At 37.1% G+C, this 57,671-nt stretch carries 61 protein-coding genes, 7 tRNA genes and 3 pseudogenes; 60 read left to right on the top strand and 11 right to left on the bottom strand.

The window, feature by feature from the left end; genetic code table 11:
- Window positions 1-12: 12 nt before the first annotated feature.
- On the bottom strand, window positions 13-333 hold the full coding sequence (locus PDT38_RS15885; RefSeq protein WP_270802954.1) for a thioredoxin family protein: 321 nt from the start codon (window positions 331-333) through the stop codon (window positions 13-15).
- Window positions 334-479: 146 nt separating this feature from the next.
- Here PDT38_RS15885 and PDT38_RS15880 point away from each other — a divergent pair, with 146 nt between their 5' ends.
- The 6 genes from PDT38_RS15880 (at window position 480) to PDT38_RS15855 (ending at window position 7,670) form a co-directional block, all read left to right on the top strand.
- Window positions 480-1,559 carry a D-alanine--D-alanine ligase gene (locus tag PDT38_RS15880; RefSeq protein ID WP_270802953.1) on the top strand — a complete coding sequence of 360 codons (1,080 nt, stop codon included), beginning with the start codon at window positions 480-482 and terminating at the stop codon, window positions 1,557-1,559.
- 88 nt (window positions 1,560-1,647) lie between these two features.
- Window positions 1,648-3,018, top strand: coding sequence for a UDP-N-acetylmuramoyl-tripeptide--D-alanyl-D-alanine ligase (locus PDT38_RS15875; protein WP_270802951.1), 1,371 nt, complete (start codon window positions 1,648-1,650; stop codon window positions 3,016-3,018).
- A 63-nt stretch (window positions 3,019-3,081) separates the two neighbouring features.
- Window positions 3,082-3,792 carry an alpha/beta hydrolase gene (locus PDT38_RS15870; RefSeq protein WP_270802949.1) on the top strand — a complete coding sequence of 237 codons (711 nt, stop codon included), beginning with the start codon at window positions 3,082-3,084 and terminating at the stop codon, window positions 3,790-3,792.
- Window positions 3,793-4,116: 324 nt separating this feature from the next.
- Window positions 4,117-5,577: a degradosome RNA helicase CshA gene (gene cshA, locus PDT38_RS15865; protein ID WP_270802948.1), complete on the top strand. Its 1,461-nt coding sequence runs from the start codon at window positions 4,117-4,119 to the stop codon at window positions 5,575-5,577.
- A 142-nt stretch (window positions 5,578-5,719) separates the two neighbouring features.
- Window positions 5,720-6,199, top strand: a complete 480-nt coding sequence (locus tag PDT38_RS15860) for a PH domain-containing protein (RefSeq protein ID WP_270802947.1) — start codon at window positions 5,720-5,722, stop codon at window positions 6,197-6,199.
- Window positions 6,189-7,670: a PH domain-containing protein gene (locus PDT38_RS15855; protein WP_270802946.1), complete on the top strand. Its 1,482-nt coding sequence runs from the start codon at window positions 6,189-6,191 to the stop codon at window positions 7,668-7,670. The genes PDT38_RS15860 and PDT38_RS15855 overlap by 11 nt, the downstream gene beginning before the upstream one ends.
- Here PDT38_RS15855 and PDT38_RS15850 read toward each other — a convergent pair.
- Entirely contained in the window at window positions 7,667-8,266 is a 600-nt protein-coding gene (locus PDT38_RS15850; protein WP_270802945.1) for a rhomboid family intramembrane serine protease, read from the bottom strand. The two genes, PDT38_RS15855 and PDT38_RS15850, sit on opposite strands and share 4 nt — an antisense overlap.
- Window positions 8,267-8,529: 263 nt before the next feature.
- Between PDT38_RS15850 and PDT38_RS15845 the strand changes: the two genes are divergently transcribed.
- The 13 genes from PDT38_RS15845 to PDT38_RS15785 all read left to right on the top strand — a co-directional run bounded on the left by PDT38_RS15845 (window position 8,530) and on the right by PDT38_RS15785 (window position 19,043).
- The gene (locus PDT38_RS15845) at window positions 8,530-9,546 is read left to right on the top strand and encodes a LolA family protein (protein ID WP_270802944.1); all 1,017 of its coding nucleotides are present in this window, start codon (window positions 8,530-8,532) and stop codon (window positions 9,544-9,546) included.
- Window positions 9,547-9,971: 425 nt separating this feature from the next.
- On the top strand, window positions 9,972-11,144 hold the full coding sequence (gene alr / locus PDT38_RS15840) for an alanine racemase (protein ID WP_270802943.1): 1,173 nt from the start codon (window positions 9,972-9,974) through the stop codon (window positions 11,142-11,144).
- Between the two features lie 94 nt (window positions 11,145-11,238).
- Window positions 11,239-11,520 carry a CopG family ribbon-helix-helix protein gene (locus PDT38_RS15835; RefSeq protein WP_270802942.1) on the top strand — a complete coding sequence of 94 codons (282 nt, stop codon included), beginning with the start codon at window positions 11,239-11,241 and terminating at the stop codon, window positions 11,518-11,520.
- A gap of 4 nt (window positions 11,521-11,524) precedes the next feature.
- The gene (ndoA, locus tag PDT38_RS15830; RefSeq protein WP_172291968.1) at window positions 11,525-11,875 is read left to right on the top strand and encodes a type II toxin-antitoxin system endoribonuclease NdoA; all 351 of its coding nucleotides are present in this window, start codon (window positions 11,525-11,527) and stop codon (window positions 11,873-11,875) included.
- 120 nt (window positions 11,876-11,995) lie between these two features.
- Window positions 11,996-12,808, top strand: a complete 813-nt coding sequence (locus PDT38_RS15825) for an STAS domain-containing protein (protein ID WP_270802940.1) — start codon at window positions 11,996-11,998, stop codon at window positions 12,806-12,808.
- Window positions 12,809-12,810: 2 nt separating this feature from the next.
- The gene (locus tag PDT38_RS15820) at window positions 12,811-13,176 is read left to right on the top strand and encodes an STAS domain-containing protein (protein ID WP_270802939.1); all 366 of its coding nucleotides are present in this window, start codon (window positions 12,811-12,813) and stop codon (window positions 13,174-13,176) included.
- Window positions 13,177-13,178: 2 nt separating this feature from the next.
- A complete protein-coding gene (locus PDT38_RS15815; protein WP_172291964.1) occupies window positions 13,179-13,577 on the top strand; it encodes an anti-sigma regulatory factor in 399 nt (132 codons plus the stop codon).
- A gap of 13 nt (window positions 13,578-13,590) precedes the next feature.
- Entirely contained in the window at window positions 13,591-14,598 is a 1,008-nt protein-coding gene (locus PDT38_RS15810) for a PP2C family protein-serine/threonine phosphatase (RefSeq protein ID WP_270802937.1), read from the top strand.
- A gap of 58 nt (window positions 14,599-14,656) precedes the next feature.
- Complete coding sequence (locus PDT38_RS15805) at window positions 14,657-14,986, top strand: anti-sigma factor antagonist (RefSeq protein ID WP_270802936.1); 330 nt, start codon at window positions 14,657-14,659, stop codon at window positions 14,984-14,986.
- Entirely contained in the window at window positions 14,983-15,465 is a 483-nt protein-coding gene (gene rsbW, locus PDT38_RS15800) for an anti-sigma B factor RsbW (protein WP_270802934.1), read from the top strand. The genes PDT38_RS15805 and rsbW overlap by 4 nt, the downstream gene beginning before the upstream one ends.
- Window positions 15,431-16,222: an RNA polymerase sigma factor SigB gene (sigB, locus tag PDT38_RS15795; protein ID WP_270803165.1), complete on the top strand. Its 792-nt coding sequence runs from the start codon at window positions 15,431-15,433 to the stop codon at window positions 16,220-16,222. The genes rsbW and sigB overlap by 35 nt, the downstream gene beginning before the upstream one ends.
- Window positions 16,219-16,818 carry a PP2C family serine/threonine-protein phosphatase gene (locus PDT38_RS15790; protein WP_270802933.1) on the top strand — a complete coding sequence of 200 codons (600 nt, stop codon included), beginning with the start codon at window positions 16,219-16,221 and terminating at the stop codon, window positions 16,816-16,818. Before sigB ends, PDT38_RS15790 begins: the two co-directional genes overlap by 4 nt.
- Window positions 16,819-16,880: 62 nt before the next feature.
- A complete protein-coding gene (locus PDT38_RS15785) occupies window positions 16,881-19,043 on the top strand; it encodes a Tex family protein (RefSeq protein ID WP_270802932.1) in 2,163 nt (720 codons plus the stop codon).
- Between the two features lie 6 nt (window positions 19,044-19,049).
- On the opposite strand, the gene cmpA is transcribed toward PDT38_RS15785, so the two are convergent.
- Window positions 19,050-19,163, bottom strand: coding sequence for a cortex morphogenetic protein CmpA (cmpA, locus tag PDT38_RS15780; protein WP_270802930.1), 114 nt, complete (start codon window positions 19,161-19,163; stop codon window positions 19,050-19,052).
- Between the two features lie 91 nt (window positions 19,164-19,254).
- Between cmpA and PDT38_RS15775 the strand changes: the two genes are divergently transcribed.
- The 13 genes from PDT38_RS15775 to PDT38_RS15715 all read left to right on the top strand — a co-directional run bounded on the left by PDT38_RS15775 (window position 19,255) and on the right by PDT38_RS15715 (window position 24,143).
- On the top strand, window positions 19,255-19,716 hold the full coding sequence (locus tag PDT38_RS15775; RefSeq protein WP_270802928.1) for a SprT family protein: 462 nt from the start codon (window positions 19,255-19,257) through the stop codon (window positions 19,714-19,716).
- Between the two features lie 113 nt (window positions 19,717-19,829).
- Window positions 19,830-19,904 (top strand) — tRNA-Asn (locus PDT38_RS15770).
- Between the two features lie 2 nt (window positions 19,905-19,906).
- A tRNA-Ser gene (locus tag PDT38_RS15765) sits at window positions 19,907-19,997 on the top strand.
- Window positions 19,998-20,014: 17 nt separating this feature from the next.
- Window positions 20,015-20,086: transfer RNA gene (locus tag PDT38_RS15760), tRNA-Glu, on the top strand.
- Window positions 20,087-20,100: 14 nt separating this feature from the next.
- Window positions 20,101-20,175: transfer RNA gene (locus PDT38_RS15755), tRNA-Gln, on the top strand.
- A gap of 15 nt (window positions 20,176-20,190) precedes the next feature.
- Window positions 20,191-20,266: transfer RNA gene (locus PDT38_RS15750), tRNA-Lys, on the top strand.
- Between the two features lie 8 nt (window positions 20,267-20,274).
- Window positions 20,275-20,356: transfer RNA gene (locus tag PDT38_RS15745), tRNA-Leu, on the top strand.
- A gap of 16 nt (window positions 20,357-20,372) precedes the next feature.
- Window positions 20,373-20,456, top strand: a tRNA-Leu gene (locus PDT38_RS15740).
- A gap of 359 nt (window positions 20,457-20,815) precedes the next feature.
- Window positions 20,816-21,715 (top strand): S8 family peptidase, encoded by a 900-nt coding sequence (locus PDT38_RS15735; RefSeq protein ID WP_270802926.1) that lies wholly within the window; start codon window positions 20,816-20,818, stop codon window positions 21,713-21,715.
- Between the two features lie 21 nt (window positions 21,716-21,736).
- Window positions 21,737-22,624 carry an SAR2788 family putative toxin gene (locus PDT38_RS15730; RefSeq protein ID WP_270802924.1) on the top strand — a complete coding sequence of 296 codons (888 nt, stop codon included), beginning with the start codon at window positions 21,737-21,739 and terminating at the stop codon, window positions 22,622-22,624.
- 33 nt (window positions 22,625-22,657) lie between these two features.
- Window positions 22,658-23,017: a hypothetical protein gene (locus tag PDT38_RS15725; RefSeq protein ID WP_270802922.1), complete on the top strand. Its 360-nt coding sequence runs from the start codon at window positions 22,658-22,660 to the stop codon at window positions 23,015-23,017.
- 650 nt (window positions 23,018-23,667) lie between these two features.
- Window positions 23,668-23,793, top strand: coding sequence for a hypothetical protein (locus tag PDT38_RS19510; RefSeq protein WP_394356294.1), 126 nt, complete (start codon window positions 23,668-23,670; stop codon window positions 23,791-23,793).
- Window positions 23,790-24,143 (top strand): hypothetical protein, encoded by a 354-nt coding sequence (locus PDT38_RS15715; protein ID WP_270802921.1) that lies wholly within the window; start codon window positions 23,790-23,792, stop codon window positions 24,141-24,143. The genes PDT38_RS19510 and PDT38_RS15715 overlap by 4 nt, the downstream gene beginning before the upstream one ends.
- 311 nt (window positions 24,144-24,454) lie before the next feature.
- On the opposite strand, the gene PDT38_RS15710 is transcribed toward PDT38_RS15715, so the two are convergent.
- The gene (locus PDT38_RS15710; protein ID WP_270802920.1) at window positions 24,455-25,483 is read right to left on the bottom strand and encodes a fatty acid desaturase; all 1,029 of its coding nucleotides are present in this window, start codon (window positions 25,481-25,483) and stop codon (window positions 24,455-24,457) included.
- Between the two features lie 130 nt (window positions 25,484-25,613).
- Here PDT38_RS15710 and PDT38_RS19505 point away from each other — a divergent pair, with 130 nt between their 5' ends.
- From PDT38_RS19505 to PDT38_RS15695, 4 genes and pseudogenes are all read left to right on the top strand, one after another.
- Entirely contained in the window at window positions 25,614-25,763 is a 150-nt protein-coding gene (locus tag PDT38_RS19505; RefSeq protein WP_394356293.1) for a molecular chaperone TorD family protein, read from the top strand.
- Between the two features lie 556 nt (window positions 25,764-26,319).
- A complete protein-coding gene (gene cspC / locus PDT38_RS15705) occupies window positions 26,320-26,523 on the top strand; it encodes a cold shock protein CspC (protein WP_270802919.1) in 204 nt (67 codons plus the stop codon).
- A gap of 696 nt (window positions 26,524-27,219) precedes the next feature.
- A pseudogene (locus tag PDT38_RS15700) lies at window positions 27,220-27,417 on the top strand (GNAT family N-acetyltransferase); the annotation flags it as partial.
- A 109-nt stretch (window positions 27,418-27,526) separates the two neighbouring features.
- Window positions 27,527-27,763 (top strand): annotated as a pseudogene (locus PDT38_RS15695) (GNAT family N-acetyltransferase); the annotation flags it as partial.
- A gap of 336 nt (window positions 27,764-28,099) precedes the next feature.
- Here PDT38_RS15695 and PDT38_RS15690 read toward each other — a convergent pair.
- Window positions 28,100-29,011, bottom strand: coding sequence for an arginase family protein (locus PDT38_RS15690; protein ID WP_270802917.1), 912 nt, complete (start codon window positions 29,009-29,011; stop codon window positions 28,100-28,102).
- A gap of 105 nt (window positions 29,012-29,116) precedes the next feature.
- Between PDT38_RS15690 and PDT38_RS15685 the strand changes: the two genes are divergently transcribed.
- The 3 genes from PDT38_RS15685 (at window position 29,117) to PDT38_RS15675 (ending at window position 30,737) form a co-directional block, all read left to right on the top strand.
- On the top strand, window positions 29,117-29,458 hold the full coding sequence (locus PDT38_RS15685; protein ID WP_270802916.1) for a winged helix-turn-helix transcriptional regulator: 342 nt from the start codon (window positions 29,117-29,119) through the stop codon (window positions 29,456-29,458).
- 413 nt (window positions 29,459-29,871) lie between these two features.
- Window positions 29,872-30,354 (top strand): DUF4944 domain-containing protein, encoded by a 483-nt coding sequence (locus PDT38_RS15680; RefSeq protein ID WP_270802915.1) that lies wholly within the window; start codon window positions 29,872-29,874, stop codon window positions 30,352-30,354.
- Between the two features lie 161 nt (window positions 30,355-30,515).
- The gene (locus PDT38_RS15675; RefSeq protein WP_270802914.1) at window positions 30,516-30,737 is read left to right on the top strand and encodes a hypothetical protein; all 222 of its coding nucleotides are present in this window, start codon (window positions 30,516-30,518) and stop codon (window positions 30,735-30,737) included.
- 168 nt (window positions 30,738-30,905) lie between these two features.
- On the opposite strand, the gene PDT38_RS15670 is transcribed toward PDT38_RS15675, so the two are convergent.
- Together PDT38_RS15670 and PDT38_RS15665 are read right to left on the bottom strand one after the other, a co-directional pair.
- On the bottom strand, window positions 30,906-31,568 hold the full coding sequence (locus PDT38_RS15670; RefSeq protein WP_270802913.1) for a YczE/YyaS/YitT family protein: 663 nt from the start codon (window positions 31,566-31,568) through the stop codon (window positions 30,906-30,908).
- Window positions 31,565-31,990, bottom strand: a complete 426-nt coding sequence (locus PDT38_RS15665; RefSeq protein ID WP_270802912.1) for a GNAT family N-acetyltransferase — start codon at window positions 31,988-31,990, stop codon at window positions 31,565-31,567. The genes PDT38_RS15670 and PDT38_RS15665 overlap by 4 nt, the downstream gene beginning before the upstream one ends.
- A 191-nt stretch (window positions 31,991-32,181) precedes the next feature.
- On the opposite strand from PDT38_RS15665, the gene PDT38_RS15660 reads away from it, so the two are divergent.
- The 4 genes and pseudogenes from PDT38_RS15660 to PDT38_RS15645 all read left to right on the top strand — a co-directional run bounded on the left by PDT38_RS15660 (window position 32,182) and on the right by PDT38_RS15645 (window position 34,787).
- Window positions 32,182-32,889 carry a B3/B4 domain-containing protein gene (locus tag PDT38_RS15660; RefSeq protein ID WP_270802911.1) on the top strand — a complete coding sequence of 236 codons (708 nt, stop codon included), beginning with the start codon at window positions 32,182-32,184 and terminating at the stop codon, window positions 32,887-32,889.
- A 297-nt stretch (window positions 32,890-33,186) separates the two neighbouring features.
- Complete coding sequence (locus PDT38_RS15655; protein WP_270802910.1) at window positions 33,187-33,639, top strand: MarR family winged helix-turn-helix transcriptional regulator; 453 nt, start codon at window positions 33,187-33,189, stop codon at window positions 33,637-33,639.
- 19 nt (window positions 33,640-33,658) lie between these two features.
- On the top strand, window positions 33,659-34,177 hold the full coding sequence (locus PDT38_RS15650; protein ID WP_270802909.1) for a GNAT family N-acetyltransferase: 519 nt from the start codon (window positions 33,659-33,661) through the stop codon (window positions 34,175-34,177).
- A gap of 19 nt (window positions 34,178-34,196) precedes the next feature.
- Window positions 34,197-34,787: pseudogene (locus tag PDT38_RS15645) on the top strand (FMN-binding negative transcriptional regulator).
- A gap of 276 nt (window positions 34,788-35,063) precedes the next feature.
- On the opposite strand, the gene PDT38_RS15640 reads toward PDT38_RS15645, so the two are convergent.
- Entirely contained in the window at window positions 35,064-35,840 is a 777-nt protein-coding gene (locus PDT38_RS15640; protein WP_317134962.1) for a DUF4931 domain-containing protein, read from the bottom strand.
- A 292-nt stretch (window positions 35,841-36,132) separates the two neighbouring features.
- Between PDT38_RS15640 and PDT38_RS15635 the strand changes: the two genes are divergently transcribed.
- The 4 genes from PDT38_RS15635 to PDT38_RS15620 all read left to right on the top strand — a co-directional run bounded on the left by PDT38_RS15635 (window position 36,133) and on the right by PDT38_RS15620 (window position 37,888).
- Window positions 36,133-36,720: a sigma-70 family RNA polymerase sigma factor gene (locus PDT38_RS15635; protein ID WP_270802907.1), complete on the top strand. Its 588-nt coding sequence runs from the start codon at window positions 36,133-36,135 to the stop codon at window positions 36,718-36,720.
- Window positions 36,713-36,910 carry a hypothetical protein gene (locus PDT38_RS15630; protein ID WP_270802906.1) on the top strand — a complete coding sequence of 66 codons (198 nt, stop codon included), beginning with the start codon at window positions 36,713-36,715 and terminating at the stop codon, window positions 36,908-36,910. The genes PDT38_RS15635 and PDT38_RS15630 overlap by 8 nt, the downstream gene beginning before the upstream one ends.
- Window positions 36,911-37,291: 381 nt before the next feature.
- Entirely contained in the window at window positions 37,292-37,546 is a 255-nt protein-coding gene (locus PDT38_RS15625) for a CDI toxin immunity protein (RefSeq protein WP_270802905.1), read from the top strand.
- Window positions 37,547-37,600: 54 nt separating this feature from the next.
- On the top strand, window positions 37,601-37,888 hold the full coding sequence (locus PDT38_RS15620) for a hypothetical protein (RefSeq protein ID WP_270802904.1): 288 nt from the start codon (window positions 37,601-37,603) through the stop codon (window positions 37,886-37,888).
- Window positions 37,889-37,955: 67 nt separating this feature from the next.
- On the opposite strand, the gene PDT38_RS15615 is transcribed toward PDT38_RS15620, so the two are convergent.
- On the bottom strand, window positions 37,956-38,741 hold the full coding sequence (locus PDT38_RS15615; RefSeq protein WP_270802902.1) for a hypothetical protein: 786 nt from the start codon (window positions 38,739-38,741) through the stop codon (window positions 37,956-37,958).
- Window positions 38,742-38,933: 192 nt separating this feature from the next.
- Between PDT38_RS15615 and PDT38_RS15610 the strand changes: the two genes are divergently transcribed.
- The 5 genes from PDT38_RS15610 to PDT38_RS15590 all read left to right on the top strand — a co-directional run bounded on the left by PDT38_RS15610 (window position 38,934) and on the right by PDT38_RS15590 (window position 42,242).
- Window positions 38,934-39,161: a hypothetical protein gene (locus PDT38_RS15610; RefSeq protein WP_270802901.1), complete on the top strand. Its 228-nt coding sequence runs from the start codon at window positions 38,934-38,936 to the stop codon at window positions 39,159-39,161.
- Window positions 39,162-39,393: 232 nt separating this feature from the next.
- Window positions 39,394-39,555, top strand: a complete 162-nt coding sequence (locus PDT38_RS15605) for a YvrJ family protein (RefSeq protein ID WP_270802900.1) — start codon at window positions 39,394-39,396, stop codon at window positions 39,553-39,555.
- 132 nt (window positions 39,556-39,687) lie between these two features.
- Window positions 39,688-40,917, top strand: a complete 1,230-nt coding sequence (locus PDT38_RS15600; protein ID WP_270802898.1) for an MFS transporter — start codon at window positions 39,688-39,690, stop codon at window positions 40,915-40,917.
- A 4-nt stretch (window positions 40,918-40,921) separates the two neighbouring features.
- Window positions 40,922-41,368: a MarR family winged helix-turn-helix transcriptional regulator gene (locus PDT38_RS15595; RefSeq protein WP_270802896.1), complete on the top strand. Its 447-nt coding sequence runs from the start codon at window positions 40,922-40,924 to the stop codon at window positions 41,366-41,368.
- Window positions 41,369-41,459: 91 nt separating this feature from the next.
- Window positions 41,460-42,242, top strand: a complete 783-nt coding sequence (locus PDT38_RS15590) for a Cof-type HAD-IIB family hydrolase (protein WP_270802894.1) — start codon at window positions 41,460-41,462, stop codon at window positions 42,240-42,242.
- 232 nt (window positions 42,243-42,474) lie between these two features.
- Here PDT38_RS15590 and PDT38_RS15585 read toward each other — a convergent pair whose 3' ends face one another.
- Window positions 42,475-42,639, bottom strand: coding sequence for a hypothetical protein (locus PDT38_RS15585; RefSeq protein ID WP_270802892.1), 165 nt, complete (start codon window positions 42,637-42,639; stop codon window positions 42,475-42,477).
- Window positions 42,629-43,753 carry a Rap family tetratricopeptide repeat protein gene (locus tag PDT38_RS15580; protein WP_270802890.1) on the bottom strand — a complete coding sequence of 375 codons (1,125 nt, stop codon included), beginning with the start codon at window positions 43,751-43,753 and terminating at the stop codon, window positions 42,629-42,631. The genes PDT38_RS15585 and PDT38_RS15580 overlap by 11 nt, the downstream gene beginning before the upstream one ends.
- A gap of 431 nt (window positions 43,754-44,184) precedes the next feature.
- Here PDT38_RS15580 and PDT38_RS15575 point away from each other — a divergent pair, with 431 nt between their 5' ends.
- The 8 genes from PDT38_RS15575 to PDT38_RS15540 form a co-directional block, all read left to right on the top strand.
- Window positions 44,185-45,363 carry an aldehyde dehydrogenase family protein gene (locus tag PDT38_RS15575; RefSeq protein ID WP_270802889.1) on the top strand — a complete coding sequence of 393 codons (1,179 nt, stop codon included), beginning with the start codon at window positions 44,185-44,187 and terminating at the stop codon, window positions 45,361-45,363.
- Window positions 45,364-45,379: 16 nt separating this feature from the next.
- Complete coding sequence (locus PDT38_RS15570) at window positions 45,380-47,077, top strand: thiamine pyrophosphate-binding protein (RefSeq protein ID WP_270802888.1); 1,698 nt, start codon at window positions 45,380-45,382, stop codon at window positions 47,075-47,077.
- A complete protein-coding gene (locus PDT38_RS15565) occupies window positions 47,040-48,410 on the top strand; it encodes a class I adenylate-forming enzyme family protein (RefSeq protein ID WP_270802887.1) in 1,371 nt (456 codons plus the stop codon). Before PDT38_RS15570 ends, PDT38_RS15565 begins: the two co-directional genes overlap by 38 nt.
- Entirely contained in the window at window positions 48,407-49,114 is a 708-nt protein-coding gene (locus tag PDT38_RS15560) for a hypothetical protein (protein WP_270802886.1), read from the top strand. Before PDT38_RS15565 ends, PDT38_RS15560 begins: the two co-directional genes overlap by 4 nt.
- Before the next feature lie 21 nt (window positions 49,115-49,135).
- Window positions 49,136-50,293: a beta-ketoacyl-[acyl-carrier-protein] synthase family protein gene (locus PDT38_RS15555; RefSeq protein ID WP_270802884.1), complete on the top strand. Its 1,158-nt coding sequence runs from the start codon at window positions 49,136-49,138 to the stop codon at window positions 50,291-50,293.
- Complete coding sequence (locus PDT38_RS15550) at window positions 50,290-50,706, top strand: 3-hydroxyacyl-ACP dehydratase FabZ family protein (protein ID WP_270802882.1); 417 nt, start codon at window positions 50,290-50,292, stop codon at window positions 50,704-50,706. Before PDT38_RS15555 ends, PDT38_RS15550 begins: the two co-directional genes overlap by 4 nt.
- A gap of 24 nt (window positions 50,707-50,730) precedes the next feature.
- The gene (locus PDT38_RS15545) at window positions 50,731-52,653 is read left to right on the top strand and encodes a cyclic peptide export ABC transporter (protein ID WP_270802880.1); all 1,923 of its coding nucleotides are present in this window, start codon (window positions 50,731-50,733) and stop codon (window positions 52,651-52,653) included.
- A gap of 18 nt (window positions 52,654-52,671) precedes the next feature.
- On the top strand, window positions 52,672-57,671 hold a 5,000-nt coding region (locus PDT38_RS15540; protein ID WP_270802878.1), incomplete at its 3' end, for a non-ribosomal peptide synthetase.

The following is a 57,671-nucleotide window of genomic DNA, read 5'->3' as shown; positions in this document are numbered from 1 at the left end:
ATAAGGGGAGCATTAGTGAATATGTTCAGATAAAAACTTGCTGACCTCTTCTGGTGTTTTCGCATTTGCACTATGAAGATGGCCTATTTTTTTACCTTCTTTGAAAATTAAAAGGCTCGGAATACCCATCACTTGGTATTTTTCAGCAAGCTCTGGTAGGTCATCTTTATTTAGTTCATACCACTCATGTCCTTGGTAAGTCTGAAGGATGTCGCCGATAAACATATTCATTCGGGTGCAGTCAGGGCACCAGTCGGCGTAAAATTTTATGATCGTTTCTTGATCACCTTGTATGATGTCATCGAATTGTGCTTTTGTTGTGATTTTTTTCAATTAGCATCCTCTCCTTTTTCATGCCATTTTAATATAAAATGAAAAGGAATGACATTTAAATGCTTATTCCTTTTCCTAAAATATTAGATCATTTTCCACGGAAAATGATAAGATAGTAAAGATGAATCCAGTAGGGGGAGTACGAAGTGAAGACAAGATTAGGATTGGTGTACGGCGGAAAATCAGCAGAGCATAATGTTTCCCTGCAAACCGCATTAGCCGTCATTAAAGCATTAGATACCGAAAAATTTGATATACACCCGATTTACATTACAGAAAAAGGTGAATGGCTAAAAGGACCGCAGCTATCAGAACCTGTATCAAATGTAAAAATGCTTCAACTTGAACAGACAGGACAGACTTTTTCTCCGGCTATTTTAAACCGTGATATGTTTCCAGGATTGTCTAATGAAGAGCCAATTGATGTTGTGTTTCCGCTATTACACGGACCAAATGGTGAAGATGGTACCATTCAAGGCATGCTTGAACTGTTAAATATTCCTTATGTCGGAAATGGTGTTTTAGCTTCTTCAGCGGGAATGGATAAAGTCGTCATGAAACAACTGTTTGCCCAAGTAGGACTTGAGCAGGTAAAATATTTATTCTTTGTGAAAAACAATTGGAAAACTTCAAAAGAAGCAAGCTTTCTCAAAGTAGAAGCAGAACTCGGTTACCCATGTTTCGTTAAACCGGCAAACCTCGGTTCAAGTGTTGGGATCAGCAAATGTCGGAACCGTGAAGAGCTTGATCAAGCTTTTCAATTGGCTTTCCAATATGACCGGAAGATTGTTGTTGAAGAAGGTGTCATCGGTCGAGAAATAGAGATCGGTGTCTTAGGAAATGATGAACCAATGTGTTCTGTTGTTGGGGAAATCGCTCCGAAAAAAGATTTTTATGATTACAAAGCAAAATATGAAGATGGTGACACAGACTTACTTATTCCAGCTTCTATATCAGAAGATGAATACGAAACCATTCGTGATATGGCTATAAAGGCTTTTCAAGCAATTGACGGTTCTGGTCTTGTTAGAGCAGACTTTTTCTTAACAAGTGAAGGGAAAGTGTTAATTAACGAAGTCAACACAATGCCTGGATTTACCCCGTTCAGTATGTTTCCTCTCTTGTGGAAGCAGTCCGGAATTGAATACTCCGATCTAATCGAAAGACTTGTCACTTTAGCGATAGAGCGACATGAGGAAAAACAGCAGATTAAACATACATTTTAATCCCAGTTAGGTCTAGAGACCGTGAAAGACACTATCTCTTTTTTGGGATAGTGTCTTTTTTCATTGCTGGAGAAAGAGAGGGTCAAACATGATCAAGAGAACGGTTAAAGACATTGCCAAGATGGCAGAAGGAATCATTCTGGATGAAGCATTTAGCGACTGTATGGTAAAAGGCGTTTCAACAGATTCAAGAAGATTGGCGAAAGAGCAGTTGTTTATCCCACTAACTGGTGAGCGTTTCAATGGCCATGCTTTTGTAAAACAAGCTTTTCAGGAAGGTGTAGCAGCGGTGTTGTGGAATCAAGATGAACCGAATCCTCCTCAAGGGCATGCGGTGATTGTGGTTGATGATACACTTAAAGCTCTCCAAAGACTTGCGAAAGCCTATCGCGAGCAACTACCAACCAAAGTAATTGGTGTGACTGGTTCAAATGGAAAAACAACAACAAAAGATATGATTCATGCTGTTCTACAAACCGTTTATCGGGTTCATAAGACAGAGGGAAACTATAATAATCATATCGGTTTGCCCCTTACTCTTCTTGCCATGCCTGAAGATACCGAAATTGCTGTTTTGGAAATGGGGATGAGTGCGAAAGGTGAAATTGAATTTCTCAGTCGCCTTGCCCGTCCGGATGCTGCAGTGATCACAAATATTGGAGAATCACATCTTCAGGATCTTGGTTCAAGAGAAGGGATTGCAGAAGCAAAGTTGGAAATTGTAAGCGGCCTTTCGAAAGATGGTACACTCATTTATAGTGGGGATGAACCACTTCTGTCAAAAAATCTTGTGAATCCCCCATACCAAACGAAAACATTTGGAGAAGATCCGGCTTTTGATTATCAATTGGAAAAGATGAAGCAGACAGACCAAGGTACTACATTTGATGTCAAGGGGATAGACAACCATTTCTATATCCCTGTATTAGGAAAACATAATGTGAAAAATGCTTTGGCGGCAATTGCGGTTGGTGATCTTCTTGGGATTACCGATGATAAGCTTGAGGAAGGTCTTAAAAACCTAAAAGTAACGGGGATGAGACTTGAACTTATGAAAACTTCCAGCGGTCTGGCGATCATTAATGATGCTTATAACGCGAGCCCAACATCAATGAAAGCGGCTATTGAGCTTGTCGAACAGCTGACTGGATATGGTAAGAAGATCGTTGTGCTTGGTGATATGCTTGAACTTGGAGAACAGGAACGAACCTTCCACGAAGATATTGGAAAGGCGATAAACCGAGATGCAATCGATCTTGTTTTCACATATGGAGAACTGAGTGAATACATTGCAAAAGGAGCTCTGCAAACATTCTCGGAAAACCGCGTATTCCACTTCCGTCGTGAACAGAAAGAGAACCTTAAACAGCTGTTAAGCGAAAAAGCAGAAGCCGGGGATTTAATCCTTGTTAAAGCATCAAGAGGAATGAAACTTGAGGATGTTATAAAAGAAATGTAAAAAAATGAATCATTCAGTCGGTTTTTTATATGATAAAAAGTAAAAGAAAACGGGTGACAGGTCATGATAGGATGTTTATGCATTCATGGTTTTACCGGAGCACCGTATGAATTAGAACCGTTAGCTTGTCATTTAAAACAAATAGAGGATTGGCGAGTTGAGATGATCACACTTCCAGGACACGGAGATATGCCGGTACTTAAAGGCGTTTTATTTCAGGAGTGGATTGCTTGTGCGGAAGTTGAACTTGTCCGTCTTCTGAAAACATGTGATACTGTATATTTAATCGGATTTTCTATGGGAGGAATGATTGCTGCCTATTTGGCGGGGAAATACCCAGTTAAGCGGCTTGTACTATTAAGTGCAGCCGCCCAATATATTAGCCCTGGGCAACTACTTAGTGATCTGAAACAAATACTAAGGGAATCATTTCAGGGAAAAATGAAGAACAACCAGCTTTACCAAAGATATAAACGAAAGTTGACAAGCACACCGATTTCTTCCACGGTTGAATTTTTAAGACTAGTGAAAGCCACTAAACCATCTTTAAGACATCTGCACATTCCTGTACTCATCGTTCAAGGTGAGTGTGATTCAATTGTCCCATTATCAAGTGCTTATTATTTATATGGAACCATTCCTTCACATGAAAAACAGCTTTGTCTTTTACCGGGTTCAAAACATCATGTCTGTCTTGAGGAAAAGCCCGACTATCTTTTTCAAACTGTGGAAACATTTCTGAAGAAAAAGATGGGGGAAAAAAATAATAATTAAGTTGCATTTGGAAAAAATAAAAGTATAAGACACACCAGCTACTGGAAAAAATAAAAGAGTACTGTCGAAGAATATAAAGCGTGTGTTACAATATCAAAAAGGTTCCGGCTCTTTAAAGGGCGGCTTGTTTCTCTTTACATAGTCAAATATGCCCTTTGGCCCACGAAGCTCGTCTTATTGAAAAACATATAACGGAATGGTAATATAACATGTAAAGTAATTCGGGCTTTGTATTAAGTATGAACCTGTCCTTTATATAAAGGGCAGTTTTTATTGATGAAACACGACATTACTGAAACAGTAAGCAGAAGGAGTTTGAATACATTGACTATAACGTTTCAAGATTTTCAATTAAGTTCTGATCTCACAAAAGCGATTAATCGTATGGGATTCGAAGAAGCAACACCAATTCAAGCGCAAACAATTCCGCTCGGTCTAGCAAATAAAGATGTGATCGGACAAGCGCAAACGGGAACAGGAAAAACGGCTGCGTTCGGTATTCCCCTTGTTGAGAAAATCAACCCCGAATCTCCTAACATTCAAGCCATTGTTATTGCACCTACTCGTGAATTAGCCATTCAAGTTTCTGAAGAGCTATATAAAATTGGACAGGATAAACGTGCCAAGGTGCTTCCGATTTATGGTGGGCAGGATATTGGACGCCAAATTCGTGCTTTAAAGAAAAATCCACACATTATTGTTGGTACACCTGGTCGTCTGATTGATCATATTAACCGTCGTACAATGCGTCTCCAAACGGTCAATACCGTTGTCCTGGATGAAGCAGATGAAATGCTGAACATGGGCTTCATCGAAGATATTGAATCCATTCTTTCAAATGTACCGGCTGAGCATCAAACTTTACTATTTTCGGCGACAATGCCTGCTCCAATTAAAAGAATTGCAGAACGGTTTATGAACAATCCGGAGCACGTGAAAGTAAAGGCAAAAGAAATGACGGTTTCCAATATTCAGCAATTTTACTTAGAAGTACACGAACGGAAAAAGTTTGATACATTAACACGTCTACTTGACATTCAATCACCTGAGCTTGCGATCGTATTTGGACGTACGAAACGCCGCGTTGATGAGTTGACTGAAGCACTCAACTTACGCGGATATACAGCAGAAGGGATTCATGGAGACTTAACACAGGCAAAACGGATGGTAGCTCTTCGTAAATTCAAACAAGGTGCCATTGAAGTATTGGTAGCGACAGATGTTGCTGCCCGCGGTCTGGATATTTCTGGTGTAACTCATGTCTATAATTTTGATGTACCACAGGATCCTGAAAGCTATGTTCACCGAATCGGCCGAACAGGACGTGCTGGTAAAACAGGAATGGCTATGACATTTATCACACCGCGTGAGAAAGATATGCTACGTGCAATTGAGCAAACAACAAAACGCAAAATGGATCGAATGAAAGAGCCTACACTTGATGAAGCAATCGAAGGACAACAGCAAGTAACAATTGACCGGATTCGGACCATTATTTCTGAAAATAACTTGAATTTCTACATGACTGCTGCGGCTGAACTTTTAGAGGAGCATGACTCTGTCACTGTCCTTGCGGCTGCGATTAAAATGATGACAAAAGAGCCAGATAATACACCTGTCCGTTTAACAGAAGAAGCTCCACTCAGAACAAAACGCAACAAAAATCATCATCGTTCATCCAAGCGTAGGGATGGCAGAGATGGTGGTGGATACAGAGGTAAAGGGAAGAAATCGTACGATAAAAAGCGTTCTTCAAATGATAGACGTCAGAAAAAATCTTATTAATGACAAAGGGACTAATCTCCCCTAAAATGAAGCCAGTGGAGCTAGATCAGTTGTGTCTCTTCACTGGCTTTCCTATTGTTTCGTTTTTCAGGAACTTTTCAGGAACACATCCGTAAATAGTGGTAGATTGGGGGAAATGATATTGAGGAATGAACCAAAACATCAGATTAGCAATGATGGACTCAAAGTATGGAAAATCAGTGCTGCCATCACATCGTTTGTTCTACTATTATTAGCTTCCGGTTTGTTGACATTGGTCTTGATCTTTAAATGGCCTTTGTGGATTGGAATATTAGCGATTGTGATTTGGCTGTTACTTTCGTTCTTTATTATTTTTATTATTCCTAATATTCGTCATAAAATTTGGCGGTATGAAGTTCATGAACATGAGATAGACATTCAGCATGGGATTATTTGGGTGACGCGTGTGATTATACCGATGGTCAGAGTTCAGCATGTTGATACAGCACAGGGACCGCTACTCAGAAGGTACCAACTCGCATCTGTACAAATTTCAACAGCTGCCACAACCCACTCCATTCCGGCGCTTGATGTGGAAGAAGCAGATCGGCTTAGAGACTTTATATCTCGGTTGGCAAGGGTGACTGAAAATGATGTCTGAACCGAAGCGGTTACACCCGGCAGCCATGATTCTCAATTTCTTTAAAGGGTTAATTGAAACGGTAAAGAATTTTATTGTTCCATTTGGTGTTGCCTTTTTTTTGAATCAAAACAAACTGGTAACGATCATAGCTGTTATAGTAGTCGCAGCCGTTTTCATTTCCTTGATTATCATCAGTATTTTAAGATGGAGAAAGTTTACCTATCGAATTGAAGAGGATGAATTGCGGATCGAGGAAGGTCTGATCACGAGGAAAAAAAAGTATATTCCAATTGAGCGGATTCAAACCATTAATACAAGTGCAGGAATTATTCAGCAGTTGTTTAAGCTTGTTAAACTTCAGGTTGAAACAGCTGGAGGTGGAAAAGAAGCGGAAGTCTCTTTAGCGGCCATCACACAAATTGAAGCAGATCAGCTTCAAAAAATGCTTTTAGAAAAAAAGAAAGAAATGATCCAAGAAGATCTAGATGACGAAATTGTGGTTCAAAAAGAAGTTGTGGAAAAAACAGAAGAACCTCCACAAAACATGGTCTATAAAATGAACGGGCCTGAGCTTTTAATTGCAGCATCAACTTCAAGTGGAATCGGAATGGTTATTTCTGGTATTTTTGCTATTTATACGCAAGTAGACGAATATGTCAAACTTGACTGGCTGTTTGATCAGTTTTCCTTTTTGGACAGTGCTGGAGTCGCTGTCATTGCTTTTCTTATTTTTCTAGTCCTTTTTATTGCTTGGCTATTTAGTATTGTAGGAATGTTGTTAAAATACGCGAACTTCTCGGTCGTACGGAAAAAGAATGAACTGGTCATTTCCAGAGGGTTGATTGAAAAACATCAAACCACTTTACCTTTAAAAAGAGTCCAAGCGATTAAAATAAAAGAGGGTTTGATCAGACAGCCGTTCGGTTATGCATCTATTACGATTGTTAGTGCTGGTGGAAGTGCAATGGAGCAAGACAAATCAACGGTTTTGTTTCCGATCATCAAGAAGAAAGAAGTTCAAAAGCGGCTTCATGAAATGCTGCCTGATTATGCACCTGAAGAAGGGCTCAACCATCTGCCAAAACGTGCCTTACGCCGTTATTTGTTGCGCGCATCATGGCCTGTTGTGGCTGTCATCCCTTTGTCTATTTTCTTTCCGCCATGGGGATATTTGTCGGTTTTATTGCTCCCGTTTTTTTGGTTGCTTGGCTATTTGACATTTAAAGATGCAGGATGGAAAATCAGTCATAAAAAATTGCTCATTTCTTCACGCTTTCTTGGTAAGACAACAGTTGTCATGCAGAAGAGACGAATGCAAGTTTATAAGGTAAGCCGTTCTTATTTTCAACGTCGTAAAAAACTTGTTTCAATTCATACTACCATTAAATCTTCTATGTTAATGGAAAGTTTTTCTGTGAAAGATGCAGAAGAGAAAGATTCAGAAACGATTTTTCAATGGTATTCATATCAAAAAAGAGCGAACGGTTAAAAGCCGTCGCTTTTTTTGTTTAACAATAGAGGGGCGAATGCAAGCCCACCGAAAAGACCAAAAATATGTGCAATCATATTAACCTGCTGATTGATCAATGTCATCAATAATGAAATAGCAAGAATGGTTAGAAGAATTTGCGAGTTGGCCCTGTCGATCAGATCTTTTCGAAAAAGAACCATATAGACATAAACACCGAATAAGCCAAAGATCGCTCCAGACGACCCGACATGCATATATTCCAAGGGCATAGTTAAGTACGTACCGATATTCCCAACCAATCCTGAGCCTATATAAATGAAGAAAAAACGCAGTTTGCCTAGCAATCGCTCCAGCGCTGGGGCAAATAAGAAAAGTGAAAATGAGTTGAAAAGTAGGTGCGAAAAACTTGCATGAATGAAAATGGGTGTGAGGACTCGCCACCATTCTCCTTTAGCGATTCCTAAATTAAATCCGGTCATTAAATTAGACCACATCTGTACAGAAGGAAGCGGTAGCAAAAAAAGAGTCCATATGGCAATCTGGATGGCCAATATGGCGACTGTCACCGGATAGAATTTAATAAACGTCTGTGGATTTTCGGTTCTAATAAACATACGTTAGCCCCTTTGCAATGATCTTGTACATATTATCATACATTTATGTGAAGCCATTGATAAATAGTACAAACGTAAATGTTGCGGCAGCATGTCTGCATATTGTTTTACCCACCCACATATATTGGGTAGTGCAATAAGGGAGACAAGTCGTTGCAGGCTTTTATGGTACGCGTGCCGATATCGTCGGCCCCTTTTTAAAAGCGTACCGTTAAAGTCGAACAAGCGGTTTCTTCCTTTTTACATCAATGATTAAAAAGGGGTTGAAAAAGGTGAGAAAAAGCTTTGTTTTGCTTTTAACGGGGCTGCTTGTTGTCTTTATGCTTTCTGCCTGCGGCCAAAAATCGCAAGAAGATATTGTCACGGGGCTCGACAAGAAGGCAAAAGAATACACGTCCTATAAGGCAAAAGCAAAAATGACGATTGAAACTGGAACTGAGCCGCAGGTGTATAATGTGGAAATATGGCATAAAAAACCGTCTTTCTATCGAGTCTATTTAGAAAACCCGAAAAAGGATCAGAGTCAGGTGATTTTGCGGAATGAAAATGGTGTGTTTGTTCTGACACCGTCTTTAAATAAAAGTTTCCGTTTTCATAGTGATTGGCCCAACAACAGCAGTCAAGTATATTTATTTGAATCGCTTGTAAAGGATATTAAAAATGATGGTGAAGCTAACTTTTTAACAAAGGATTCAAAGTATATGTTTGAAACGAAAACGAACTATCAGCATAATCAAATGTTACCGACACAAGAAATTGTATTTAACAAGAAAAACCTGACCCCTTCATCAGTGAAAGTGATGGATACGGATCGAAAAGCGATGGTCACAGTAGAATTCAAAAGTTTTGAATTTGATAAACCTTTAGATAAAAGCTCGTTTGATGAAAAGAAAAATATGACACTATCGCAAATCGATGTAACGACAAGTGCTGAGCCATCAGAATCCTTTGCGGTGAAAACGCCTCTTGACCTTCCGCAAGGTGTGAAGAAGCTAGAAGAAAAGGAAATGACAACAGATGACGGCAAAAGAATTGTCATCACATATGGCGGCGAAAAAACTTTCACATTAATTCAGGAAAAAGCTCGAGTCGCCAAAACATCAGCTTCTGTTTCCATGAGTGGTGAACCAGTTAACCTTGGATTCACAGTCGGTGTTCTTCAGGAAAAATCACTGTCTTGGACATACGATGGAGTTGACTATCTCCTCTCTTCAGAAGACCTTTCACAAAATGAACTTCTAATGGTTGCGAAAAGTATGCAAGGTCAGTCATCCAAGTAAATAATGGCCATTCAGGTTGGGCGTCCAATCAGTCGATTTTTTCGACGATTAGACGCCCTTTTTTACGTTAAAGTCATCTTAATTCGTGTTTGACAAGTGCCCTCTTGATTACTTCGTTTATTAGAGGAAACAGGAGTTTGCTAGAAAATAATGTTGTTAAAAGTTGGGATTCGTAGACTGATTAATTTGTTTTATGATCCCCTATCAATATTATTATATATTCTGACAAAATCAAAAAAATATTCTTCAATCCGTATCCCAACCGGTTGATAAACCATTTTTGTTTTTTTTTATAACTCGGTGTATGTTTTGAACCTTTTCTTCGTAAAATGTGTTTTAAATCGATCTGTACAAAATTTCTTTTTACCAACATTTTTAGTATGATAAATAGGACGATTTGAAACAATTGAATAGGAAGTGTCAGCATGAGATTAAAACCATTTTACAGAAAAACTTGGGCAGAAATCGATTTGACAGCTTTAAAAGACAATGTGCGTCATATGAAACAGCATATCGGCGAGGATGTTCACCTGATGGCAGTTGTGAAAGCAAATGCTTATGGGCATGGAGATGCTCAAGTCGCTAAGGCGGCATTGGTAGAAGGAGCGTCCATTCTTGCCGTAGCTTTCTTAGATGAAGCGATCTCATTAAGAGAACAAGGGATCAAAGCACCGATCCTTGTGCTTGGTGCAGTCCCGCCTGAATACGCCCATATTGCAGCCGAATATCGGATTACAGTTACGGCTTATTCAGTGGGCTGGGTAAAAGAAGCTCTTGGTTTCCTTAGTGATGACGAGACCGCTCTTGATGTCCATCTCAAAATCGATACTGGCATGGGACGGATCGGATGTCGAACAGAAGAAGAAATAAAAGAGATCATGGAGTTGGCCAAAGCGAGTGGTAAAATAAACTGTAGAGGCGTGTTCACCCATTTTGCGACAGCAGATGAAAAGGAGACGGACTATTTCCATATGCAACTTGAACGGTTTAAAAAACTGATAAAACCTCTCCCGCTTGACCGTTTGATGGTTCATTCATCAAATAGTGCTGCAGGATTGCGGTTCAAGGAACAGCTTTTTAATGCAGTCCGTTTCGGGATCGGCATGTACGGTTTGTCTCCTTCACCAGAAATAAAAGACGAGCTCCCATTTCCATTACAGGAAGTGTTTTCACTGCAAACTGAACTTGCTCATGTCAAAAAAATTGAAAAAGGTGAAAGTGTCAGTTATGGAGCTACATATACGGCAGACCATGATCAATGGATCGGAACTGTACCTGTCGGGTATGCGGATGGATGGCTGCGCAAGCTGGCCGGTAGTGAAGTGCTGATTGATGGCAAACGGCAAAAAATTGCCGGGCGAATTTGCATGGATCAGTTTATGATTGCTCTTGATCAAGCGTATCCTGTTGGTACAAAAGTCACCTTGATTGGAAAACAAAAAGACGAATCGATCTCAGTCGACGAAATAGCAAAAAGGCTGCAAACGATTAATTACGAAATTACGTGTATGATAAGTTCTCGTGTCCCCCGTATGTTTTTAGAAAATGAGCGTATAATTGGAGTAAGGAATCCGATTTTACCAAATGATAAAGAATGAGTAGAAAAACAGCTTTGCTTACGAAAAGAATAATGATATGATTAACATGGAATGAATAAAGTAGTATTCGTAAGTTTGGTGGAGGTGTATGTTTTTGTCTGAATCCAGCGCTACAACTGAAATAATGATTCGTTTGCCAGAAGCATTAGTATCTGAACTTGATGGTGTTGTCATGCAAGATAACGGAAGTAGGAATGAGCTGATATATCAAGCTACAAAAATGTACTTGCGCGAACGCAAAAATCGACAAATACGGGAATCGATGAGACGCGGCTATATGGAGATGGCCAAAATCAATTTAAACATCTCTTCTGAGGCGCAATTTGCAGAATTTGAGGCTGAAAACACCGTAGAGCGCTTAGTAAGCGGAGGATAATCATTTGATTGTGAAACGCGGCGATGTTTATTTTGCTGATCTATCTCCTGTTGTTGGCTCAGAACAAGGCGGGGTGCGCCCGGTTTTAGTGATTCAAAACAACATCGGCAATCGCTTCAGCCCAACTGCTATTGTTGCAGCCATAACAGCCCAAATCCAAAAAGCAAAATTACCTACCCACGTCGAAATTGATGCGAAACGCTATGGTTTTGAAAGAGATTCCGTTATATTGCTGGAACAGATTCGAACGATCGATAAGCAAAGACTAACGGATAAAATCACTCATCTTGATGATGAGATGATGGAAAAGGTTGATGAAGCCTTACAAATTAGTTTGGCACTTATTGATTTTTAATAAGGGAAAAGAAGTTGCTCACAGAGGTAAGAGCAACTTTTTTTGTGTTCCAAAAAACCCCACGATATAATGATGATATTGAAGAAAAATTTTGTTGTTTTCGTCATAGGGGGGATCAATGTGTCGAATGATGTGATTTTAAACTATATCATAGAACACCAAGATGAACTTGCTGAACATTGGGCAGACATTTTAAAAAACCTGGATAACAGGGAATCTTTAAACGATCAGATGTATCAAATGATTAGCCGAGATTATCTGGAGCTTTTAATGAATGATTCAAAAATTGAAACTCAAAAAGCGGCCGATATTGGCAAGTTTTCTTCCAAATCGGTCCAAATCGGTGTTTCCTTCAAACTTTTATCATCTAGTTTATCGGCATTTTGGAAACATCTTTATCATGAGATAGACAACTATACTCAAGATGATCAGTGTAGCGATTTGATTTGGCAAATTGATCAGTTTATTGATCCGATTAACAGCGAAATCCTTCATCAATATGCTGTTTCTTGGGAAAAAACCGTTGCATTGCAAAAAGTTGCTTTACAAGAGCTTTCAGCACCACTTATTCCGGTTTTTGAAAACATTTCGGTCATGCCTCTTGTCGGGACAATTGATACTGAACGTGCCAAGAAAATGATGGAGAACCTTCTCAACGGAGTGGTGAAACATCGTTCTGAAGTGGTCTTAATCGATATCACAGGCGTACCTGTTGTCGATACGATGGTTGCTCATCATATTATTCAAGCTTCTGAAGCCGTTAGACTTGTTGGCGCAAAATGTCTGCTTGTCGGCATTCGGCCAGAAATCGCACAAACAATTGTTAATTTAGGCATTGATTTAACACAAGTGGTGACAAAAAATACGTTGCAAAGAGGAATTGAAACCGCATTAGAAATGACAAATAGAAAAATTGTTTCGTTGGGGGAATAGTGGTGAGAACACCTAAAATTCCAATTTTGAAACTTGGTCATTACCTGCTCGTATCTATCCAGATAGAACTTGATGACCAAACAGCTCTCCAATTTCAAGAAGATTTGCTCAATAAGATTTATGAAACGGGATCGAGTGGAGTGGTCATCGATCTGACATCAGTAGATATCATCGATTCTTTTATCGCTAAAGTGTTAAGCGATGTGATGATAATGTCAAAACTGCTCGGGGCTAAAATGGTCCTGACAGGTATACAACCAGCTGTTGCGGTGACATTAATCGAACTCGGTGTTTCATTAGCAGACATGTCAACAGCGATTGATCTTGAAAAAGGGCTTGAGACATTGCAGCGTGAATTGGGGGAATAGTCATGAAAGACCGGTCCTGTGTAAAGATTTTGACAGAATGGGATATTGTAGCTGCCAGACAACTTGGGCGAAACATTGCCAAAGAACTTGGATTTGGCACAGTAGATCAAGCAAGAATTACGACAGCTATTTCTGAACTGGCCCGAAATATTTACCTATATGCTGGAGAAGGTCAAATTTGCATTGAAGAGGTCCAAGAAAAAGCGAAAAAGGGGCTGAATATCATTGCAGAGGATCATGGCCCGGGTATAGCCGACATCCGCAAAGTGATGGAAGACGGCTTTTCAACATCGGGTGGACTAGGGGCCGGTCTTCCAGGAGTAAAGCGTTTAATGGACCAATTTGAATTACATTCAGACGCAGAAAATGGAACGAAGATCAAGGCCGTAAAGTGGCTTTAGTAGGAGGGAACGAATGGAGTTCAAGGAAATGATCACGCAGCGTTATCAACAACTACTTAGCCGTTATTTATCTGAATTAACTGAGACATCTTTATATCAAGGACAAAAATTCAGCAGAAAAACAATTGAGCACCAAGTGCCGCCAGAAGAGATCATCAGCATCCATCGGAAGGTTTTGTCTGAGTTGTATCCAGATTTGCCAGTTCAAGTATTCCACTCACTTGATTTTTTAATTGAAGTGATGATTGGATACGGTCTTGCTTATCAAGAGCATCAAACATTAAGAGGCATTCAGCAGGAAATCAAATCAGAAATTGAGATTGCTGCAAATGTCCAGCAAACACTGCTTGAGACAACGATACCGAAGGATAAAACCCTCGACATTGGGGCTATAAGTGTCCCAGCAAAGCAAATGAGTGGTGACTACTATCATTTTGTTCGTGATCAGGACTCGATTAATATTGCGATTGCCGATGTGATCGGAAAAGGGATTCCAGCTGCTTTATGTATGTCAATGATCAAATATGCGATGGATTCTTTACCCGACTCTGGCTCACATCCTTCACAGGTACTGAGAAGTCTAAATCGAGTAGTTGAACAAAATGTTGATTCAAATATGTTTATTACGATGTTTTATGGAAATTATCATCTTCTACATCACCTATTCAAGTTTGCCTCTGCCGGTCATGAACCAGGCTTTTATTACTGCTCTAGCGAACGCAAATTTTACGATTTACTTGCGAAAGGTCTTGTTCTCGGGATCTCATCTGATTTTGACTATAAACAATACGAACAAAAGCTACATGTTGGTGATATGATTATTCTTTTTTCTGATGGTGTAACCGAAAGTAGAAAAGATAGCGGATTTTTGGAACGGTCAGACTTAAAAAAATTAATTGCCTTACATATGTCAGAACCAGCACAACAAATGGTTGAGAACATCTATGAAAGTTTGCTCAAGCTACAAGACTTTAAGCTCCATGATGATTTTACTCTTATTATTTTGAAAAGAAAGGTTTAGAGCTTTTTTCTGATGGGTATTAAAACAGTAGCTAGAATGGAAATTTGAGGTGATACTGTTGAACTTGAAAATCGGTACAAAAGATTATGATCATGTAGTAAAAATGAAAGTAGCAGGAGAAATAGATGTGCAATCCGCTCCGTTATTACGCGATTCTTTAATGGAATTTGCGGAGGAGGGAAAGTGTCTTGAGGTTTGTCTTGAGGACGTTTCATATATGGACAGTACAGGATTAGGTGTGTTTGTAGGAATTTATAAAACGGTAAACAAAACAGGAGGGTCTTTAGTGCTTAGGAATCTGTCTGACCGTTTACTCCGGTTATTTGACATCACAGGTTTAAAAAATATCATCGACATTTCTGGAAAGTCTGAGGGTGAATTATCATGAAGCGATTAACTGATTACATTGAAATGAAGTCACCTGCTAAACCGGAATATGTAGGGATTGTACGTTTGACACTATCTGGAATAGCAAGTAAGATGGGGTATTCTTATGATGATATTGAAGACTTGAAAATTGCTGTCAGTGAGGCCTGTACAAATGCTGTGCAGCATGCTTACCGAGCGGACAAAAACGGTGAAGTTTCCGTGAAGTTTGGTATGTTTGAAGACCATCTAGAAATCACTGTCACTGATCAGGGTCAAAGTTTTGATATTGAAAAGGAACAGAAGAACATCGGTCCATATTCCTCAAAATATACGGCAGATCAGTTAACAGAAGGAGGGCTCGGATTATATTTAATTGAAACGCTTATGGATGAAGTCAACGTACAAATTGACCCAGGTGTGACTGTATCAATGATTAAGTTCTTAAACAGGGAGCGAGTTGATGATGACACAACCGTCCAAAAATATAAAGCTTACTAAAGATGACATAGCCCGGCTCATTAAAGAATACCAGAACCAACAGGATGAAAACGCCCAGCTGACCCTTGTCCGGTATTATACAAATTTAGTGGAAAAGTTAGCAAATAAATATTCAAGAGGAAAAAACTTTCATGAAGATTTACAACAAGTCGGAATGCTTGGCTTACTCGGGGCGTTGAAACGCTATGATCCTGAGATGGGGAAATCATTCGAAGCCTTCGCCATTCCAACGATTATTGGGGAAATCAAGCGGTTTCTCCGCGACAAAACGTGGAGTGTCCATGTCCCGAGAAGAATTAAGGAATTAGGACCGAAGATCAAATCGGCGGTTGATCAATTAACCACAGAAACACAACGATCCCCACGGGTCGATGAAATTGCTGAATTTTTAAATGTAACTGAAGAAGATGTACTAGAAACAATGGAAATGGTAAAAAGCTATCATGCTCTATCTGTCGACCACAGTATTGAAGCAGACACAGATGGGAGCACAGTCACGATTCTTGATATGGTCGGCACCCAAGAAGAAGGTTATGAAAAAGTAAATCAAAGGCTGATGCTTGACAGTGTGTTAGATGTCCTGTCAGACCGTGAAAGACAAATACTCGATCTGACTTATATTCAAAACAAAAGTCAAAAAGAAGCCGGACAACTACTAGGAATATCACAAATGCATGTATCAAGACTTCAGCGCAGAGCTGTAAAACGATTGAGGGAAGCATTAGCGGAAGATCCTTTTATGGAGTTGAAATCATGATCTGGACCGAAGCAAACCAACATATCCAGGCGCTTGTTTATCAAATTCCTAAAGAAGGGAAAAGGATATGCGGAGACAGTTTTTATTTTCATACAACTGATACTGGCATGATATGTAGTGTAGCTGATGGACTTGGCAGTGGTGATCTAGCTCACGAATCTTCTTCAACGATAAGCAAAATGATCGAAAAACACCGTGATGATGATATTTTAAGCTTAATGGAACGCTGTAACCAAGCCATGAAATATAAACGGGGTGCGACCGTAGCTATTTTAAAAGCGGATTTTAAAACAAAGACATTGACCTACAGTTCTGTTGGAAATATTCGCTTTATTTTATATCATCCTTCAGATCAATTCTTTTCTCCAATTCCAGCTAAAGGATATTTATCAGGAAAACCGCACACTACTAAAAAAACATTCACCTATTATTATCAACAGGGATCAAAGTTCATGATCTATTCAGATGGGCTGTCGGTTCCTGCTCTTCGACATGAACTGAAACATCATTCTCCAGAGACGATTTCACAGAAACTAGAGATGTACACTACACAAGGAGATGACGATTTAACCTATATCATTGGGCAGTTTTGTTAAACTGTTCAGTTTGGTATAGGTTTTTGGTACACTTAAGAAAGAACATCTATATGGAGGCTATCATGGATAATTTGGCATTGATCGTCAAGCAAATTGCTAAGGAAACCGGACTGACATCCAAACATGTCGAAAATGTAATTCAGTTGTTAGAAGACGGAAATACCGTACCGTTTATTGCGAGATATCGTAAAGAACAAACAGGTTCCATGGATGAAGTGCAAATTCAAACGATCTCTGAACGATGGGGATATATTCAGCATTTAAATCAGCGAAAAGACGAAGTGATTCGCTTAATTGCGGAGCAAGATAAGCTGACAGACGACTTGAAGCTGAAAATTGAAAAAGCGGAAAAACTACAAGAAATTGAAGACTTATACCGTCCATATAAGCAAAAAAGAAAAACGAAAGCAACAATTGCTAAAAGCAAAGGGCTTGAGCCGTTGGCTGACTATATCATCACACTTCCGCAAAACAGGGACATCTTTGCTGAAGCCCAACAATACATAAATGAAGAAAAAGAAGTTTTCAGTGCTGAAGAAGCACTTGAAGGTGCAAAACATATTCTTGCTGAACGAATCTCAGACGAACCGGAATTTAGAAGGTGGATTCGACAGGAAACGTTTAAAAAAGGGACGTTAAAATCGGCAGTCAAAGATACTGAAGCGGATGACAAGAAATTATATGAGATGTATTACGAATATGAAGAACCCATTCTAAAAATTGTCCCTCACCGTGTACTTGCTGTCAATCGTGGTGAAAAAGACGAGATTTTAAAAGTGTCGGTTGAACCGCCTGTGGAACATATTCTCGGTTATTTAGAGAAGCAGATTTTAAAACATAAACAAACAACAGCAAAAGCTGCTTTGATCAGTGTGATCGAAGATAGCTTTAAACGTCTGATCCAGCCATCGATTGAACGGGAGATTAGAAAAGAGCTGACAGAAAAAGCGGAAGATCAGGCCATTCACATTTTCTCCGAAAATTTACGCAAACTGTTGCTTCAGCCGCCGATGAAAGGAAAGCTTGTTCTAGGTGTGGATCCGGCATTTCGAACCGGCTGTAAACTAGCAGTTGTCGATGAAACTGGAAAAGTGCTAAAAATTGATGTGATTTATCCACACCCGCCAGTCAATAAGAAACATGCGGCAACTGAAAAAGTAAAAAACATTATTGAAGAATTCGGTATTGAAGTGATTGCGATCGGAAACGGAACCGCTTCAAGAGAAACGGAACAATTGATTGCCGAATTATTAAAAAATATTGATCGACAAGTCTATTATTTAATTGTTAATGAGGCTGGGGCAAGTGTCTATTCTGCTTCAGAGCTGGCAAGGGAAGAGTTTCCCGAATTACAGGTTGAAGAACGAAGTGCAGTGTCGATTGCGCGGCGCCTTCAAGATCCGTTAGCCGAGCTTGTCAAAATCGATCCTAAATCAGTTGGTGTCGGTCAATATCAGCACGATGTTAGCCAAAAAAAATTAAACGACTCTCTGCGCTTTGTAGTTGAAACGGTCGTCAATCAAGTCGGTGTCAATGTGAATACAGCCTCAGCTGCACTACTACAGTATGTAGCAGGACTATCCAAAGCAGTCGCTACCAACATCGTGAACAAGCGTGAAGAAATTGGGAAATTCACAACTAGGAAAGAACTAAAAAAAATCCCACGGTTAGGTGCGAAAACATATGAACAATGCATCGGGTTTTTACGAGTGCCAGATGGTGACGAAGCGCTTGATAGAACAGGAATCCATCCTGAAAGCTATAAAGAAACAAGAGAGCTCCTAAAGAACCTCGATCTTTCAACAGATCAAATTGGTTCGTCCGAACTTAAAACTAAAATTAAAGAACTGAATCATACTGAAACCGCTGCACAACTCGAAATTGGTGAAATCACACTAAAGGACATTTGTGACCAGCTAACAAGACCTGAACGTGATCCAAGGGATGAAGTGCCAAAACCCCTCTTGAAAACGGATGTTCTTCAATTGGAAGATTTAAAAGAAGGCATGGAGCTGCAGGGCACTGTACGAAATGTAGTTGACTTTGGTGCATTTGTGGATATTGGAGTCAAGCAAGATGGGTTGGTTCATATTTCTAAGCTCAGTCATACCTTTGTCAAACATCCACTTGATGTTGTGTCAGTCGGCGATATTGTAACAGTTTGGGTGGAGCATCTAGATACGGCTAAAGGAAGGGTTGCTTTATCAATGATGAAAGAAAAATAGCACTGCTCATAAGCAGTGTTTTTTTCTGTAAAAATACCAACATTGGTTCAACAGTTTAATTTGGTCTTGATTTTTTTCATAAAAAGCTTTTTGCATTTGGTTTTTGAGCCAATTTGGCATTGTTCATCCCTCCTAAGGCTCTGATATTTAAGTTTATGCGGACTAGAAATTGTCCCGTTCGGTTTTTTTCAAAAGAGAGGTGGATTCACGAATGGACGATCAACAATTACAAAAACTGACACAGCAGCTGTCCTTGCAATACTTTCATAAGCCTTTTCAACATAAGGCATACTTTAATCATCGACTCAAAACAACAGGGGGAAGATATTTACTTCATTCCCACCACATTGAGCTTAATAGGAAATATTTAACAGAGTATGGTCAAAAAGAACTTGAAGGTATTATTAAACACGAACTTTGTCATTACCATCTTCACTTGGAAGGCAAAGGTTACCAACATCGGGATCAGGATTTTAAAGCCCTCTTAAAGAAAGTGGGAGCGCCGAGATTTTGTACACCATTGCCGACAATGAAAAAAACGACACGAAAAACGAGAACATATAAATGTAAAAAATGTGGACAAGCATTTTTAAGAAAACGTGCCATGGATATAAATCGTTATGTTTGTGGGAAATGTGGTGGAAAAATAAAAGAAATTGTAAAAAAGGGTTGACGTATACAGCTTGTCTATGATAAATTATAAAAGCCGTCGCAATAATATGATTCAAACAAATTGTCCTTGACACATTTTGTCGCTGAATTTATAATAAAGAAAGTCTGATTTATTCCACAGTAGCTCAGTGGTAGAGCTATCGGCTGTTAACCGATCGGTCGCAGGTTCGAATCCTGCCTGTGGAGCCAATGGAGAAGTACTCAAGTGGCTGAAGAGGCGCCCCTGCTAAGGGTGTAGGTCGTGTAAGCGGCGCGAGGGTTCAAATCCCTCCTTCTCCGCCATAAGGAATGAAACATAAGGCCCGTTGGTCAAGCGGTTAAGACACCGCCCTTTCACGGCGGTAACACGGGTTCGAATCCCGTACGGGTCATTTCATAGATTTGTTGGGCTATAGCCAAGCGGTAAGGCAACGGACTTTGACTCCGTCATGCGTTGGTTCGAATCCAGCTAGCCCAGCCATTTTATTTTTATCTTGAGCCATTAGCTCAGTTGGTAGAGCATCTGACTTTTAATCAGAGGGTCGAAGGTTCGAGTCCTTCATGGCTCACCATGTTATATGCGGGTGTGGCGGAATTGGCAGACGCGCTAGACTTAGGATCTAGTGTCTTACGACGTGGGGGTTCGAGTCCCTTCACCCGCATTTTAAAATTTCATACGCGGTCGTGGCGGAATGGCAGACGCGCTAGGTTGAGGGCCTAGTGGGTGAATAACCCGTGGAGGTTCAAGTCCTCTCGGCCGCATACTAGTAATCCCAAGGGTTTGAGTGCCCTTGGGATTTTGTTATTTACTCGATTATTTTATTTTTTTACTCCACTTTTACTCCAGTTACTTAAAGTAAGTCATCTATCTAATAATCTTTCTGTTTACTGTGATACTCATATTCTATAGACTCGTCATAAAATAAATTTTATATCTGTGTTCTCTTATAAAGTCAAATAAATCGTTCTCCATCTTATAACTTACGTTATCATTCTTATTATTTATCTAAGAAAAGTTTTTAAAAAAATAAAAATTTAATATTTACTTTTTAATAAGAATAAAGTAATATTTCCTATTACAAATAATAACAGGTTGAATGGTAAATAAAAGAGGTTGTTAGATGAAAAATGTTGTTTTTACTTTGATATTGCTTTTATTACTAGTTAGTTGTTCAAATAACTATAAGGAAATTACTCTTTCAAAAAGTGATTGCCAAAAAAATTGGGCACTTTGCTCTATTTTTCCGAATGGAAAAGCCAAACTCTATTCTTCTCAGGATCCTATAAAAGTAGCATTATTGGATAGCGGGGTCAGTAGCTCCTTGCCGATTTTTAAGAATAGTTCAATAACTACATATGACTCTATAACCAATAAACCTACCACCACGGATTCTTTAGGTCATGGTACAGCCATAGCTAGTATTATTATGGCTCCCACAAATAAACATACAGTTCAAGGAGTATCACCCAAAGTAAAATTGTTCGATGTTAAGGTACTTAACGATAAAGGGGGTGGTGATGTTAATGATGTGATTAATGGGATTAATTGGAGCATTAAGCAGGACGTTGACATAATTAATCTTAGCTTTGGATTTCAAAAAGATGATAATAGATTAAAAAGTGCTATTAATAAAGCAATTGAGAATGACATTATAGTAATTGCTTCTGCTGGCAATACATTGGGTCTTTCAACAGATTATCCAGCAAGATATCAAAATGTAATATCTATTTCTTCTATTAATAAAAAACTAAAGAGAGATCCATTAGCTGCAAAAGGTAAGATAGACTTTGTCGCACCAGGGGTTCAAATTCCTGTTATTACGCCTAAAGGTGAATTAAAAACCGTTAATGGAACATCTTTTGCAACAGCTTATGTAACTGGTGTGGTATCAAATATCCTATCTGAACATCCAGAATTTGAAAGGGAAGATGTCTTAAAGGTTTTAAAGAGCACAGCAAAAGATTTGGGGAAGAAAGGCCCTGATAAAGAATATGGTTATGGGTTAATTCAATATAACTAGTACATAGGAGGAAAGATTAATTTGAAATATTTCGTTAGCTTTTTGGTAGCAATTTTTGTATTCTATAGCTTAGGGACTGATGTTACTTCAGCTTCAACAACGCAGCTTGAATCCACAAATGAAGAAGTAATTGATAATGAGAAAATAAACTCTGAAACAGAAGAGATTTTTGGTGAAACTGTTGATGGAAATAATGTTGAGATAAATTCCGAAATCGATGGTGATAAAGCAACTATTGAAACAGATATTGAAACAGATGACTTATCTGTTGATGGAGAATTAGAATTAGATTTAGAAACCGGTGACATGGTAGTTACTGCAGAAGCAGAAGATGAATCAGGAGAATTACCACAAAAAGAATTTGAAGTTCAACTACATGAAGTTGATGGGGATGAATTCACTGCTACATTGAAAGATGTCGAAACAGGAGAAGAGTTTGAAGTAAATACTACCCAATTACAAGCATCATGGTATCCGGTAGTTGTAATTGCTATTACAGTTGCGCGGATTGGAATCAAGCAAGCTATAAAGAAATTTGGAAAATCAAGTGTTAGAAAAGCAACCAAAAAATATGGTTCAAAAACATCTGCGGCAAAAGCTGTACGAAAAGTGAATATGGTGAGATTAGATAAACATTACAAGAAACACAAAAAGGAATTCGGTAATATTTCTAAATCTCAATATTTGAATAAAGCACGAACTTTTTTAGGAAAAGCTACTAGTAAAACAGTGCTTACAAAAAGAAGTAAGAAAAAATTTAATGGTAAATACCGATACTATAAATATAATAAAAAGACTAATGAATTCTTATCAGTCGAACGACAAGAAGGTAGGGATGTGATTATGACTTATTTCAAGCCAAAATACCCAAATAAACAAAAGGGTTATGATTATTATAAGGATCAATAAATAAAAAATGAGAGAAAAGAGGGGTTAATTGAGGTGAATAAACTTTATAGATGTTTAGTGTGTGGGTATAAAGGATTAATACAAAAGCCTTTGTATAAAGGAGAGTATCAAAAAACTTTTGATATTTGTCCATGTTGTGATTTTGAGTTTGGTTACAGTGAAGATCATGATGTGAGGTTAGGCTATATTGTCACTCCAGATCATTTAATTGAGGCTGCATTTCAATTGTATCGCAAACAATGGATTGAGGCTGGAATGAAAATTCAAACCCCTGAAGATATTCCAGAGGAATTAAGAAATGGTGATAGCTTAAAACCTGAAGTGTTGTTGAAACAACTGAAAAGTTTAAATCTTGATTTGGATAATTTTGATATCGATGGTTTTAATGAATAATAAAGACTTTAATTACAGCACTGGATAACCATATGGAGAATTTTCCATGCAGGTTCTCGTTTGAACTCAATTTTAAAAAGGTTGATGATTAGGACTTTAGAAAGGTTCTTATTGTCAGCCTTCTCATCAGAAAAATAAAGTGAAATTTTCAACGGTCTGAAAAAAAAAGCCTATACTTACTTCTTGCAACTACTTATCCAATAAAAAACTTACTCCATAAATAATGAAAAACAATCAAATTATGAGTAATGTAAAGAAAAGAATGCAATGAAAACAAGCTTTTGTAACAGATGATAAGTTTTCACTATATTTGAGGGCCTAGTGGGTGAATAACCCGTGGAGGTTCAAGTCCTCTCGGCCGCATACTAGTAATCCCAAGGGTTTGAGTGCCCTTGGGATTTTGTGTATGCTCAAATTTTCGTTTTGATCAGTGCCCAAAAATGCCCACTAACTTAAAGTAACTCAGCTAACTAATCTGGAAGTTTTTTCTGTTTACTGCGATACTCATATTCTATAGACTCTTCATAACTTCATCAACGCAACTTGAATCCACAAATGAAAAAGTAATTGATAATGAGGAAATAAACTCTGAAACAGAAGAGATTTTTGGTGAAACTGTTGATGGGGAATTAGATTTAGAAACCGGTGACATGGTAGTTACTGCAGAAGCAGAAGATGAATCAGGAGAATTACCACAAAAAGAATTTGAAGTTCAACTACATGAAGAGGTAAGGCGTATTTTAAAGAACAATAAAAATCAAGAGGTGTTTAAATGAGAAGTTATACTTGTCCTGTTTGTGGTTTTAATGGGTTAGATGAACCACCATATGATGAATACAATATAGGATCAAATAATATTTGTCCATGTTGTAATTTTGAGTTTGGTTACAGTGAAGATCACGATGTGACGTTAGGCTATATTGTTACTCCATATCATTTAATTGAGGCTGCATTTCAATTGTATCGCAAACAATGGATTGAGGATGGAATGAAAATTCAAACCCCTGAAAATATTCCAGAGGATTTAAGAAATGGTGATAGCTTAAAACCTGAAGTGTTGTTGAAACAACTGAAAAGCTTGAACCTTGATTTAAATAATTTTGATATCGATGGTTTTAATGAATAATAAAGCAAACCCTAATTTTAACACCAGATAACCATGTAGGAAGTTTTTCTATGTAGGGGCTCGTTTTAGCTTTCCTTGATTTAAAAAAGGTTGGCGATTTGGATTTAGAAAGGTTCTTATTGTCAGCCTTCTCATCAGAACAGTAAAGCTTTCAACGGTCTGAAAAGCCTATACTTACTACTTGCAACTACTTATCCAATAAAAAACTTACTCCACTTTTACTCCAGTTACTTAAAGTAAGTCGTCTAAACGGTCGGCAGTTTTATTCTGCAAGATAAATCCCCTCTTATCATCGATAATGGGGAGTTTATTTAATCCGTTCTTAACTGCGCTGATACTTGGCTTTTAGAAGCTTTTTTTAAGTGATTAAAACCAACAAATTTTTTGCTTTCTTCATCCCATAGGCGGAACTTTAACGACTTAAGACTTGTTGCCAGTGTAATGGTCGGAACGTTTTGCAATGGTTCAGTGTTGTTATGCACTATTTCAAGCTTATAGTTTGGGACTCTCGGGCTTAAATGATGAACATGATGGAAACCGATATTGCCTGTTAGCCATTGCATGACTTTTGGAAGCTTGTAAAAAGAGCTTCCTTCAACTGCTGCTTTTACGTATTCCCAATGCTCATCTTCTTCAAAATAAGAATCCTCAAACGTATGTTGAATATAAAACATCCAAATTCCAAGAGATCCCGATATCATAAAAATTGGCACCTGAACCAGCAGGAAGTTTTGCCAGCCAATAGCCCAACATAAAAGTGCTGCCAAAGCGACAATCCCCAAGTTCGTTACATACGTATTCATCCGTTCTTTGCGTTTTGCGCCTTTACGATTAAAACGATTGGTAATCCCGAAGACGTAAATCGGACCAATAATAAACATAACAAACGGATTTCTGTACAAACGGTACATTATTTTTGTCTTAGTTGAGGCTTCCTTATATTCCTCAACGGTCAGTACCCAAATATCGCCTGTACCGCGTTTGTCCAGGTTGCTGCTTGTCGCATGGTGGATAGAATGCTCGTGTGCCCAATGATCAAAAGGATGCAGAGTCAGATTTCCTATTATTGTTCCAAGGATTCGATTCGCCTTTCTGTTTTTAAAAAAGGAATAGTGGCAGCAATCGTGAAAGATGATGAAGGTTCTCACTAAAAAACCTGCCGCAACGACAGAAATCGCTAATGTAAGGAAATAAGAAATCGACAAGCTTTTATATGCCAAACACCATAACAGGAAAAATGGTACCAATGTGTTAATGATTTGATAAATACTTTTTTGTAAATCGGACTTTTCATAAGGTGTAACCAGTTTTCTCAAAGTCCTTAGGTTTTGTTGATTCATTTTTTAAAGTTTCACCTTCCCTGATGACCTAATCTAAGTATAGAAAACGTTTGATTGCCTTTGAAGTGCCAGCTGTCATACTCCATATATGATAAGTATCTTTCCCATCCCTCTGTAAAATTATTGGAAATTGAAACTGATTTTCAGCTCAATTAAATTTTTTTTAGCAGAGCTAGCCGAGATACAAAAGGCGTATGAAGATTATACCCGGCTCTTTATTGGGCCAAACTCTCTCCCTGCTCTCCTATGGGAATCGGTTTATTTAGACCGTGAACATTGATTGTTAGAGGAACAAACATTACAAGTAAGGAAATCAAAATAAAAAGAGCTAGAAGACATATTATTATTGAGCTTGATTTTCTAGTTTCTTAAATTAAAAAGGCTTTGGAAAGTGGTAATGAAGAAAAGGAAGATTATTTGTGGTCAAGTTTTTTATGAGCATCTTTGCAAATGGGGATATACCATGAGTGACCGTTTGAAAACATCTGCAGAAACAAAGATTTACCAGTAAACAGCCCTGCTTTTAAAAGAATCTTGCACTTGAATAAGCCCTAGTTATTAATAGGCCTCTTAGACATGTTATAAATTCGATGCAGAATTATTGACATTTTCTATTTGTACTTACCGCTTCTGCACTGGTATCTACACGCCTAATAAATAATGCCATGAATAAAACGATAATATTAATTCGCTATTATTTCCGTTTCATGCTATGATAAAGAGGAATTATTTTTGTTCGGTGTAAAGGATAGTATGAATATCGACTTTTCGTCTTGATGATACTTTGGGCAAGGATAGTATTACAATGTGTGATAACGCACTAGGAGGCAACAAAAATGGAACAAGGTTCAGTTAAATGGTTTAATGCAGAAAAAGGTTTTGGCTTTATCGAACGTGAAAATGGAGACGATGTATTCGTACACTTCTCTGCAATCCAAAGTGATGGATTCAAATCTTTAGACGAAGGTCAAAAAGTAACGTTTGACGTTGAGCAAGGTCCTCGTGGAGCTCAAGCTGCTAACGTTCAAAAAGCTGATTAATCTTAAAGCGTTTATACAAACAGGCACTTTTATATAGGGCCTGTTTTTTTATGTTCTCTGTATAATACTCAATAAAAAACCCTACTCAACGTTCGAGTAGGGAGATCGTAGAAGGTAATAGAAAAAGATTTAAAGCTTCAAAGGTTTGTTTACAGTATAACACACTGGGTTGACAATATGCGGAATATAAATAAATTATTAATTTTTCTTTTCGAATACAACTATATTTTACGCCTTCTTTTTTCACTAACCTGCCCGTTAATTTAAGTACAAGACTTCACAGTCTCAAGTCCAACAAACCATTTTCAGATAACCTCTGATTAGCTAAGATCTTTTCCTTTCCTGAGAAGATCACCTTGAATCTTTTGAAGGAATTAAATAACTAGGAGAGGAAACATGAAAACACATTTTACATATGCTTCGGATTGTTTATTTCATATGCTGACCAGCTAGCTTTTTCACGAAAGGATCAAGTGTTGATGGAAAGATATATCCTTAGCTGATAATGTACAGATTAATTGGATAACAATCAATTGTTTTTTATACTAAAAGTAAGTTTTCTAATTAATCAGCAGTATAAGTGTCCGTATTCGTTAATCGTTGTTTTAACAGAACCCACGTCTCAAACTTTCATATGTATTTAAAATTGAACTTGATAGAGAGGTAATCTATTATCTTATTGAAGGAGTTGTCAGTTTGCAGGAATTAAGAAAAGAAAAATATGATGGCTTAAAAACACTGTTTCATAACAAATGTTGCCCAACATTTGTGTATTCAATAATAGAACAATTGATTCCGGGGGTTGTTTATGTAGATGATCAAACAGTACCCAGTTCGTTTTTGATAGGGACAAAATCAGGAATTTATTTTATTGCAGGAGAACAGCATAATCGATATTCGTTAATCATTATTTTAACAGAACCCACGTCTCAAACTTTCATATGTATTTAAAATTGAACTTGATAGAGAGGTAATCTACAATCTTATTGAAGGAGTTGTCAGTTTGCAGGAATTAAGAAAAGAAAAATATGATGGCTTAAAAACACTGTTTCATAACAAATGTTGCCCAACATTTGTGTATTCAATAATAGAACAATTGATTCCGGGGGTTGTTTATGTAGATGATCAAACAGTACCCAGTTCGTTTTTGATAGGGACAAAATCAGGAATTTATTTTATTGCAGGAGAACAGCATAATCGATCATTCAATGATTTCATTGCTGGATGCTATGAAAAACAAACTTTTTTGCAACACTAAACACATTTGTATTTTCGCAATACTATTTTAAAGTGAGCAATCTATAAAAAACGACTCCATTTTTACTCCACAAATAATCAAAAACAATCAAATTATATGTAATATAAATAAAAGAGTGTGATGATGTGAGGGGTTAATCATTGAATATCCCATCAAGGTTCAGATCCTTTGGCTGTATACCAGAGATACCAAGGGTTCAAATTCCCTTGGTATTTTTGTTTGCAAGGATATAAAGTATTCGTATACTTCAATTGTCGTTCTGCAGTTGTTAATTTGGTTAATGAAAAGGGCAACATGTGATTATAATGTTTAAGACTTTTATTTATTTAAAATAGGTATCTTATCAAGCAAATCTTTTAAATAAATAGAATCCCACGGCAAGTGCTCTGTTATACCTAAGCCAACTACATCTGTTTCTTCAGATAGTTCTTGAATTAGATGAATCAGTTGAGGCATTTGCATTGTTCCCTCAGGAGAATAATTTACAGGTACTTCAGGGTTGGCAAATAATATAGAACGAAATGTCTGTGGGTCAAGTACATCTAAATCAAGGTGAATAGCTAGGTGCTTAATGTTGCTTTCTTTAAGCCACTCTTTTATAGATTCAGTACTGTTTATTAATTCTTTAGTTCCAGCGGTTCTAATACCTAGTCTTTGAATCACTTCGGTGTCCTGTTCTGCAGGAGCAATACCTAGTTTTTGAAACTCTTCTGATATCACTTTCGTTTCTTGTTCTGTAGGAACTACTAATCCCGCGATAAAGACATTTTCAGGTTTTAGTGGGATTTTCACATGTTTTGCAAACTCCTCATCTCCTTCACCCAAAAGATTCCCGAGAGGTAATGTATGTCCATTATCATACCCAATATATCTGACTAAATCACTGTGAGCATCGATCCAAATTAAACCTAACTCCCCATCGTATCGTTCGTTTAAATAGGCAAAGGGGGCTTGTTCGACTAAGCAGTCACCACCAAACACGACAATACGATCTGGCTGATGAGCATCAATCATATGATGAGCAGATTTTAATTGTTCTAGCAATTGTTTTCTCCCATTCATACCATTCTCGTTTTCAAGTGGAATTCCATCATAAGCTTGAACTGGAACCTTAATAAGGGGATGGTCATTGTCTGGAGCTAGCCAAGAAAGCAGCTCAGCTCCAAAAGAGTAGTTAGGATTGTTTCCCCCTTGCCATTGTGGCATTAAAAGTCGTATTGTTTTAGTCATGTTTTTCTCTCCTTTACTTCAAAGTACGGTTAGTATAAACTGAACGCAACTAAAATAGTAGTACGCACTTTTTTGATAGGTGCTACCCGAAAGGATAGTGTAAATATGAGTATGGCTGAATATAAAGGGAAAATTAAAAATATTCAAGATACACCTTTTGGTTATACAATGTCAGTTATAGGTGGTAAATGGAAAATGGTAATTATTTATCTTCTAGCAGAACATCAACCAGTCCGCTTTAATGCATTAAAAAGACAGATAGGAGCTATTACTTATAAAACATTGAGTTCACATTTAAAAGAATTAGAAGCGGATGGTCTAGTGGAACGTAAGGAATATCCTCAAATCCCCCCTAAAGTTGAGTACAGTCTCACAGATAAAGGTGAAACTCTATTACCCGTTTTGGAAGAGTTATGTGAGTGGGGCGTAAAAAACCAAAATACCTGATTGTTTACATATTAAAGAGACCCTACAAAAAAGACAAACAAGCTAACAAATCATCAAGTATGTCAGCTGTTCTCTGTTGACTATTAGGGAAAAGAAAATTAATCATTATATTTGTTTGAATTGATGGATGCCTTAAAGTTGTGTAATGTTATGTCATTTTCTAATAGGTATCATAACAAAGATCTATGCCCTATTTTATGGTATTATTGCTGACCGGATTTTTCACATGGAAAGATCTATTGTTGTTGACAATGTGGAGATGTTTAATTCTTTGAAGAAAACTACTGTATTTTCTATGATCTAGTAGCACAGCACTTGCTTAGTTTGAAGTCGCAGCAAACAAAAAAATGTGATACTATTAAACGATATTTCCTATTCAAGAAAAAATCAACAAGTTTTTGGAGGTTTCTTCTATGAAAGACCATCACAAGTATCCTATCATTTTTACAGGAAGTATTTTAATAGTTTGTTTAGCGGTATTCGGCGCATTTAAATTATTTGATTATTACAGTTCAGAAGATACCCCTCCCCCTCAATGGGAAGGGAAGAGTAAGGATCAGAATTGGAAAGTAGTTTTCAAAAAACATGATGATCATTCTAAATATGAAGGAGATTTATTCTGGATTGGAAGTAAGGAAAATATCGAAAAAACTTACTTAGAACAATTAGTTGTCAAATATGATGATGAAATAGAACTTGATTCTAAAAATGAAATACCTATGAAAGATTATTCAGGAGGTACTACTAAAAATGGTGACCTGAATGAAGAATCAGTTTCATTTTTAGCATTTACAGAGTTATCGCAATTAGAGGGGCGGACAATAACAGCTTACATAAAGTGGAGACAAGGGAATAAGAGCTATGATACTCGATTTACTCTTGAGAAAAAATCATAAAATTTTTGCAGTCCTATTTTTCACGTCAAGGTACAAGTCCTCTTTCGGCCGCATACTCTTAAGCTCAGAACTGGAACTTGACAGAGAAATAAGTATATCCATTACTCTTTAAAAAGGATAAACTATAACTATATAAAATTTAACAAAGGTGGTAATTTGAAGTGGTTATAGTTGCCTCTAAAGCATTTCAAATGTTGGGAATTGTCGGCTTTATGATAGCTTTTATGTGGCAAATGTCAGTAGGTTGGTTCATAGGATTTTTCTTTACCGGTCTGTTCTATATGATGTTAGTAAAAGAAGATAAACAAAAAAAATATACATTTTTCGTGGGAGCCATATCCTTCTTATATTCATTTTATTGCTTATTTACTCAGGTTTTCTAATTCCTTCATGTCATATCATTTCAATAATTTAAATACGCCTGCTTCAGGCTGTTAAACCTCCTTGGGAACATCCGTGACATTGCCTGTAGTTACGCACGAGCTGTACTTAGAACGATTCGTTTTTGCTCTTGTAATTCATAACTAAAAAGAAAAGAGGGTCTTTGAAAGTTAACCTCTTCTTTTCTTTTTAGTTAGTGAATGATGATGCCTGTTTATAAGAGACTGATGACAATTTACATGACTTGAGGAGAAAATTCGCCGTTCAATAAAAGGCATAAAAAAGTGAAGCACCATCCCTCCAAAACAAACAGTTAAAAGGGTTCCGATACCGATAGGACCTTTAAATATAAAGGCTAATAATAAGAAAAGAGCATACACCAATGTTCTTGAAAATAGGATCGTTTTTTTAAAAATATCTCGGATAATAAGTGTTAAATGATCAATTGGAGTGGACGCAAATTTCGTTTGAAGATACATTGCTGTTCCAAGACCAATGAACACTAAACCGATTCCGAAACAAGTGAGCTTGCTTAACCATATGTTTGGCTCCATGACATGATGAATGGAAAACATCCATAGATCAATGCCTATCCCAGTAATGAAGGCTGTAATCAAGCCCAAAAAAATAGGTTTTTTTCTCGTTAATATAAAATTAAAGATTAAGAGGATAACAGAAATCAGGACCTCCCAACTACCTACGGTAAGACCGACTTCTTCGGAAAGACCAACCAAAAGGGCATCAAAGGGAGATGTGCCTAGTCCTGATTTTATTGTTAAAGAAATGCCTAAACTTAATATGAGTATACCTAATCCGTAATAAACATACTTCATTTAATCATCAAGATATGTGGGATGCCATCTTCCATAAATTCTTGTGAAGAAATCTGATAGCCTAATTTTTTATAAAAGCCTGCTACTTGTGTTTGCCCATGCAGCTTAAATTTAGTTATGCCTTTTTCTTTCATGATTTTTTCTAACTCTCCTATGATGACTTTTCCCAATCCGTACTTACGGTAAGATTTGAGGACGCAAATTCTTTCCAGTTTTCCTGTGTTGTCAACGATACGTACACGACCAGTGCCAACAGGCTGATGTTCGTGATATACCAAAATATGCTGGCATTGTTCATCAAGCGTATCATATTGATCAAACTCATCGGATTCAGATACATTTTGTTCCTCAATGAAGACCGTTTTTCTAATACTGAGAGCTTCATGTAAATCAGTTTCAGTTGTTATTCTTTTTATATTCATGATTAATCAATCCTCCCCTAAAAAAAATATTGCAAATGCAACAAAATTAAGTTATATTAAATGTACGTCATTTTTATTGTATTTGCAACAAAAAGTTGTGTTGTACCTTGTGCGAGAAAAACACACACCGCTGTGTATACGAGAATAAAGTCTGGGAGATCCTTTTTTAATGTTTTAGGAGGTATATTTAAATGAAAAAGTTTGTTATTGAAGATGATTTTTGGGATTTGTTTCCTGATGCGAGAATTGGTATTGTTGTTTGTAAGGGGATAGATAACTCTATAAAAGATACAGATAAATATAAAGATATAATTGATCATTCAAAAAAGGAAGCCTTACAATATTTACAGCATGAAGAATTTAGCAGTAACGAAGTCATCAAAGTATGGAGAGAGGCATTTCAAAAGTTTAAAACTAAAAAAGGTGCAAGGTCATCTATTGAGGCATTACTAAAACGGGTGGCTAAAGGAAACCATATAGGGACTATTAATCCATTGGTTGACATTTACAATTCTATTTCTTTCAAATATGCATTGCCTTGTGGTGGTGAAGATATAGACACTTTCGATGGTGATATTCGATTGACTAAAGCAATTGGAAATGAAAATTTTGTCACATTAGGGACGGATAAAAATGAACCCCCATATGAAGGTGAAATTGTATATAAAGATGATGGTGGTGCAATTTGCAGGTGCTGGAATTGGCGTGAATCAGTAAGAACAATGCTTACTGAAAATACAAAGAATGCTTTTTTGTGTATTGAATTAGTTGATGAAAAACGAGTAAATGAGTTTGAGAATGCTTTGAAAGACTTAGCATCATCAGTACAAGATCACTTAGGAGGAACATGTAACATTTCAATTCTTGATATGAACAATAAAGAAATACCAATTGGGTAATCTTCTCATTGCATACAAGTCTCTATATTGGATCAAAATAGATTCAGTTTGGAGACTTTCTTGTTTAGTTGGTGGTCTATTTTACGATATTATCAAGAATACTTGAATCGGTGTAAATTTGTGTGCAGTTCCTCAGCTTCATCACATTTAAAGCAACTTACAGTAAGCTACGCATTTATGTACAGTCCTCTAAAGTGTTATTAACATTTTATATTGCAAATTCAACAAAATTAAGGTAAGTTTTATATGTGGATTTTATTGCATTTACAACAAATATATGTACATAGGGAGTTAATAATGAAGGAAATTCTTCGTGAAATCGGAATGATCGCAAGGGCATTAGATTCTATCAGCAATATAGAATTTAAAGAGCATGATTTGACAAAAGGGCAGTATTTGTATCTTGTTCGAATATGTGAAAACCCAGGAATCATTCAAGAAAAGTTAGCTGAAATGATTAAAGTAGACCGAACAACTGCAGCTCGTGCGATCAAAAAACTTGAAATGAAGGGCTTCATCGAAAGGAAAGATGATGAACAAAACAAAAAAATAAAAAAACTGTTTCCGACGCAAACAGGAAAAAAGGTATTTCCTTTTATAAAAAGAGAAAATGATTATTCGAACAGTGTCGCATTAAAGGGATTTTCCGAAAGAGAAGCGGAAACCATGTTTAATCTTCTTCAAAGAGTAAGAAAAAATATAGAAAAAGACTGGGAGTCTGTAAAAAAGGGAAACAAAAGAAAATATTGATGTTATAAAGGAGCGACATATGACAATAAAATTAAAAAAGTGTACGCTTGAAGATTCCCGCAAACTCCAAGACATTAGTTATGAAACATTTAACGAGACATTTGAGCATCAAAATTCACCCGAAAGTATAAATGCCTATTTAGAAAAGGCATTTAACTTAAAACAATTAGAAAGAGAATTATCCGATGTTTTTTCACAATTCTTTTTTGTTTACTTTGATCAGGAAGTTGTTGGCTATTTAAAGGTCAATACTAATGATGCTCAGTCTGAAAAAATGGGTGATGAATCACTTGAAGTCGAGAGGATTTATATAAAGAATAAATTTCAAAAACATGGGCTTGGTAAATCTCTGCTAAATAAAGCTGTGGAAATTGCGCAGGAGTATAATAAGAAGAAAATTTGGCTAGGTGTATGGGAAAAAAATGAGAATGCTATTGCTTTTTATAAGAACATGGGATTTATTCAAACTGGAGCCCACACTTTTTATTTGGGTGATGAAGAACAAATCGATTACATCATGACAAAAATTCTTATTTAGAGAAGGAGGATAATGATGTATATTCCAAAATGAAATTTTGGATTTTGTTCAAAAAAACTCTTTTGGCACGATTGTTACAACAGAAAAAGGGAAACCAATTGCCACTCATTTGCCATTGGGATTTAATAAACAAAGTGATGATTACTATATCAGCGGGCATATCGCCTATGGAAATCCTCAGTGGAGAACATTTGAAACGTGTGAAGATGTACTTGTTATGTTTCAGGGACCGCACGCTTACATTTCTTCTTCTTGGTATGGGCATGAAGAAGTTCCAACATGGAATTATCAAGCCGTCCATGTATATGGGAAAGTAAGTATTTTAGAGAAAGATGAATGAATAGAAGAATTAAAAATGATGATGGAAAAATACGAAGAACATCGACAGAATCCAATTTTATGGGATAAACTTTCTCCTCATCTTTTAGAAAGTGACCTGAAAGGTATTGTTGGATTTAAGATTAAGGTGGGAGAAATTCAGGCTGCATATAAATTAAGTCAGAATCGAAATGAAACGGATTATCTTCACATCATTGATCAATTAAAAAATGAAGGAAATTCAAATTCAAAACAAATGGCATCACTAATGGAAAACAGACTAAAAAAATAAAGATAAGCTGATTATCATCACTGAAAAACCACGCCAGAAGCCCCTGCTAAAAAACATCTATTGTTCCTAAAACTGTCATATGAGTGAAAGACTCACATACCAATCAACGGACAATACTAAAGGTTTCCAGTTTATTAGCTTTGTCAAATATCAAATACTTGAAATGACGGAGTTTGTGTTTATAATAAAAACTGCGAAAATTCTAGGCTTATCGGCCGCATGCTAGACAATCCCAAGGGTTAAATGCCCTTGGGATTTAGTTATGTTCGTTTCATTTTATTTTTCGTTCATTTTTTTAATCAGCTGTGTTCTAATTTCATTTAATCGTTGATCTACAGACACTTGCGGGATTTTATAGCCGATGAAAAAAGGAGAAGCGACGAATCTGGGCACGATTTTGCAAATGATTTTTAAGTTAGTATGATAAAAAAACATATTATAGCTAGAACATTTTTGGTTAAAATCATATAAAACATATTGTACTGTTTTTTGAATATAATCGGCGAGTTTATCGGTGTGCTCTAAAGTATCGTTGATTATCATATTAAACTCTGTAAAACCCATAATTGGGTTGGTTGACAAGTTAAGTTCTATTTCAGACGGCTTCTCTATTACCTTTATCCCTTGAAAATGTTCGGGTAAGAGTTCTTTCATATAATCAACTTGCTCTAGCCCGACAATTTGCATATGCGCATGTTTAATGCTTCCTCCGGAGAACGGCCCATAGTTTTTATACAAAATTACACTTTTAAAGCAATCTTGGGCCTCCATGTTTAGCCATTTTTCTAAACTGAAGCGGATGAGTTTTCTCATTTTCGCTTTACGATATACAGCGATGTCTTCACTACAATGATCCGTCTCAATAATAAGCGTTTGATACGTGTTTTGTATCGTCGGGTATTTATTCTCCAGCCAAATCATATCCTCTTCCGTTTCTAAAATGCCTGTTAATTGATCACGCTCACAAAAAGGGCAGGCACTTTGCCTATTGATGATCGTCTCTGGTTTTTTTTCACCGATATAACTTGAAAAATACAGTTTGTGCATAGTCAGCAAACGCTCCTTTGAATAACCATTACTCAATATCTTTGAATATTCTAAACGAATGAAAAATAGTATGCAATATTTTAAAAGAATTAAGTTTTTAGAAAAATAAAATATACGCTGTTTACCTTTACGCAATCAAGGGTTTTAGTCCCTTTGGGATGTTGTTTTGAATTAAAAATAACAAATGATCGATATTGCTGTTTCGAATAAATTCATATAAACAGAACACTTGTTCTCTTTTTTGTTTTATAATTGATGAAAAGATGTCTCTTTATGAAGTGAGGAGGGATATTTTTCAATGGATGAAAAACGTGTATTAAGGTCTTTTTTGGAAGAAAATCGAGACAAACTAGAAGAACCTATCATTGCGCTTTTTTTAAAGAAAAAAGAGAATTTTTCTTTATTAAAAGACGTAATAAATAACCCTACTTATGAAAATAAAGAAGAGTTAGATCAAGCTTTTAGAAATCATTATTACAATGTAAAAGTCATCAATTATGTGAGCAAGTTAATTCATTTTTACTCAATTGATTATGATAAGAGAATTTCGGCAGACAAAAAAAGGACGCCAATATATTTTGAAGCAACTGAAAATCCGGAAAAACTTTATTTTAATCTTCAATCAGATCATAAAACTGAAAATATTTTTGAGGAGACACAAACAGCACTTGAAGAGATGATAACGAATCAGAGCTTATATCATGCTCTTCAGACGCTCAATAAAACTCAAAAAAAAGTAATCGAATTGATATATTTAAACGAATTAAGGAACAAGGAAATAGCTAATATATTAAACTTGTCAGAACAGATGGTTTCTTATTATCATCGTACCGCTTTGAGAAAGTTAAAATCAAAAATAAATTTGGGATGTGAGCAAAATGAATAAATGTAATGAACTAACATATGATGAGATTATTGACAAATTCTTGCCAAAAATAAAAAAGAGTCTAAAAAATACATCTATTCAGGAAAGGGAGGACTTAGAGCAGGAGATTAAAATAAAGATTTTCGAAAAATTAAAAGTGTTAACAGAAATGAAAGCACCAGGTTTCTTTGAATTTTTAGATAAGAAATAAAACATTCAGGGGAATTGCGAGACACTTGCGGGAACAGCCCGCGGAAGCCGAGCAAGTTCCCCGATTTTTATGCACACTACTTTCAAGGTTCGGAGTAAACATTCAATCATTTACTGGTACGCTTGATATGGTAATGTTGTTTAAAGGGTAATCTATGATGGAAAAGTAAGATTGAGGTTAGATGATGACCCGAAACTAATTCTCGTAAACCACTATCCCGTTTTAAAGGTTACGAATGTACAGTTAAATCTTTATTTAAACATTTGATATGGGGAATCTTGGTGAGGATGTAAGTGATTTATTAGATATTAAGAAAAAACAAGTATTAAATGACTTTGAAAGTTTTTTCTATTTATTGGGGGCGTATAGAATGGGGAGGAAATGTCTAATCATGCTAAAGTATATACAGTTGATGAAATTATTACTTTTTTAAAGCGAAACAGTTATCAATACAGTCATATTGTTTATATTAGTTGGGACGAAGGGACATTAACGATCAATTTAGATCAAGTACTTGAAGTCATAGATGATGTTACTGCTGTAAGTTTTGATACGTGGATATTTTCACCATTATCAAGATGTGTTATTGAAATATTTCATGATGGTGAAGTAAAAATAGGAAGTTTAATTGCATGAATCTCTTGTGAGGTTGTTTTATTATCAAAAAATTGGTTTTATGGGGGACTTAACTTGAGAAGAATGGATTATGGTTTACTCTCTTTTCTTTCCTCGCTTGTTGGAATTATTTTAACAGGATTAAGTTATTTCATTCCCAATAGTCTGTCCACTTTAATTATGATTGTTTTTTGTTTAGGGATCATTCTTGTCATTCTCAGTATCGTGTTTTTTGCTATGAGTCTTGTCAAAGGCGAAGATAATACGATTAGATATTTGGGCTTAGTATTAATGGCACTAACGATAATAGGTGTGATTGTAAGTTTTATTTTTATGACGTTTTCAAGTTTCAATCATCCTTAAGTAAAGGAGCTGACTGAAAAGAGCAAAGGTGTCCAATAGTCAAGAGAATGACTATTGGACAGTTTTTTTAACAACCCATCGCAACCATTTTTGCTGCAAAAGCTGTGATGACTCTATCCGTTCCAGCATTATCTGTTGTGCTGGCACAATTTCTTAGATTTTGGTCGCAGGAACAACGAGCAGGATAATCCTCTTTCTCCCCATAACATTCATCATGTGCTTTGCAGCATCTATCTAGTGCATTTACTGGTGTTCCACTTCCGCAATTCTCTCCACACCATTTGTATTTAATCAATGGGTTCCAAGGAAGACCATTATATCTGAATTGACAACAAGTACCTGAACCGTCTAATCGAAAACATAAAACGGTAGCCTGTGTTTTGAAAAGCTTGTTCTCCGCCGATTTTTGAATCGCGTCTGTTGGGATTTGATCAATTTCTTCAGGAAGAGTGAGTTCTTCATCTGTACGAGGTGCATTGTATTCACCTATAAACTCTCCCCCATCATATGTTATCACTCTCATCGTATGCTGCGTTTCATTTGCTTGCTTTGTTAAAGATATGACTCTTACTAAAGTACTTTCCTTATTTGTTTCGACGGATTTACTTTTAAGGATATGGACATACAACTGTGGTTTAAACTTAATATACATACTAAGTTGGGTGACAATGAATTGTTCAGCTACATCACCTTCGTAATAATTAATTTCAAATGCTCGAGTTTCTGTAAAAGTTGTTTCATCAAATGAAAAATAGTCTTTTGTCTCCTCTAGGACAGGTAGCAGTACAGGTGATTTTAATCTCTTTTGAAACTCAGCTTTCTCCAAGACAATTTCTTTGGATATGATATTCACTTAACATCTTCCTCTCAGTCGTTTTGAGATCCTACATGATTAGAAAGAGAAAATGGTTAAAAAAAATCAAACCAATTTGTTGAGAAAATGTATTTGATTTTCCCACTTTATATTCTCTTTAAAAAACATAAGGTTAAAGAAATCCTTTTCACAGGCTTTAATAAAAATAAATTAGAAATTGGGGGATTCGTAATGAGCTGTTTAGAAAAATCGATTAACGAATACCAGCAATTGAAAATTGATTTACTCAAAACAGTTAAGCGGTTAGACACATGTCCTTATGATGGGCAGAAGGGGATGTATCAAGACATTGCTAGATGTTATAGCAATGAAGTGAAAGAACTACAAAAATTGCTTCATAGAAAATATCATCTGAAGTTTTGTTATGCTAGAAATGAAGACGATCACAGCAGTGAGTAGACACTTAGGTGGGATCATGAAAATTTAAGTTTAAGAAGCGATTTCGGTTTTATTTACTTGCTATTGTTGATTATTAATCGCGACCTGTTTTGTGGAACAAAGGTTGTCGGTGGAATCAAGCCTCCGACTAAGATACTAATTTTAAGAATTTCCACATGAATTAGCCAAAAATGTTTTAAAATCCAGAAGACAAGTTCACTTTCTATAGATAAGAAAGGAGAGTGAATGTAAAATGAGTACGCTAGAGATAGAACAATTACTATCGCAAATTGGGAATTTTGGGTTTCCTTTAATATTAGCCATTTACCTGTTATTTAGATTTGAAAAAAAGATAGAGAAGTTGACTGAAGTGATTTCAAAGTTGGAAAGCAATATACAGGAACTCAAAAAATAATCTTCTTTTTTAACTTTCCTCCTGTGGATATAGGAGGATTTTTGTCGTTCATAAAGGATTGACATCACATATAGACTCTATTATAGTTTAGTTAAGTGAACTAAACTATAAAACAATAATGAGGGAGTCATCATGAAGTCAATCTTGAAAAATAATCGTTTTTTATTTATTTTAGGGTCAGAATGCTTTGCTGTTTTAAGCTTTTCCATATTTGTATTAGCCATATCCTGGTATATGGTTGATGGTTTGAATCATCCACAATATATGGGGCTTGTCATGGCTGCTGCGGCACTTCCAAGAATGTTCACAATGATAGTCGGAGGTGTTCTGGCAGATCGCATTCAAAAATCTAAGATCCTGTTTGGTACGAGTTTAGGAAAAGTCATTTTGCTGGGGATTCTTCTTTGGGTATATATCAATGGAGAGTTAACATTTTCAGTCATTCTCATTCTTTCGTTCTTTATCGGAAGTTTAGACGGTCTTTTTTTTCCTGCTCTTTCATCGCTCATTCCATCTTTGGTGAATAAAAAGGATCTGCAATTGGCCAATACATTGATCCATAGTTCTCAAGAGTTGCTTTTCTTAATTGGACCTGTTTTAGCAGGGGTTCTGATTAATTATTATTCTTTTTCTGCGACGTTTGCGGTATGTGTGATTACGATGTCCGTTAATATGTGTTTAGTGTTCCCTGCATTTGTTCGAGATGAAAAACCATCGCCTTCAGAAAAAAAACTAACCTTTTTAAAGGAGTTTGTTGAAGGCTACCACTATATACGGAAGTCATCCATTTACACAGTAGGTATAGCTATTATTATTGTATTGAATTTCTTTGTTTTGGGACCGATTTTTTTGAGCCTGCCGATATTGGCTAAGGAAGCTGGAGGAAGTGCACTTGACTTAAGTTTCTTAGAAGCAGGCTTTTCTATTGGTTCGCTTTCAGCTACAATGATATTGTTAATATTTAGTATCAATAAACATCGTGGAAGATTGATTTTGTTATTTTTACTCTCTTCCGTTATTTTTCTTGGAGTTTTTAGTCAAATGCCTTCCATGTGGGGTTTAGTACTAATTGTCATGCTGATAGGCTTTTTCAGTTTTATGACTTTTATCCCGGCAGATGTTATGATTCAAGAACATACAGAACCTCAGTTGATGGGTAGAGTCATGGCGATCGTTTTTATAGCACAAACAGCCTTTGACCCAATTTCTCAGACGCTTTTCTCCTCCCTGATGACAATAGGTTTTTCTGTTCGAACATTACTTTTTATTTTTGCAGCAGTGGGATTGGGATTGACCATTCTAATAGTTGCGAAGGCTAAGCAATGGACGAACAAGCAATCTGTATTAAATAGGGGGGATTAAACAATTGAAATCCGATTATTTACGAGTAGTAAAACAATTAAATGAAGCGATTGATGAATTTGCTGTGCTAACTTCGAAAGAATCTGTTAAAGTGGATGAATTTAATTTAACTTGGCAACAAGAACTGATTTTATCGCATATTGCAAAACATGAGAATATCACAGCTCATGAAATTGCAAAGTCATTTGATATTAGTAAAAGTGCTGTGAGTCAAGTCCTCACAAAGCTTCAGCAAAAAAAAATGATTACAAAACTGGTGAATCCATCAAATAAAAGAGAATCCTTTATTAAACTAGATGTGAACGGGCAGAAATTTATTCAATTAATTGAAGAACTGGATGTAAAGCTGATTGAAAATTATTATTCTAAAATTGACATATCTGAATTCATTCAAATGACAAACACAATGAAAAAATTAAATAAATTGATTAAAAGTGAAAAAACAGAATAAGCCATTATCAGCCGATAGCCAAAATCATGATGATCACAACAATTGAAATTCCTCTTAGAGGAACAGCTTAATATCGAAAGTAGGAGCAAACATGACAAAACAAAGTATCATTTTTTTTGATATAGATGGAACATTATATAACCATGATAAAACATTACCTTTCTCGACAAAGCAGTCCATCTTTAAGCTGAAGGAGCTAGGGCATAAAGTAGCAATTGCAACTGGACGTGCTCCTTTTATGTTCGAGGATTTACGAAAAGAATTAGAAATAGATACCTATGTCAGTTATAACGGACAATATGTCGTTTTGGATGGCGAAGTCCTTTTTACTTATCCATTAGATATGATATCTCTAGAAAAATTGACGGCGGATGCCTTAATTCAAGATCATCCTATCGTTTATATGGATCATGAAGATATGAAGGCGAATGTGTTAAAGCATCAATTTATTGAAGAGAGCATTCGTTCATTAAAAATTGGTCGCTTCCCTACACATGATCCGCATTATTATAAAGGACGAGAACTGTATCAGGCTCTTTTATTTTGTCGCGAAGGGGAAGAAACATCTTACCAACAATCTTTTCAAGATTTTGATTTTGTAAGATGGCATCCTGTCTCAGTTGATGTCATTCCAACAGACGGGTCAAAAGCCAAGGGGATAGAAAAAATCGTTGAGAAACTAGGTTTTCCTCGCGAACGTGTTTATGCATTTGGTGATGGACTGAATGATAAAGAAATGCTCTTAACGGTAGAGAATAGCGTGGCAATGGGAAATGGAGAAGAAGAAATAAAAAAAGTTGCAAAATATGTAACGAAATCAGTTGAAGACGATGGGATTTACCATGGCCTCAAAATGGTTGGTCTTTTATCATGATTCATTTCTAGTTTTGTGTCTCAACATTTGAATTCATTCTAGAAGTTGATCCTTGGGCATGAGTGATACCAACGAAATCCACAAACTGAGTTTTGATTCACTCACCATATTAACAGATAAGTTGGGATGCATAGGTTTGAGAACATAAGGTTGAAGTATGGTGAAGGTGAACATTTAAAAAGCTGGCGCTTTTCGCCAGCTCTGTTCATGAAATAGAAATGTTCTATTTTCCTTAAGCAAATGATCTTTCAGGGGTATGAAAATCGTTTACCGATGATGTAATCATTCTACCAGCAATGTGATGAGTGTCAGATGGGGTAGTGAAATGAATCGAGATCGCTAAAAATGCAGCCAGAGAAACGAAAGCGCCCATTCCTAATAAAACTTTATTTTTCATTGAAGACAACTCCCCTTTTGATTTGATTTCTTGCCTGAATGGCTTTGCGGTAAAATTGGATTGATTCCTCAAGTTTACCAATTCCATTATAATACTCTGCTGCGTCCAAAGCCAACTCTTCAATCTCAACATATAACTCTTTATTTTTAAGGTATTTGAATTCTTCATCTATAGATTCATGATCAAAATATATTTTTTTCAAAATGTGAAGCAGTGTTTCATAGATTTTATCATGTAGTTTTAGACTGCTCTTTATCCCTTGTGTATAAAGGTTAACTGCTTTATCACGTTTTCCCTGTTTTAAGCAAACATACATCAGTTGAAATTGAGCTTTAGGGACATATGAGGATTTTTCTTTTTTAAATATTGATAAAGATTTTTGTATATGTTCATATGACTTGGAAAACTCTTTTAAATAAAAATAACAGTTTCCTAAATTGAAATATGCGGATGCTAACAAGTGGTTGTTTTTTGTTTGTTGAGCTTTATTTAACGATGTTTTCAAGGTTTTTAATGCATCATCATATTTGTAAGTATCAACTTGGTTACCAGCTATGACAAAGTAACAATATATTTCTTTCTCTAGTAAAGTTTCGTGGGCTTTAAATGTATCGAGTGCCATCGTCGCGTAATTTATCGATATATAATTTTGTCTGAGGTGATAATAAATTTCTGCTAGTTTATAATAAAACTCCGCTTTTTCTTCTTCGCTATCAACGAAGGTTAATTTCTTTTCGGCAATTTTGTAACAGGTTATGGCGGTGTTGAAATGATGTTGTTTAAATTCATACATACCTTTAAAAAACCAATAATAGTATTGAATCATTTCATCAACCTGGGTATGTTCCATGTCATCTTTTTTTGCTTCAATTTTTGATAATGAATCAGACATGTCTATTGCTTTGTTAGGTTCCAAATCTTTCAACATCAGATTGTGACGAAAATCAATTAAAGAGTAATACAACAATACTGTTTGATCTTCTTCCATATCTGTAAGTTGTTGTTTTATTTCAGCCTTAACGAATTCCGCGTCTGTTACTTTGTTTGTGCGTATTAAAGAATACCATTCATTCAGCTTGATTGCTACATGCTCCGCTGGGATTTTTTGCTTCATGATGAATACCCCTTCCATCATTAACTCTCTATTCCATATATATGTTATCTTACCACACTACTTTAATTTGGAAAATTAAAAATTTTAAGCTTTCGGTATCCCGCAAAAAAATAATGTTTACAATTCAGTGACAAAGATCAAGTAGATTTCATGTGAAATAGAAGTAATTTGACCCAATGTGATGAAGAGTAATTTTCAGCTAATTTTAGACAAGGGGAAAGTTTGTTCTAAATATTGGTTGTTTTATCTATATATCATCATTCTATGAAAAAATATACTGTGCCAAGAAGTAAGTTGTTCATTATAGTCTGGTAAAAAAAATAAGGCTTGTAGTTTATTTACAAGTAATATAATTCTAATTATAATGAACTCGTAATTTTTTATCGTTTTCATATTCTTGTAAACTTTCAAGAAGGGAAGGTATAACACTTATGGATCCATTTTTAGAAAAGTTGAACCTTATTAGCCATAAGATGAAGCAACATAAAAATGAATTAAGAACCATTCTCATGGAAATTAGTACGAGTGAAAGTGCGGATTATGAAATTTGTTCTAGTATTGACGTTCTGGAACAAGCAGCAAGGGAACTACAATATATGAAAAGAGACACAGTTCAAAAAGCCGCCATTTTTCATCCAACAAACTCTATTCTTTATTCTTATGTCTTATATGCCATTATTCCAGGGTTTTACTGTAAGTCTATTTCCTTAAGACCTTCCACCTCATCACAGTCTCCCACCATGAAAATTCACAATTTTTTCAAAAAATATACAAATTTTAATATTGAAATCGAACCTATAGGCTATGCAGATTTTAAAAAGAAAACGTCTGATGCAGAAGTTGTCGTGTTTACAGGTAATTACTATAATGGTCTATCTGTTCAAAAAGATTATCCTCACGCGCTCTTTATCTTTTTTGGCTCTGGATTAAACCCTTTTGTTATAGGAGCTGAAGCTGATATGGAATACACTGCTGCAAAAGCAGTAGAAGCGAGATTATTTAATTCTGGCCAGGATTGCATGTGTCCGGACTTATTTTTTGTTCATAGAAGTCAGAAAAAAAGCTTTGTTAAATGCCTTCTGCAACAGTTAAAAGAAATACAGGGAAGCGGTCGAATGAGCGACAAAGTCAGAGACAGCAATTATAAAGAGCTGGTGCTACAAACTGAAATATATCTTAACGACTATGAAGATAGAATTATTTATGGAGGCCAAGTAGATCTAAGAAAGAACTGGATTGAACCATCTGTTTTAGTTTCCGACATCAAAAATATGCCGCGTTGTGAAGAACATTTTGCACCAATATTTAATATCGTCTCCTATGACAATGCCTTTGAAGTGCTTGAATGGCTCACAGATGCAAACCAATTGGAATCATCATTTGGTGTATCCATTTTTGGACAGGCCGATTTAGCTGAAAAATTGAAAAAACATTATACAGTTTCTCTTAATCAAACCCTGTTTGATATTGAAAATGGTCATCAGCCTTTTGGAGGCTATGGTCCCAAAGCGAGTTATGTGAAATACAAAGGCCGCTTGGAGAGCAGACCAATTTTAATTTCTAAAGAAGTCAACCGTGTTTTTCATCAATATCCAATCAGAGTTTATTAAAAAGGGGGAGCTGTTTTTGTTTGCATCAATATGGGATCTTTACTCTTATTTATTAAAAAATTCAAATGTACAAAAGGTTTTTGCAATGGTCGGAGAAGGCGAAGGCCTACTAGAAGCAGCATACTTGGCCAAATTGGATGTGTATACAGCGAAAGATCAAAGAATTGCAGCTAGTATGGCGATGGGGTATGCCCAAGTCTCAGGTGAACCTGTTGTATATGTTGCGAGCCCTGGCCCAGGACTTGTCAATGGATTAACGGCTGTATTAGAGTCATTTTCTGCTTGTGTTCCTATCATCATCGTTTCTTCAGGGACAGCGAGAACGGCTGTTGGTACAGGTGCTTTTCAAGAACTCAATAGTGTCGAACTGATGAAACCGATCACAAAATGGCAGTATCGAGTAGAGCATGTGGATCAAGCTGAGTGGGCGCTAAAAAGAGCGATGTATTTGGCTGTCAATGGAAAACCAGGACCTGTTTATTTAGAAATACCAAATGATTTGGAACAACAGCATTATGAAAAGCCCTCTTCATTACTTCAGAAAGAGGCTGTTGCGATATGCCCGCATCGTGAGCAAATTCGCTTAACAGTGGATGCTCTTGCCGAATCAAAGCGGCCTGTTTTCATCGCTGGAGGTGGTTGTCAACATTCTCCTTCATTTGGTTCATCACTTTTAGCATTGGCTGAAAAATTTCAGGCAGCTGTGTTTACAACGGCTTCTGGTAGAGGAATTGTGAATGAACATCATCCGCATGTATTCGGTAATATAGGTCTTTATGGATTGCCGGAAGCTAAAAAGCTGTTAAGGGAAGGGGATCTGTTTATTGCTTTTGGAACACAGCTTGAAGAAACAGCTTTAATGGGTTGGAAAGATATTGCTGATCAACATGTATTGATACACATTGATCGTGATTACACAAGTTTGAGAAAGTCCGTTGAAGAAGATGTAAGCATCTTAGGTGACGTTTCAATCGTTGTACAGGACTTGTTGTTGTATGAAGCCAAGGGGGAGTGGAAGCGTCATGAATGGCTAGAAAAACAGAAATCGGTTAAACATCAGCTGCTTAACAAGTGGACAAACGCTGATTTTTCGGAACAACCTATTAGAGCAACTTTTCAAATGATATCAGAAACTGTTGAAGAAAACGACATTTTGGTTCAAGATAACGGTCTTCATGATATGTGGGGCTATTCCTATCCTATTTTTATTAATCAATCGGGAAGGACGCTTGTTCCAGGGGAGCAAACTGCATTAGGAGTGCCGATGGGTGTAGGCATAGGAGCAAAATTGGCTCAACCTGACTCAACAATTATGACGTTTATCGGTGATGGATCATTTGAAATGGGTAAAGGTGCACTAGATACTGCATATGAACTCGGGATTGGGATGATTTACCTAATTATTAATAATGGTGGTTATGCATGGCCACGATTAAATCAACAAAAAATGAAGATTTCCATTGGTTGTGATTTTAGAGAAGATCATCAATGGCGCCATGAGATTCAATCTCTCCAAGGTACTTTTTTCTCTCCAACAAATAAGACAGACTTAAAAAACGCTATTTGTACAGCGAGAGCACTAAGTAAACAAGGCAAATTGTCTTTAATTGAAATCTGCACGGATTGGAAAAAAGATATTCCATATACGGTCCAGCAGGAATATGGGGTGGTAGTAGATGATGAAACACCAAAACAAAGTCAGTGTTGGTCATAAAGATGTGACAGAGACCCTTCTCAATCTATTGGATAAATTTGTTTACTTAATGGAAGTTAACCGTGTAAAGCGAAAAGATGCTGTTGCCCTTTCAGTCAGAAATCCATTGCTTTTTTATGTAGCCTATAAAGGTTGCAAACAATTAGGGATTATTCCCATTGTGATGGGTGAGATGAAAGATCCGCAAAAAGAGCTTGCAAGAATCCGAGTACCGCTGTTTTGTTATGAGTTAGATTTCGACTTTTGCCTTGAACGTTATGAAGATATTGAACAGGCGCCTCTTCCAGAAGAAGCTGGAGCGATTGTTAGAACAACAGGGTCAGTTACAGGAATGCCTAAATTTGTTGTCTGGTCTAAGAAAGGGATCGCATATCAAAGTGAACAAACTGTCGAAAAGCTTGGCTTTACAGAGAAGGATGTTTTGTTAGCAGCTGTTCCCTTGTGGGGAGCGTATGGCATCAGTCTCGTTAATATCATTGAAAAATGCGGAATGAATCTCGTGATTCCAGAGCATTTACGACCGCGATATGTTTTGCAATTAATCAAAGAAAGTGGAGCTACTTTATTTGAGGGAACGCCTTCATTTTACAAAATCATGCTTGAACATTTCAGCAAAAATGTAGATGAACGAAAAGCAGCTTCCAGCATGCGTAGTTGGGGTTGCGGTGGGGAGATTCTTCCTGAGACGGTGGCGAGAAAATGGTTTGAAATAGTCAAACAACCGATCCTCGATGGCTATGGATTATCAGAGGCCGGACCAAATGTTGCGTTGAATACATGTGAGGATTATTGTATAGGGACAGTGGGCAAGCCGTTAAAAGGGATCGAATTAAGGCTGAACGATAAGAGAGAACTGCTTGTTAGGAGTCCTAGTAATATGATAGGTTACTACTCATCAAATTCAGCAGAAAACCCTATTGATGCTCAGGGGTGGTTGAATACTGGAGATTTGGCAGAGATCAATGAGAGTGGCTTCCTAAAAATTATTGGTCGGACTAAAAATATTATCGTGATTAAAGAAAAAAATATCAGTCCTGAATACATTGAACAAAAGCTGCGTCACTATCAAGACATTCAAGATGTTGCTGTTGTGGGTGTTCGCAATGAAAACAATAGGATGCGGCTTGCTGCCATATTCATAAGCAAGAATCATCAGAATATCAATCTGAAACATGTTAAACGTTACGCACAGGAACATTTAGAAAAAGATCAAGTGCCTTTTTATTATAAACAAGTCGATGAGTTTCCGATGCTGGCTAATGGAAAAATTGACCGAGTTGCTTTGGGAAAATTGTGTTTTACACAACAAGCAAAGGTTGTGAATAGATCATGAAAGAATCGTCTGTTGTTTTACTCGGTATTGAAATGACCGTGAAAAAAGGGATTTCAAGCTATCAATGGCTCACAAAAAATGAAATACCTATGAAGAGAGAACCTTTTCCATATCAAAAAAGCAAATTTAATGATGAGACTGTTGAACCGTTATGCGAAGGACTGTATCAAATCATCACCGAGCTATCCCATCAAGGTATTGTCCAGCAAAATGATAATATCGGTTTATTTGTCAATGTTTCAAATGCCATCTGGCCTGATATTGAGAGATACGCACATGCTTTGGAAAAAGGGAAAAAAGCTGTTAGACCCCATATGACAATTTCTTTTGAGAACAGCCTTCCAACTGCCCAAGCATCCATACAGCTTGGTCTTAATGGACCTTCCACAACATTTGCAGACCACTGTGGCAAGATGTATGGAATTGGCTTAGCTCATAATGTTCTAGTTGATCAGCTGGCAGATTTTATGCTTGTGGCAGAAATATATCGAGAGCCGGTCACTAATGGTGATGAGAATGGATTTACGGGGCGGATTACAATTGCTGCCTTAGCAACTGAGCTCCAAAGCCAAGCCTATCAACCTCTGTTTGAAATAAAGAACTGGGAATGGATAAACGAACAAACTGAACAGATGAATTTTAGTGAATGGATTCACCAATATGCTGACAGTAATCAAGGTCAAGAAGTGATTCGTTTAACATAAAAGCAGTGGGAGGCTATCAATATGAATAGGGTTGGTATTAGTGGAATAGGACTTGTTTCCCCATTCGGTCTTGGAATGGATTTGTTTGAAACGGGTTTATACTCAGGCGAATGTGCGATGTCACCTATTACCCGGTTTGATGCGAGTCCATATAGGTGCCAAATAGGTGGTGAAGTGAAAGGCAATGTAACAAATTCGAAAGACAGTATGGCAAAACAATTTTTAGCTTTTGCTATGGAAGAAGCTGCAGAGGGTGCTGGTTTGAGCAGAGGAAAGTTAGAAAATCACAGGATGGGACTCATTTTACCAGTTGTAACAGGGCCAGGAAATAACGCGCTTGAACATGATGCGGCAGAATGGATCATGGACCCTGAACTCAATCTCCCATCTTCATTGTTTCATAGAAGTCACATCATCAGACCAACGTCCGCCTGTGCTTCAATCGGTACAGCTCTATCCATTGGCTACAGTATGATCCGCCATGGTCAGTTAGACATTATTGTTATCGCGCGTGCGGAGGTGTTTAATCAATACGACTTTGCTTCACTTGACATTGTGAGAGCCATTACGAAAACCGAAGCAAAGCCCTTTGATGTCAAGAGGAACGGCATCACAATCGGTGAAGGGGCAGGCGTGCTGATCTTAGAGTCAGCGGCTAGCTTTGCAAAGCGGCAACAACAGCCGCTTGCATGGCTTGATGGGGCTAGCTGTGCAACAGGGGGCGAAAAGCAAAACATGATTGAGCTTGATAAAGGAAAGGTTGTCCATTCAATTCAAACAGCGCTTCAAATGGCTGGCATTGATAAGCCTGATTATATACACGCGCATGCAACAGGTACGCCTCAAGGTGATACAATCGAATCAGAAGCTTTGGTGGAAACCATTCAAGCTGGTAGCAGTATACCTGTCAGCTCTCATAAAGGAGCGTGTGGTCATTTATTGCGCTGTTCAGGGTTTTTAGGAACAGCTGCTGCTTTATTGACATTGAAGCTACAATGCATTCCGCCCACAACCGGCTTGGATGAACTTGATCCAAAAATTACAGCAAATATTGTGAAAGAGAAGGAATGGGCAAGTGTCTCAAGTGTTCTTGTCAATAATTTTGGTTTTTGTGGCAATTATGCATCCTTTATCATACAGCAGCCTACAACAGAATGGAAAGGAGGCTCCTCTATTTGACTTATCACATTGAGGCGGTTTTGCCTCACAGACACCCGTTTTTGTTCATCACTGAGGTGAAGAAGACAGTTGACAGTATAAAAGTGGAAGGAGCGTATCAAATAAATCATGACAATATGTATGTAATCAATATTAATGGAGAAAAGCAGTTTCCTAGTGTACTCGTTGTCGAAAGTCTTGCTCAATTAAGTGCTTTTGCAGAGGAAAGTCATGACAATGCTGACTCACAAGAATTGGTTTTTTTAACCGGTTTGCAAGACATGCAATTTCTTAAACCGATTTACGCAGGAGATCTTGTGGAGCTAAAAGTAGAAATCATCAGAAGGCGGAGAGGCCTGACACTAATAGAAGGGACTGCTAGTGTAAATGGAGATATTGTTGTAAAAGGGCATATTAAAACAAAATCTAGCTAGTGTCATTGAAAGGTGGAGTATCGAGTGAATTTCAGCAGTGAGCAATCACTAGCAGATATTGGCCGCGCTTTGACAGGAGTTTCATTTGTCATCAGTGTGTTTATCTGCATCATGATATTTATGTTAGGCAGAGTCATCATCAAGGCTCTAAAAAAAGAACGGTTATTCGTCAAGTCGGCAAAAAGTAGTTTGCTTTTTGTTATAGCGGCTGTTATGTGTGGATTATTGCTTTATTTTCTGCACATTTCTTATCAATGGTTGAGGACAGAGGTAATCCAGTTGCAGTCCGTCGGTTTTCAAATATCTTTTGTGTATTGGTTATTGAGTGGACTTGTGGGATTATGGTTTCTCTACTTTTCTTTTACTTTATTTTATCGACAAGAAAAACAGATTCAATTTTTGCCATTAGTGATCAATGGGGCAATTAGCGGGTTGAGTAACACAATTGTCATTTATATCATTAACCAATCGTTAAATGTACAAGGCAATTTTACAAATGGTTTATTTTATGCATTTTTAATCGGTTTGGTCGTTCATATCATGGCAGAACGATATATTCGTACGAAAATTGCTGTCCTTACAAATCAAGTCATTTACGAAAAAAGGGTCGCACTGATTGATAAAACACTTCATATCCCTTTTGAAAGAATGGAACGCTTTGAGAAAGGAAAGATTAGTGCTTGTTTAAATAATGATACAGAAAAAATCAGTGAGGGCATGCATTTGGCCGTTACAGGTGCGACAAATTTAATCACCTTGTTCTTTTGTTTAATTTATTTGGGTATTTTGAGCTTTTGGGGTCTGATTTTATCATTGGCTGTTGTCGTGATCACGATTCTAATCAACCTGATTGTTGCAGGAGAAGCAAATCGACTGTTTGAACAAACGAGAGACATTCAAAACAAGTTTTTTGGCTTCATAAATGATATGTTAGCGGGTTTTAAAGAACTGGCACTAAACAGAGCGAGAAGAAAAGCGTTTCAAGAAAACTTTGAAGGAGCTTGTGAAGACTATCGAAGAAAGGGAACAAAGGCAGATTTAAAGTTTGCTAATGCCTTCATCATGGAAGACATTATCCTATTGTCAGTCGTTGGATTTGTCGCTTTTCTATTCCCAGTGATTTTTCATATGCAGGGTGATTTACTGTACAATTACGTGTTTATTTTTCTATATATGATTGGACCTGTCACATATCTCCTGCATTCTTTTCCGCAAATTATGCAGATTCATGTCAGTTGGAAGCGCATGACTAGCTTGATGTCAGAGGTTTCTGAATTAGAGAAAGACGATGAAACGGATGTGGAAGTGACTGGAAAGAAAGTGACTTTAACTTTAAAGGGAGTTCAGTTCCAATACAAAGGTCTAACGGAAAACTTTTCAGTTGGGCCAATTGATTATGAATTTAAGCCTGGAGAACTGACTTTCATCACTGGGGGAAATGGTAGTGGAAAATCGACATTTGCCAAGCTCATTACTGGGCTTTACCCAGCGGATCGAGGTGAAATGTTGATTAACGGTATTCCTAAAACACCTGAACAAATAAAAGAATACTATTCTGCCATTTTTAGTGATTTTCATCTTTTTGATCGGCTATATGGTATTGAGATAGGCGGAAGGGAAAAAGAAATGAACAACTTACTTGAGCTTCTGAGAATTCAAGATAAAGTCTCGATCAAAGATGGTGAATTTAGCACGACCAAGCTGTCAACAGGTCAAAAGAAGCGGTTGGCTTTGCTTGTCGCCTATTTAGAAGATCGGCCAATTTGTTTATTTGATGAATGGGCAGCAGATCAAGATCCGGGTTATCGCAAATTTTTCTACCATCATTTGCTCCCTCAATTAAGAGACAAAGGGAAGTGTGTTATTGCCATCACACATGACGATCATTACTTCCATACCGCTGACCATCTTGTCAAAATGGACCAAGGACAGTTTGTAGAGGATTAAATAAGGAGGTACAAGAAGATGGATCACTATTTTCCATTAACTGATGGACAGCTGGGAATCTGGTATGTTGAAAAGATGTATCCAAACACAAGTATTTCTAACAATGGTGCTCTTATACAATTGGACACTGAGCAACCCGTTCATTATGGTCTGATCTCAAATGCCATAAACGAGTTTATCAAAAAAACGGACAACATCCGTTTGCGGATATTGTCTACAAAAGAAGGAAAACCAGTTCAGTATGTCGCTGATTTTATTGAAAAAGAGATCGATATTGTTGATTTAAACGGTGCAGATGCTGAAAGTAGCAAGCAAATCGCTCTTGCTCACTTTCAGCGGCCTCTGCCGTTAGAAGATGCAGATCTATTTGATTTTAAAGTGTTTAAAGTAAGCCAATATCGGTGTTTCATTTATGTCAATATTCATCATATCATTTCAGATGCTGTATCTGTCATGAGCTGTATAAATGAAATGATTTCGATTTATTCTCATTTCATAAAAGGTACATCTCTTCATTCGACAAAAACGCAATCGTTTATTCAACAAATTGAAGCAGAGCAAGAATACAAGAAAAGTCACCGATTTGAAAAAGATCGTCACTATTGGGAAAAGCTTTTTCAAAGCAGGCCAGAAATGACATCTTTAAAGCCTAGTCGTGCATATCGTAGCAGTGCGAAATCAAGACGGTTATCAGAAATTGTATCAAAACCACTCGCAAAAAGGCTGAAAGAATATTCAACTGAACAGCATATCAGTTTATTTAATTTGTTCTTGGCAGGCGTTTATATCTATTTATCAAAAATGACGCAAAAAAAAGATATTGTCATCGGCACCATGTTTTCCAACCGAACAACCCTTCGTGAAAAAGAGCTGTTTGGCATGCTTGTTAGTACTGTTCCATTTCGTGTGCAAGTTGATCCGACTCTCACCTTTTCGGCATTCGCAAGAAATGTAAGTCAGCAACAGCTCAGAACAATGAGACATCAAAAATACCCTTATGAGCTTCTTTTAAATCATTGGCGTAATCAGCACCGTACACATGATTATTTGTACACCACATCTTTGCAATATTTGGAGATTGATTTTCCGAAAACAGATGGAATCACATATGATGTCGACTTTCTATATAACGGATATGAAATTAATGATCTTGCTTTCCATATCGTCAACAATGGAGAAGACATCGCATTTGAAATTGACTATCGACTTGATCTATTTGAAGAGCAAGAAATCCAAGATATGTTTGCGAGAATTTTGCTGTTGTTTTCTAAAGCATTATTGGCGCCACAGCAGCAGATTGGACAGCTTAATTTATTAACAGAGGCTGATCAAGCCCTCTATTTTAGAGAGGAATCAGAAAGTAGATTAGATGAAATAGAGGAATCTTTTCAGGACATTTTTCAAAGAATGGCAAAAGAATCACCGGAAAAAACAGCGGTTATTTGTGGAAATCGTACCCTTTCATATCAAGAATTAGATGAGCGGTCAAACCAGCTTGCCCGGCTTCTTCGGCAAAAAGGTGTTGCACCAGAAAAAAGAGTCGCAATTTTAACAAACCGGACAGAAGACATGATCGTTGGGGCCATTGCAGTGATGAAAGCAGGTGGAGCTTATGTTCCGATTGATGCTGAATTTCCAGAACAAAGAATCCAATTCATCTTAAAAGACAGTCATTCTGTTATGTTGTTGACAGATCAAATGGACCGAGAAGCTCCTGTAGAATGCATCTATTTTCAAGATGAAGCCATTCATCAGCAGTCAACAGCAGCGCTTGACAATGTGACGAAGCCGGACAATTTGTGTTATATCATCTATACTTCTGGAACGACCGGCAATCCTAAAGGCGTCATGATTGAACATCGGAACTATACAAATATGTGGAAAGCCTATAATGAGGCATACGGATTTCAAGAAATGAAACCGTGTATTTTGCAACTTGCTAGCTTTTCGTTTGATGTATTTGCCGGTGATATGGCGAGAACTTTATTGAACCAAGGGACCCTTGTGATTTGTCCTTCAGAAGCAAAGCGTGATTTAGGACAGCTACAACAACTGATTGAAACTCATCAAATCACGATGTTAGAGTCGACTCCTGCTCTGATTGTTCCGCTTTTAGATGATATGTATGAAAAAGGAATTGAACACACTTCACTTCAATTGGTTGTGCTCGGTGCTGATTCATGTTTGAAAGAAGACTTCAAACGAATGATCAAACACTACGGAGAGAAGATCCAAATTTATAACACTTATGGTGTAACGGAAGCGACGATCGAAACGAGCCTTTATCGTTTTGAGCAGGCGTTTGCTGATTATGAGGGTATTACCCCAATTGGTAAACCGTTATTACATATGTCCATGTACATTTTTAGTGAATCGATGCAACTTCTACCACCTCACTCAATTGGTGAGTTGTATATAGGTGGAAAAGGTGTAGCCAGAGGCTATTTGAACAATCCGACACTGACTAAGGAAAAATTTATCGCAAATCCTTTTGATCCTTCTGAAAGGCTCTATAAAACAGGAGACCAAGCGAAGATGTTGCCTGATGGGAATATTCAATTTCTGGGGCGTCATGACTTCCAAGTCAAAGTTAGGGGGCATCGAATTGAAATTGGGGAGGTTGAGGCAAAAATCATTCAGCATCCTGCAGTAAGGAGAGCTGTTGTCAAGACTGTTGAACCTAAACCGCATCAGATCGTATTAGCTGCATATCTTGAAGCAGATGAAGCAAACATTGCAGATCAAGTAAAAGCCTTTTTGTTTAGAGAGTTGCCAGATTATATGGTTCCAACATATTTTATTCAATTAGACCAATTGCCTTTGACCACAAACCAAAAAGTCAATCGGCAAGAGCTTCCAGAGCCTGAAAGCTACTTCAAAGAACATCGACAAACAGCTTTACTTCATACAGCTCTCGAAGCTAAATTGGCGGAGGTTTGGAAGAAAACATTAAAGGTGGATCATTTAACTTCAAACTCAGATTTTATCCAACTCGGGTTTCATTCATTACAAGCGTTGACCCTTGTGAATGAAATTGAGAAAGAGTTTGGGATTCGGTTAACACTTGGGGATATTTTTTCTCATACACTTTTATTTGCAATGGCGAAGGTCATTGAGGAAAAAATGAAGGCCGGTCACCTTGAGGAACTATTACCTGCGGTGGAGAGTGATGCTTATCCTGTGACAGCTGCACAAGAGGGAGTTTATACAAGATCGTTAATTACAGATGATGCCAATCTATTTCATATGCCTTGCGCATTTCAAATAGATGGACCTCTTGATGTGAACAGGCTTTCGCTCGCATTGCAAACATTAGTCAATCGGCATGAATCACTCAGAACGTCTTTTATAAAAAAAGACGATACGCTCAAACAGAAAATTCATCCGAATGTTACCTTGCATGTTGAGTATGATGTACACAACCAGTCTGAAATAGAGGAGCTTGTTTCTGCTTCACCTCAGCCGTTTTCATTAGATAAGCCTCCTCTCATGCGCGCAAAGTTGATAAAGATACAATCTGTTGACAAGCATGTGTTATTACTAGATTTTCATCACATTATTTTTGATGGTATGTCACTTCAAGTATTTATGGAAGAATTGACCGGCATCTATAAAGGGAGAAGTTTGCCAGATCTTAAGCTCGGCTACAAAGATTACGCTGTCTGGGAGAAGCGTAAATTAGAAGACCAGCAGCTTGCTGAACATCGGGACTTTTGGTCAACAATTTTAGTTGATCAACCGGGAGAACTTCATTTACCTATTGATTTTCCAAGGCCAGCTTTGCAGTCCTTTGCAGGGAACATCTTTGAATTTGAACTAAATAAAGACTTGCTCAATCAGTTAAAAGAGTTTTCTTTGCAGCATGGTCTGACACTATATATGACTCTTTTATCGGTTTACTTTGTATTGTTAGCTAAATATACCGGACAAGCTGATTTGGTTGTTGGGACACCTACATCAGGACGCTTCCATCCAAGTATGGAAAGAACCACAGGACTATTTGTCAATACTTTACCCGTTAGAAAAGAAGTAAGCAAAACAATCAATTTCAGTCAATTTTGCCAAGAAGTCAAACAAGACATACTTCAAATACTGAATTATCAGCAATATCCTATTGATGAATTAGTCAAACAACTAAAGTTAAATCGTGATCCAAGCCGAAACCCACTTTATCAAACCGTATTTGCACTACAGGATATCAAAGAAAGCTATCAACTGTCTGAAGAAGTCAAAATGTCTATTTTCGACATGGAGTATAACACGTCTAAGGTTGATTTAACATTGGAGGCAGCAGTGCTTGAGCACTGTCTTGGTTGCCGCTTTGAATACAGCACAAGTTTATTTAAAAAAGAAACGATCGAACGAATGGCAAAGCATTTTGAACATCTGATTGAGTCGGTGTTGGCTGATCCTGAGCAAACACTCGGTGAACTCGAACTCATTTCTAAGGATGAACAGGCACTTGTGGCCAAGATGAATGATACGGATGTGCCACTGCCATCATGCCCATCCATTTCGACACAATTTGAAACACAGGCAGAGATACGTCCTGATGAAACAGCCGCAGTCTTCAGAGGTGATCGCCTCTCCTATCGGGAATTAAACAGCCGAGCTAATCAGCTGGCACATCTATTGATGAAAAAAGGTGTTGGACCTGATGTGTTAGTCGGGATCATGGTCCGTCCATCATTTGATCTATTGGTCGGAATGCTTGGGGTGTTAAAAGCGGGAGGCGCTTATGTGCCGATCGACCCTGAATACCCAGAAAGCCGTATTCAATATATGTTAAAAGATAGTCAAGTCTCTCTTTTATTGACACAGTCAAAGCTAACAGAAAAAACCGCATCATTCTCCGGGCAAGTGATTGATGTCGATAAAGGATTTAAAGGAGAAAGCGAATTAAATCCACCATCAGTAACAGAGGGGCACCATCTTGCTTATATGATTTACACGTCTGGATCAACTGGAGAGCCAAAAGGTGTATTAATTGAACAGCACAGTGTTTTGAATTTATGGCA

Origin of the sequence: Bacillus changyiensis (genome assembly GCF_027706145.1) — a bacterium.
GTDB classification, from domain to species: Bacteria; Bacillota; Bacilli; order Bacillales; family Bacillaceae; genus Bacillus; species Bacillus changyiensis.
Note: the sequence above shows the minus strand (reverse complement) of the source record. Positions and strands in the feature narration are given on the sequence as shown.

Excerpts from the sequence above, each read along its gene's own strand:
- alr (WP_270802943.1), top strand. The coding sequence starts at position 9,972 with ATGAGATTAAAACCATTTTACAGAAAAACTTGGGCAGAAATCGATTTG.
- PDT38_RS15855 (WP_270802946.1), top strand. The coding sequence starts at position 6,189 with ATGATGTCTGAACCGAAGCGGTTACACCCGGCAGCCATGATTCTCAAT.
- PDT38_RS15565 (WP_270802887.1), top strand. The coding sequence starts at position 47,040 with ATGATGAAACACCAAAACAAAGTCAGTGTTGGTCATAAAGATGTGACA.
- PDT38_RS15735 (WP_270802926.1), top strand. The coding sequence starts at position 20,816 with ATGAAAAATGTTGTTTTTACTTTGATATTGCTTTTATTACTAGTTAGT.
- PDT38_RS15685 (WP_270802916.1), top strand. The coding sequence starts at position 29,117 with ATGAGTATGGCTGAATATAAAGGGAAAATTAAAAATATTCAAGATACA.
- PDT38_RS15575 (WP_270802889.1), top strand. The coding sequence starts at position 44,185 with ATGGATCCATTTTTAGAAAAGTTGAACCTTATTAGCCATAAGATGAAG.
- PDT38_RS15850 (WP_270802945.1), bottom strand. The coding sequence starts at position 8,266 with ATGTTTATTAGAACCGAAAATCCACAGACGTTTATTAAATTCTATCCG.
- sigB (WP_270803165.1), top strand. The coding sequence starts at position 15,431 with ATGACACAACCGTCCAAAAATATAAAGCTTACTAAAGATGACATAGCC.
- PDT38_RS19510 (WP_394356294.1), top strand. The coding sequence starts at position 23,668 with ATGGTAGTTACTGCAGAAGCAGAAGATGAATCAGGAGAATTACCACAA.
- cspC (WP_270802919.1), top strand. The coding sequence starts at position 26,320 with ATGGAACAAGGTTCAGTTAAATGGTTTAATGCAGAAAAAGGTTTTGGC.
- PDT38_RS15560 (WP_270802886.1), top strand. The coding sequence starts at position 48,407 with ATGAAAGAATCGTCTGTTGTTTTACTCGGTATTGAAATGACCGTGAAA.
- PDT38_RS15775 (WP_270802928.1), top strand. The coding sequence starts at position 19,255 with ATGGACGATCAACAATTACAAAAACTGACACAGCAGCTGTCCTTGCAA.
- PDT38_RS15605 (WP_270802900.1), top strand. The coding sequence starts at position 39,394 with ATGAGTACGCTAGAGATAGAACAATTACTATCGCAAATTGGGAATTTT.
- PDT38_RS15630 (WP_270802906.1), top strand. The coding sequence starts at position 36,713 with ATGAATAAATGTAATGAACTAACATATGATGAGATTATTGACAAATTC.
- PDT38_RS15635 (WP_270802907.1), top strand. The coding sequence starts at position 36,133 with ATGGATGAAAAACGTGTATTAAGGTCTTTTTTGGAAGAAAATCGAGAC.
- PDT38_RS15585 (WP_270802892.1), bottom strand. The coding sequence starts at position 42,639 with ATGAAAAATAAAGTTTTATTAGGAATGGGCGCTTTCGTTTCTCTGGCT.
- PDT38_RS15790 (WP_270802933.1), top strand. The coding sequence starts at position 16,219 with ATGATCTGGACCGAAGCAAACCAACATATCCAGGCGCTTGTTTATCAA.
- PDT38_RS15625 (WP_270802905.1), top strand. The coding sequence starts at position 37,292 with ATGTCTAATCATGCTAAAGTATATACAGTTGATGAAATTATTACTTTT.
- PDT38_RS15680 (WP_270802915.1), top strand. The coding sequence starts at position 29,872 with ATGAAAGACCATCACAAGTATCCTATCATTTTTACAGGAAGTATTTTA.
- PDT38_RS15580 (WP_270802890.1), bottom strand. The coding sequence starts at position 43,753 with ATGAAGCAAAAAATCCCAGCGGAGCATGTAGCAATCAAGCTGAATGAA.
- PDT38_RS15870 (WP_270802949.1), top strand. The coding sequence starts at position 3,082 with ATGATAGGATGTTTATGCATTCATGGTTTTACCGGAGCACCGTATGAA.
- PDT38_RS15710 (WP_270802920.1), bottom strand. The coding sequence starts at position 25,483 with ATGAATCAACAAAACCTAAGGACTTTGAGAAAACTGGTTACACCTTAT.
- PDT38_RS15590 (WP_270802894.1), top strand. The coding sequence starts at position 41,460 with ATGACAAAACAAAGTATCATTTTTTTTGATATAGATGGAACATTATAT.
- PDT38_RS15610 (WP_270802901.1), top strand. The coding sequence starts at position 38,934 with ATGAGCTGTTTAGAAAAATCGATTAACGAATACCAGCAATTGAAAATT.
- PDT38_RS15690 (WP_270802917.1), bottom strand. The coding sequence starts at position 29,011 with ATGACTAAAACAATACGACTTTTAATGCCACAATGGCAAGGGGGAAAC.
- PDT38_RS15875 (WP_270802951.1), top strand. The coding sequence starts at position 1,648 with ATGATCAAGAGAACGGTTAAAGACATTGCCAAGATGGCAGAAGGAATC.
- PDT38_RS15670 (WP_270802913.1), bottom strand. The coding sequence starts at position 31,568 with ATGAAGTATGTTTATTACGGATTAGGTATACTCATATTAAGTTTAGGC.
- rsbW (WP_270802934.1), top strand. The coding sequence starts at position 14,983 with ATGAAGCGATTAACTGATTACATTGAAATGAAGTCACCTGCTAAACCG.
- PDT38_RS15715 (WP_270802921.1), top strand. The coding sequence starts at position 23,790 with ATGAGAAGTTATACTTGTCCTGTTTGTGGTTTTAATGGGTTAGATGAA.
- PDT38_RS15815 (WP_172291964.1), top strand. The coding sequence starts at position 13,179 with ATGAAAGACCGGTCCTGTGTAAAGATTTTGACAGAATGGGATATTGTA.
- PDT38_RS15555 (WP_270802884.1), top strand. The coding sequence starts at position 49,136 with ATGAATAGGGTTGGTATTAGTGGAATAGGACTTGTTTCCCCATTCGGT.
- PDT38_RS15650 (WP_270802909.1), top strand. The coding sequence starts at position 33,659 with ATGACAATAAAATTAAAAAAGTGTACGCTTGAAGATTCCCGCAAACTC.
- PDT38_RS15660 (WP_270802911.1), top strand. The coding sequence starts at position 32,182 with ATGAAAAAGTTTGTTATTGAAGATGATTTTTGGGATTTGTTTCCTGAT.
- PDT38_RS15665 (WP_270802912.1), bottom strand. The coding sequence starts at position 31,990 with ATGAATATAAAAAGAATAACAACTGAAACTGATTTACATGAAGCTCTC.
- PDT38_RS15810 (WP_270802937.1), top strand. The coding sequence starts at position 13,591 with ATGGAGTTCAAGGAAATGATCACGCAGCGTTATCAACAACTACTTAGC.
- PDT38_RS15785 (WP_270802932.1), top strand. The coding sequence starts at position 16,881 with ATGGATAATTTGGCATTGATCGTCAAGCAAATTGCTAAGGAAACCGGA.
- PDT38_RS15655 (WP_270802910.1), top strand. The coding sequence starts at position 33,187 with ATGAAGGAAATTCTTCGTGAAATCGGAATGATCGCAAGGGCATTAGAT.
- cmpA (WP_270802930.1), bottom strand. The coding sequence starts at position 19,163 with ATGCCAAATTGGCTCAAAAACCAAATGCAAAAAGCTTTTTATGAAAAA.
- PDT38_RS15600 (WP_270802898.1), top strand. The coding sequence starts at position 39,688 with ATGAAGTCAATCTTGAAAAATAATCGTTTTTTATTTATTTTAGGGTCA.